We start from the raw sequence: 56,409 nt of genomic DNA, 5'->3' as shown, positions 1-56,409 counted from the left end.
CGGCTAAATGCCTTTCTGATCTTCGGCTGGGCATTGATCTTGGCCTTATTGATGACATTCCACGAACAATTCTTAATGAGCTAATGGTCTTAACACAACCCGGGTTCCTGCAACAATATGCAAAAGATACTTTATCCCCTGAGGAAAGAGATGTAAGAAGAGCCTCATTAATCAGAGAACGACTTCAATTAGAAAATGAAGAATAATGTTAGGAGGGAATGTCCATGATGTTTGGGCGATTTACAGAAAGAGCACAAAAAGTGTTGGCACTAGCGCAGGAAGAGGCGGTACGTTTAGGTCATAATAATATTGGTACAGAGCATATTCTTCTCGGCCTTGTTAGCGAAGGCGAAGGAATTGCTGCTAAAGCATTAACGGCTTTAGGTCTTGAATCCACTAAGATTCAGCAAGAGGTAGAAAAGCTGATTGGAAAAGGGGAAAAAGTATCCCAGACTATTCATTACACCCCGCGTGCTAAAAAAGTTATTGAACTTTCTATGGATGAAGCTCGTAAACTAGGTCACTCCTATGTAGGAACAGAACACATCCTGCTGGGATTAATTCGTGAAGGCGAAGGTGTGGCGGCAAGAGTTCTGAACAATCTTGGTGTCAGCTTAAATAAAGCCCGTCAACAAGTCCTGCAGTTATTGGGGAACAATGAATCTACTGGTGGACAAAATCGCCGAGGCGGCGGCTCAGGAGCCCAGGCAGCCAATGCGAACACTCCAACACTAGATTCCCTGGCGCGTGATCTAACTGCTATTGCCAAAGAGGGGAATATCGATCCCGTTATCGGCCGTAGCAAAGAAATTGAGCGTGTCATTCAAGTCTTAAGCCGTCGTACGAAAAACAATCCGGTCCTGGTGGGTGAGCCCGGTGTTGGTAAAACAGCGATCGCCGAAGGTCTTGCCCAGCAAATCATGAATAATGAGGTGCCTGAAATCTTGCGTGATAAGCGTGTTATGACGCTCGATATGGGTACGGTTGTCGCAGGTACGAAATACCGCGGAGAATTTGAAGACCGTTTGAAGAAAGTGATGGAAGAGATACGCCAGGCAGGCAACATTATCTTATTCATTGATGAGCTGCATACTCTAATTGGTGCAGGTGGCGCAGAGGGAGCTATCGATGCTTCTAATATTCTAAAACCTTCACTTGCCCGCGGTGAGCTGCAATGTATTGGTGCTACAACATTAGATGAATACCGCAAGTATATTGAAAAAGATGCAGCGTTAGAGCGCAGGTTCCAGCCTATTCAAGTAGATGAGCCTACACTGGATGAATCGGTTCAAATTCTGCAGGGGCTGCGTGATCGTTATGAAGCACACCACCGTGTGACGATTACAGACGAATCCATTGATTCTGCTGTACGTTTCTCTGATCGTTACATTACCGACCGCTTCCTTCCGGACAAAGCGATTGACCTTATTGATGAAGCGGCATCTAAGGTGCGACTTCGTTCTTATACAGCACCACCGAACTTGAAAGAACTTGAGCAGAAGCTTGAAGAGGTACGCAAAGAAAAAGATGCAGCTGTTCAAAGTCAGGAATTTGAAAAAGCAGCTTCTTTACGGGATAGTGAGCAGCGCCTAAGAGATGAACTGGAACAAACGAAAGACGAGTGGAAGGAAAAGCAGGGTCAGGAAGATTCCGAGGTTACGGTCGAGGATATCGCATCCGTTGTATCTACCTGGACAGGAGTACCTGTATCAAAAATGACAAAAGATGAAAGTGAGCGTCTTCTTCATCTTGAAGACACCCTTCATAATCGCGTCATTGGACAGGAGGAAGCAGTCAAGTCCATTTCTAAAGCCATTCGTCGTGCTAGAGCTGGTTTGAAAGATCCTAAGCGTCCAATTGGTTCATTCATTTTCTTAGGACCTACAGGAGTCGGTAAAACAGAACTTGCGCGTGCTCTAGCTGAAAGCATGTTTGGCGAAGAAGATGCCATGATTCGAATCGACATGTCTGAATATATGGAAAAACACAGCACGTCCCGCCTTGTCGGTTCACCTCCTGGCTATGTAGGTTACGATGAAGGTGGTCAGCTTACTGAAAAAGTGCGTAACAAACCATATTCCGTTGTCTTATTGGATGAGATTGAAAAAGCGCACCCGGAAGTATTCAACATCCTTCTTCAAGTACTTGAAGATGGCCGTCTGACAGATTCAAAAGGGCGTGTCGTTGATTTCCGAAATACCGTGTTGATTATGACTTCAAACGTAGGAGCTCAAGAGCTGAAACAAAACAAATATGTTGGATTCTCTATGGGTGAAGCCGATCAGGATTATAAAGACATGAAGTCTAAAGTTACGGATGCTCTGAAAAAAGCCTTCCGTCCTGAATTCTTGAACCGTATCGATGAAACCATTGTCTTCCACTCTCTTGAGAGAAAACACATGAAAGACATTGTAACATTGATGGCAGAAGAGTTAAGGAAACGTCTGCAGGAACAAGAAATTGACTTTACACTAACTGATGAAGCTATTACTCACATTGCAGAGTCCGGCTTTGATCCAGAATATGGAGCGCGTCCTCTACGCCGTTCCATTCAAAAGAATGTGGAAGACCTTCTGTCCGAAGAGCTCTTAAAAGAAAACATTGCGAAAGGTCAAAAGGTTAAGATTGACTTGGACGAAAATAAAAACTTTGTTGTTCACACACAACAGGAGTCATCAACAAATTAATGGGTATGTGATCTTATTGAAAATCGGAAGGTGTTTGCCTTCCGATTTTTTTCTTCTTCCGCTATCATTTATTCATGACGGATTTAATAGAAATGTTAAGACTGTGAAACTTTTTCACAACCTTTTTCGTATAAAATTTTAAGAATAGGAGCGATGTTCGCTTGGCAAAAAGAAAAACAAAGTTTGTTTGCCAGGAATGTGGATATGAGACGCCGAAATGGATGGGGAAATGCCCGGCGTGTCATCAATGGAACACACTCGTTGAAGAAATGAGCGCACCAGCAGCTAATTCACGTCATGTATTCCAAACAAGTTCCACATCCGCTACAACAAAGCCAGAAAAAATCACACAAATAAAATCAGAGAAAGAACCGCGCCTGCCTACAGATATGCCTGAATTTAACCGCGTTTTAGGCGGAGGAATTGTGGCTGGGTCACTGGTTTTGATTGGCGGTGATCCGGGTATCGGAAAATCAACTTTATTACTTCAGGTGTCAGCGCAAATTGCTAAAGACGACTTTCCTGTTTTGTATATATCTGGAGAGGAGTCATCCAGGCAGACAAAACTCCGTGCGGAACGACTGGATATAACTTCTGATGAACTGTACGTTTTATCAGAAACGAACCTACAGGATGTTATTAACCAAATAGAAGCGATTGACCCTAAATTTGTGGTCATTGACTCTATTCAAACCATCTTTAAGGAAGACGTGACGTCTGCCCCCGGAAGTGTTTCGCAAGTGCGCGAGTGTACAAGCCAATTAATGCGGATTGCTAAAAGTAAAGGTATTCCTATTTTTATCGTGGGGCATGTTACTAAAGAAGGTTCAATAGCTGGTCCACGGTTACTTGAGCATATGGTAGATGCCGTCCTATATTTTGAGGGTGAGAGGCACCACACTTTTCGGATTTTGCGAAGTGTGAAGAACCGTTTCGGCAGCACACATGAAATGGGTATTTTCGAAATGAAGGAAAAAGGATTAGAAGAAGTCCTTAACCCTTCTGAAATATTTCTGGAGGAGCGATCTCAGGGAGCGGCCGGCTCTATTGTCGTTGCTTCTATGGAAGGTACAAGACCCGTACTCGTTGAGATACAGGCTCTAATATCACCGACCGCTTATGGAAATCCCAGACGTATGGCAACTGGCTTGGATAACAGTCGTGTCCCTCTTCTAATGGCTGTACTTGAGAAAAGAGCGGGTCTTCTTCTTCAAAATCAGGATGCCTACGTAAAAGTCGCAGGCGGTGTAAAACTGGATGAGCCTGCTATAGATTTAGGTGTAGCGATAAGCATTGCCTCAAGTTTCCGTAACCAATCTTCGAATGGGGATGATGTTGTCGTAGGCGAAGTCGGCCTGACAGGAGAGATTCGGAGGGTTGCAAGAATTGAACAACGAGTTCAGGAAGCAGCTAAATTAGGATTCAAAAGGGTGATTATCCCTAAAAAGAACATGGATGGCTGGACAGTACCCTCTGAAATTGAAGTGATTGGTGTAAGTACAGTACAGGAAGCAATGAAGGTCACATTGGGGGAAGCGTAAATGGAATGGCATGAGATGAAGGAAAATGGAATTGGAGAAATCCTTAAACTAGTAGCCCCCGGGACACCGCTTCGGGATGGAATTGATAATGTACTGCGGGCGAAGACCGGTGGCTTAATTGTACTTGGTTATGGGGAAAGCATGCGTGATCTTGTAGATGGTGGATTTCATATTCAATCGGATTTCACTCCTGCCCATCTCTATGAACTGGCCAAAATGGACGGGGCTTTAATTTTGAACGATGAGGGCAGTAAGATTCTGTTCGCAAACGCTCAGTTGATGCCGGACCCGGATATTTTATCGACAGAAACGGGCATGCGGCACAGAACAGCAGAGCGGGTAGCGAAGCAGACCGGAGCACTTGTAATCGCCATATCTCAGCGTAGAAATGTTATTACGTTATATAAGGGATCTTTGCGCTATTCCTTAAAAGACATCGGAGTTATTTTGACAAAGGCCAATCAGGCGATTCAAACGTTAGAAAAATATAAAAATGTACTTGATCAGAGTGTGACAAACCTCGGAGCGATGGAGTTTGAGAATATGGTTTCCTTCTCTGAGGTAGTTCAAGTGGTTCATAGAATTGAAATGGTCCTTAGAACGAAGACGGAGATCTTAAACTATGTCAATGAACTGGGAACAGAAGGCAGACTGATCCAGTTACAATTAACAGAACTTGTATCCAATATTGAAGAAGAAGCTACACTGCTTTTGAAGGACTACAGTAAACGTCCAGATTATACACCCTATTATATTCTGAAGAAAATGCAGGAAATCACAAATACTGAACTACTTTCAGATGAACAGGTGTTAAAACTGCTGGGCTACTCTCCTGCAACCAAGCTGTCTGACCCAATTCATCCAAGAGGATATAGAATTCTTAGTCGGATCCCGCGTCTTCCGCCGTTAATCATTGAGCATTTAGTTGAAAGGTTTAATACACTCGACGACCTGATTCAGGCTTCTACAAAAGAACTGGTGGAAGTAGATGGTGTAGGTGAAATACGGGCATCCAAAATAAGAGATGGACTGGATCGAATACAAGAACAACTGTTTGTAGACCGTCACATATAAGAATATTGACTTATTAACTAAGACTATGGTATTATAGATGTTTTGCTCGTTGACTTATTTTGGAAGTTGTGCTAAGTTAGAAACCATCATTCCTATTTATATGATTAATGGTTGTGAGGTTTGGTCATACTGTGATTGAGGAGGTGAATACAAGTGCTTAAACGTATCGTACAGTTGTTTATTGTAATAACCGGCGGAACAATCGGTTACCTCTATTTTCCAGAGCTATTTACAACCATGGGGCTTACTTGGCAGGTTTGGATACAATCCGTCCTTGGAGCCGTACTAGGAGCACTTATTTTATTTTTATTAACATTTTGGGTCGTGGACTATATTGTGGATTTTATCAGGTGGGTGGAAGACTCATTAGTTCGAGCCCCGGTACCAGACCTATTGTTTGGAAGTCTTGGTTTAATTGTTGGTCTACTTATCGCCTATCTAATCAATGTGTTTGTACAAGATATTCAGATCCAGGTTATTAATCAGGTTGTACCTATTGCTTTAACCGTTTTACTTGGTTACTTAGGTTTTCAAGTTGGCTTTAAACGGAAGGATGAATTTTTAAGTTTAGTGTCCAAGAAGGATAGAAAGCCGGAAGATGAGGATTCTCAAGCGAATGAAAAAGTCGATTCTTCCTTAATTCCCAAAAGAAAAATACTGGATACAAGTGTCATCATCGATGGAAGAATTGCAGATATATGCGAAACGCATTTCTTGGAAGGAACCATTGTCATTCCTCAATTCGTATTGGAAGAATTGCAGCACATTGCCGATTCATCTGACGGACTAAAGAGAAATCGTGGTCGACGAGGTCTGGATATACTTAACCGTCTTCAAAAAGATCTTCCTGTAAATGTGGAGATATATGAAGGGGACTTTGAAGATATTCAGGAAGTGGACAGTAAGCTTGTGAAACTCGCGAAAGTCATGAACGGAATTGTTGTAACGAATGATTTTAATTTAAATAAAGTCTGTGAGTTTCAAAATGTCCAAGTCTTAAATATTAACGACCTGGCAAATGCTGTGAAGCCGGTTGTTCTTCCTGGAGAAGAGATGAAGATTCAAGTCATCAAGGACGGGAAGGAACAAAATCAAGGGGTTGCTTATCTAGACGATGGCACCATGATTGTCGTAGAAGAAGGAAAAGATTACATTGGGAAGACTATTGAAGTAGTGGTCACCAGTGTGCTGCAGACATCAGCAGGACGTATGATTTTTGCTAAACCGAAATCACTTGAAAAAGCTTTATAAAAACGGTATAAACAAATAGAGAATGGCAAAAGTGATAACATGCGTGTTATCGCTTTTGTTGTTTCTGAGGATCTTAACAAAAAGCTTTTGAAGCTCAAGGTGGATACTATGACAAAATATACAGCGATCGTACTTGCGGCTGGGCAGGGCAAACGCATGCTTGCCGGGCGCAACAAGCAATTTTTAATGATAAATCAGAAACCGCTGATTATGCATACCCTTCAGTTATTCGAAAGGGATGAATGGTGCGAAGAGCTTATTTTAGTAACAAATAAGCGGGAGCGTTCGCAAATGGAACAATTGCTGCTCGATTATCCAATAGAAAAAGAGATTCGATTGGTAGATGGGGGAGCAGAAAGGCAAGATAGTGTTTTTGCAGGTTTGTCGGTAGTTACAAACGTAGATCTTCCTGTTTTTATTCATGATGGTGCAAGGCCCTTTGTTTCAAAAGAACTGCTCCATCAGCTGGCGGCGACGACACTGGAAAAAGAAGCGGCTCTACTCGCTGTTCCTGTAACAGATACAATTAAGCAAAGAGATGGAAACCGGTTAACGACTCTTGATCGTCATACACTGTGGGCAGCGCAGACTCCGCAGTCTTTTGCATTTGATTTGATCTATGACGCGCATGAACAAGCGAACAAACGTGGATACTACGGCACAGATGATGCTTCTTTAGTAGAGCGGATGGGAAGAGAAGTAGCCATTGTTGAGGGAAGTTACGACAATATAAAATTAACGACTCCTGAGGATTTACATAAGGCGGAAGCCTATATAAACAATCAAAAAGAAGAAAAGATAGGGGATGATCCGATGTTTCGAATAGGACAGGGATTTGATGTACATCAGCTCACCGAAGGCCGTCCGTGCATTATTGGTGGAATAGAGATTCCATACGAAAAAGGGTTGTTAGGCCATTCGGACGCGGATGTTTTACTCCATACAATCGCGGACGCCTGCCTTGGAGCAATTGGAGAAGGGGATATCGGCAAGCATTTTCCTGACACAGATCCTGAGTTTAAAGACGCTGACTCCGGTCGGCTGCTGCAGCATGTATGGGGCATAATTACAGAGCGTGGATTTGAACTTGGGAACATGGATTGCACCGTCATTGCACAAGCCCCAAAAATGGCACCTTATATCGATACGATCAGGAAGAATATCGCAACCCTTCTAGGAACCGAGGAATCTCGTATAAACATTAAAGCGACAACAACAGAGAAACTAGGGTTTGCCGGGCGTAAAGAAGGTATAGCTGCACAAGCTGTAGTTCTGTTGCAAAATAGTCAGCATTCTTAGACAAAAAATGATAAAATAGTTCAAGGATAAAGACCGGAATGATGAAAGGAGAACAATTATGTCAAATGAAGTTCGAGTGCGTTATGCACCAAGTCCAACAGGGCACCTGCACATTGGTAATGCCAGGACAGCTCTATTCAATTACCTGTATGCTAGAAACGCTGGAGGTAAGATGGTAATTCGTATTGAGGATACGGATGAAAAGCGAAATGTAGAAGGTGGAGAGCAGAGCCAGCTCAATTATCTCAACTGGCTTGGTATCGAATGGGATGAAAGCCCGGATAAAGGTGGAGAATATGGACCTTACCGTCAGATGGAACGCCTTGATATTTACAAGAAATATGTGGATGAACTGTTGGAGCGTGGACTTGCCTACAAGTGCTATGTGACAGAAGAAGAATTAGAAGCTGAACGTGAAGCGCAGATGGCACGAGGAGAGGCTCCGAAGTATTCTGGTGCCCACCGCGACCTAACTGAGGAGCAGATCGCGCAATTTGAAGCGGAAGGCCGTCAGCCAAGTATTCGTATCCGTGTGCCTGAGAACCATACGTACACTTTTAACGATATCGTAAGAGAAGAAATTACGTTTGAATCTGGTGATTTCGGCGATTGGGTCATCGTTAAGAAAAACGGAACACCTACGTACAATTTTGCTGTTGCGATTGATGACTATTTAATGAACATTACTCATGTTCTACGTGGCGAAGAGCATATTTCCAATACACCCAAGCAGATGATGGTATACGAAGCTTTCGGCTGGGAACCTCCGAAATTCGGACATATGACGCTGATCCTTAATGAGGAACGCAAGAAATTAAGTAAACGCGATGAACACATTCTTCAGTTTATCGAGCAGTACAAAAACTTAGGCTATCTGCCGGAAGCACTGTTTAACTTCATCACCCTTCTTGGCTGGTCTCCGGTAGGGGAAGAAGAGATCTTCACTCAGGAAAAATTAATTGATATCTTTGATGCAGAACGTTTATCAACTTCTCCGGCTGTATTCGACGCAGCGAAGCTGAAATGGATGAACAACCAATATATTAAAACGGCTGATTTGGATCGTGTAGTTGAGCTTGCTCTCCCTCACTTAGTCGAAGCAGGACGTTTATCAGAAGACATGAGTGATGCAGATCAGAAATGGACGCGCGAATTAATTGCTCTTTATCAAGAACAATTAAACTATGGTGCGGAAATTGTAGAACTTACGGATCTTTTCTTCAAGAAAGAGATTCAGTATGATGAAGCGGCTATGGAGGTACTTCAAGGGGAACAAGTTCCTGAAGTTCTGGAAACATTCAAGAAGAACCTTCAAGAGCTGGATGAATTCACACCGGAAAATATTAAAGCGCAGGTGAAGGCTGTCCAGAAAGAAACAGGACATAAGGGTAAGAAATTATTCATGCCTGTTCGTGTTGCTACGACTGGACAGACTCATGGCCCTGAGCTTCCAAACGCTATTCATCTGCTCGGTCTTGAAACGGTAATCGTGCGCCTTGATGATGTATTAAATAAATTACAAGGTTAAATTGTTCACAACCTTGGGATAATATCATATAGTAGAGTTACCTATACGAAACGTTGATGAGGAGAAGTAAAAGTCATGGCTCTTCCACAGAGAGAATCACTGAGGCTGGAAGTGGTTCGTTGAGCACGCTTTGAAATGCACCTCTGAGTCCTTGGTTGAAATAAGAGTATGCCGGGGCGGTTGCCTTCCGTTACTGAGGTTGAAGAGGGGAGAGTGTGTAAACTTTCCCAAACAGAGTGGGACCACGTAAAAACGCGTCTCTGTGCCGTCGGCACAGAGACGCGTTTTTTTATTGCACGTATGGTTCATTTTAAGGAGGGGAGCAAGTATGGGGCTGATGAAAATGTTTAAAGAAGATGTAGATGTGGTGTTTGACCAGGATCCTGCTGCTCGTTCATATATTGAGGTAATTCTGACGTATTCAGGCTTACATGCAATTTGGGCGCACCGGGTGGCCCATGCTTGTCATAAACGTAAGTTTTTCTTCTTGGCAAGGCTCATTTCTCAATGGAGCCGCTTCTTGACGGGGATAGAAATACATCCTGGGGCTAAGATTGGCCGTCGCTTCTTTATCGATCACGGAATGGGAGTTGTCATTGGGGAAACCTGTGAGATTGGTGATAACGTAACGATCTTCCAAGGAGTGACGCTCGGGGGTACGGGGAAAGAAAAAGGAAAGAGGCACCCAACCCTTTTAGATAACTCTCTTGTAGCCACAGGCGCTAAGGTGCTTGGCTCCATTACAATTGGTGAGAATTCGAAAGTCGGTGCAGGCTCTGTCGTTCTCAAAGATGTTCCGAATAACTCTACTGTAGTAGGGATTCCCGGACATGTGGTTATTCAAAATGGGAAGAAGGTCCAGAAAAACCTTGATCACCATAAGCTCCCTGACCCTGTCTATGATCGGTTGAACATCCTTGAAAAAGAAATTAAACAACTACGTGAACACATGAATGTTACAGAAGGAGTGAAACAAAATGGCGATTAATATATATAACACCTTAACTCGCAAAAAGGAACCATTTCAGCCTTTAGAAGAAGGCAAAGTAAAAATGTATGTATGTGGACCAACGGTATACAACTACATTCACATTGGTAACGCAAGACCGGCAATCGTTTTTGACACTGTCCGCCGCTATTTTGAATACCGGGGGTACGACGTTCACTACGTCTTAAACTTTACAGATGTCGATGATAAGTTAATTAAAGCAGCCAATGAAATGGGAGAAGGCGTAACAGAGATTGCCAACCGCTTCATTGCTGCATACAAAGAAGATGTTGGAGCACTTGGAGTTAAAGAAGCCGTCGATCATCCGCGTGTGACAGAAAATATGGATGAAATCGTTGATTTTATCCAAGGTTTAATTGATAAAGGGTACGCTTATGAAGCAGGCGGGGACGTTTATTTCCGTACCCGCTCATTCGACTCTTACGGAAAACTTTCCCATCAATCTGTGGATGAACTGCGCTCTGGTTCTCGAATCGAAGTTGGAGATAAAAAAGAAGACCCTCTTGATTTCACGCTTTGGAAAAACGCGAAAGAAGGCGAGATTACCTGGGAGAGTCCTTGGGGCACCGGTCGTCCTGGCTGGCACATTGAGTGTTCTGCAATGGCGAAGAAATACCTCGGGGATACGATAGATATTCATGCTGGAGGGCAGGATTTAACTTTCCCACACCACGAGAACGAAATCGCACAATCCGAAGCCCATAATGGAGAATCCTTTGCACGCTATTGGATGCATAATGGATATATCAATATTGATAACGAGAAAATGTCAAAATCTCTTGGAAACTTTATTCTTGCGCATGACTTAGTTAAGAAGCATGATCCACAGGTCATCCGGTTCTTTATGTTGAGTGTGCAGTACCGCCACCCAATTAACTTTAGTGATGAGTTGCTGAAGGGTGCTAAAAGCAGCTTTGACCGCATTAAGAATGCCTATGAGAATATCCAGCACCGTAAGACGACAAGTATGAACCTGCAGGAAGATCTATCATGGATTGAAAAAGTAGAGAAATTAAAAGAACAATTCATTAAAGAGATGGATGACGACTTTAATACAGCTAATGCCATATCTGTACTTTTTGATTTAACTAAAACTGCTAATTTATACCTGCAGGAAGAACAGACGCATGAAAAAGTTCTACGTGCTTTCGAAGAAGCCTTTGAGGAATTGGCAGGGGTATTGGGCATTGTCCTAAGTTCTCAGGAAGAACTACTCGATGAGGAGATTGATGCGCTTCTCGAAGAGCGGAAGCAAGCTAGAAAAAATCGGGACTTTGAACGTGCCGATCAAATCCGTGATGAATTAAAAGACCGTAACATTATCCTGGAAGATACTTCACAGGGAACGCGCTGGAAGCGGGGGTAAAGGTATGACACTTTCAAATGTCAAACAAATGAAGAGTCTTGCCCTCGCTTATATGGGCGATTCTGTTTATGAGCTTTATGTGCGTCGCCATTTACTTGAGCAGGGAGAAATAAAGCCCCAGCACTTACATCAGGCTGCAATTCAGTTTGTGTCTGCGGCAGCCCAGGCCAAAGTTGTCCAAGCCTGGCAGGAAAGTAACCTTTTAACGGAAGAAGAAGAAGGGGTTTTACGTCGGGGGAGAAATGCAAAATCAGGCTCTGTCCCGAAAAATACAAATGTACAAACGTACAGATATTCTACGGCTTTTGAAGCGGTTTTGGGATTTCTCTACTTGTCTGGTCAAACAGAAAGGCTGGAGACGCTCATTGACCATGCAGTAAAAGTTGTCGAAGGAAGGAGTGAGTTAAATGAGTAGTGGAGAGTGGATTATCGGTAAAAACCCTGTACAGGAAGCCATCCGTTCAGGACGATCAATTAATAAGGTGATGGTTTCCGATCAGCTTCAATACCAAGCGTATAAAAAGCTGGATCAGTTGGCCAAAGAACAAGGTGTTCTTGTACAAAAGGTGCCTAAAAAGAAAATTGACCAGCTGGTTGACGGGAATCATCAGGGTGTTATAGCTTCTGTTGCAGCATACGAGTACAGCGATATAGAAGATCTTTTTGCGAAAGCAGAAGAGAAAGGGGAAGCTCCTTTTTTCATTATTTGTGATGAACTTGAAGACCCGCATAATTTGGGATCCATATTGAGAACGGCCGATGCAAGTGGAGTTCATGGAGTAATTATTCCAAAAAGACGTTCTGTTGCCCTGACAGCCACAGTAGCGAAAACATCCACCGGGGCTATTGAACATATTCCGGTTGCTCGTGTAACGAATCTTGCTCGTACTATTGATGAACTTAAAGAACGTTTTGTATGGGTAGTAGGTACAGATGCAGGTGGAACAGAAGATTATCGACAGCTTGACGGTAATATGCCTATAGCCTTAGTTATAGGCAGTGAGGGCCGTGGAATGAGTCGATTAACTAAGGAAAAGTGTGATTGGACCGTAAGTTTACCAATGGTCGGAAAGGTTACATCGCTGAATGCTTCTGTCTCTGCGTCTTTACTAATGTACGAAGTCTTCCGAAAGCGTCACCCACTGGGTGATTAACAAATGAATGTCCTTATCGTAGATGGTTACAACATGATTGGTGCTTGGTCTGAGCTACAAAGGCTGAAAGAACAAGACCTTGGCCAGGCCAGGGACCTGCTTATAGAAATGATGGCTGAGTACCAATCTTATACTGGCGATCGTATCATCATTGTTTTTGACGCCTATCATGTTCGTGGTCTTGAAAAAAAACAAAAAAATTACAAAGTTGAAGTAATCTTTACGAAAGAGAATGAAACAGCTGATGAACGCATTGAAAAACTTGCCGGTGAATTGAATGATGTCCGTACACAGGTGTACGTAGCTACATCGGATTATGCTGAACAGCGTACGATTTTTGGGCAGGGAGCATTCCGGAAATCTGCAAGAGAGCTTCATATAGAGCTGAAAAACATAGAAAATCAGATAGAGAAAGATGTAGAAAGCCAGAACCAATACCCCTATCAGTCGAAGATTCCTATTAAAAAAGAAATGCGGGAATTGTTCGAGAAATGGCGGAGAGGAGATAAATAATTCTGACAACTTGTTGACGCTTTTCAAGCGCTTACTGTATAATATTGCTATATTGAGGTAGCACGGTCGGAGGGATCCTGTGTGAGCATCTTACAAACGGAGAAAAGCACCAACGAGTTGGATCTTAGCAAACTTGAAGATGAGGCGATCGTTGAAAAGATTAATCAGGGGCAGGTCCAGGCGCTTGATTACTTGATCAACAAGTATAAGAATTTTGTTCGGGCTAAAGCTCGGACATATTTCCTAATTGGCGCAGACCGGGAAGATATCGTCCAGGAAGGCATGATTGGTCTTTACAAAGCGATCCGTGATTACAGAGAAGGGAAACTCTCTTCTTTTAAAGCATTTGCAGAGTTATGTGTCACCCGCCAGATTATTACCGCTATTAAAACCGCCACTAGACAGAAACATATCCCTTTAAACTCCTACGTTTCTTTGGACAAGCCTATCTATGATGAAGAGTCAGATCGTACATTGCTTGATGTCATTGCCGGGTCTAAAGCTATTGACCCTCAGGAGCTAATCGTAAACAAGGAAAAGTTTGCCGATATGGAAGAAAAGATGTCTGAATTGTTAAGTGATCTTGAAAGAAAAGTACTGGCTCTCTATCTGGATGGACGATCTTATCAAGAGATTTCAGTTGAGCTGGACCGTCATGTAAAATCTATTGATAATGCACTTCAACGGGTGAAAAGAAAGCTCGAAAAGTACTTGGAAGTCAATGAGATTACGCTTTAAGGCTGCATTGACAGTCATAAGTAAGAGTGCTACATTAATTGAGTAAACGTAAACCTCTACAATCGAGGTGTCGGAATTGAGAAAAAAAGTCATATTGGCTTGTACAAAATGTCAAAATCGAAACTATAGTTCATATAAAAACCGATCTAACCAATCTGAACGTCTTGAGGTTCGAAAGTTCTGCAAAAACTGCGGCGAACATACTTTGCATCGAGAGACAAAATAGAGAAAGCTGCCAGTAGGCGAAAGTTTGGGGGTATTGTAGGATGTTTAAGTTTTTTAAGAATGTAGCACGAGAAATGAAAAAGGTAAGCTGGCCTAAGGGACAGGAATTGACCCGCTATACAATTACTGTTTTATTTACTGTCATTTTCGTGGCTGTGTTCTTCGCTATTGTAGATCTTGGGATTTCCCAAGTGCTTGAACTCATTGCTTAAGAATAGTAGAGTGGATTTTATGCTATAATAGGAGATAGACTTACAAAAACCCGTTCTGCGGGTTTTTTCATGTTGGAATAGTTTTCGTTACTCTAGTATAAGGGAGGGAAGGGCAAGCACTTGTCCTGTGATTATGGAAAAAAGATGGTATGTTGTGCACACCTATTCAGGTTATGAAAACAAAGTGAAAACGAACCTTGAAAAGCGTGTTGAATCAATGGGAATGGAAGATAAAATCTTCCGTGTCCTTGTCCCAGAGGATGAAGAAGCTGAAATAAAAAATGGTAAAAAGAAGATTGCGAAAAAGAAGGTATTCCCAGGTTATGTTCTGGCTGAAATGGTCATGACTGATGATTCTTGGTATGTTGTAAGGAACACGCCGGGTGTTACTGGATTCGTCGGGTCCACAGGCTCCGGTTCAAAACCGATCCCTCTTTTACCTGAAGAAGTAGAAACCGTTCTTAAGAGAATGGGCATGAATGAGCAGCCGAAAGCAGAGATTGACTTTGAGGTGAAGGAAAGTGTTACAGTAACGGATGGACCTTTCGCTAACTTCACGGGTACGATTGAGTACATTGATACGGATAAACAAAAAGTTAAGGTCCATGTCAATATGTTCGGTCGCGAAACTCCAGTAGAGTTGGACTTCACTCAGATCGAAAAGTTATAAAATTTTTCTCTTCCCTTGCATATTAGAGATAAAGATGCTAGAATTTTTATGTTCTATATGTGCCCTAGAAAAAGGGCGATTGCATAGCGCAATGGAGTGGGAGGGGTTGAACCCTATTACCACATCACGGACTTTAAGGAGGTGTGTCTCGTGGCTAAAAAAGTTATTAATGTTGTAAAGCTTCAGATTCCTGCGGGTAAAGCAAACCCAGCGCCGCCAGTAGGACCGGCACTAGGTCAAGCAGGTATCAATATCATGGGTTTCTGTAAGGAGTTTAACGCTCGTACACAGGAACAAGCGGGTACGATTATTCCAGTTGAAATCACGGTTTATGAAGACCGTTCCTTTACATTCGTTACGAAAACTCCGCCTGCTGCTGTTCTTCTTAAGAAAGCTGCTGGTGTTGAATCAGGTTCCGGTGAACCAAACCGTAACAAAGTTGCTTCTGTTAAACGCGATCAAGTTCGCGAAATCGCAGAAACAAAAATGCCTGATTTGAATGCTGCTGACGTTGAAGCTGCAATGCGTATGGTCGAAGGTACCGCGCGCAGCATGGGAATCACAATCGAAGATTAATCCCACATCGTCACATGGAGATAGGAAAAGGTTGCGGAAAAGGAGCTTGTGACTCTTTCGCAACCTTTATTCGTGGGAGGAAAATCCGTTAAAACCACAACGAGGAGGAAATTATAATGGCTAAAAAAACGAAAAAGCAACAAGAACTTCAAAAACTTGTTGACCGTACAAAAGCTTATGACGTGCAAGAAGCGATCAAGCTTGTAAAAGAAACAGCAAAAGCAAACTTTGATGAAACTGTAGAAGCAGCTTTTCGTCTGGGTGTAGATCCTAAGAAAGCAGACCAGCAAATCCGTGGAGCAATGGTGCTTCCACACGGTACTGGTAAATCACAGCGCGTACTTGTTTTCGCTAAAGGTGATAAAGCGAAAGAAGCAGAAGCGGCTGGAGCTGACTTTGTAGGCGAGCAGGACCTTATCAGCAAAATCAACCAAGGTTGGTTTGAGTTTGATGTAGTCGTTGCAACACCTGACATGATGGCTGAGGTTGGTAAACTAGGTCGTGTACTAGGACCAAAAGGTCTTATGCCGAACCCTAAAACTGGCACAGTAACATTCGAAGTAGAAAAAGCTGTTAATGAAATCAAAGCCGGTAAAGTTGAATACCGTGTTGATAAAGCGGCTAACATCCATGTTCCAATCGGAAAAGCATCTTTCGATGAAGAGAAGCTGGCTGAAAACTTCGCAGCGATCACTGATACTCTAGTGAAAGCGAAGCCTCAAGCATCTAAGGGAACTTATATGCGTAACGCTGCTGTCTCTTCCACAATGGGACCTGGAATCAAAGTTGACGTTTCTGGTTACACGAAGTAATAAAAAGTGTTGACTTCCCGCTTCTAGTGATATATACTAGGTAGCGTTGTATAAATGAATACGTTATACCGTAGACAGCAGGTGTGGCTCTGCCGCTTAAACTTCCTGCCGAGGTGTGTGATATAAATAGAGCAGCGCATTACGCCCTGCACTATATAAACACCTCCATGTCTATGTGGAGGTGTTTTTTATTAGTAAAACCTTCGAACGGTATGATGAAAAGTCAATAGGAGGTGGAACAATGAGCAGTGTTATCGAACAGAAGAAACAGGTTGTATCTGAGTTGGCTGACAAGTTCCGCAACAGTAAATCTGCTGTACTAGTAGATTACCGTGGACTTGATGTAGCAGAAGTTACTGAACTTCGTACACAGCTTCGCGATGCGGGCGTCGATTTCAAAGTGTATAAAAACACTATGACTCGCCGTGCGGCAGCAGAAGTTGAACTGACTGAACTTAATGAAGTGCTACAAGGACCAACGGCCTTGGCATTCCATCCAGATGACGCAGTAGCGCCAGCTAGAATCCTTAACAACTTTGCTAAGGATCACGACAACCTTGAAATTAAAGGTGGAGTGGTTGAAGGACAAGTTGCAACTCTTGAGCAAATCACAGAACTTGCAAACCTTCCAAACTACGAAGGTCTTGTATCTATGTTCCTAAGCGTACTACAAGCACCTATCCGCAACTTTGCATATGCAACGAAAGCTATTGCGGATCAAAAAGAAGAAGAAAGCGCGTAAGTTAGCGTTCGTTTAAACTATAACAACAAAAACTAAGGAGGAAATTTCTCATGTCTAACGAACAAATTATCGAAGCGATTAAAGAAATGTCTGTTCTTGAGCTTAACGACCTAGTTAAAGCAATTGAAGAAGAATTTGGTGTATCTGCTGCAGCTCCAGTAGCTGTTGGTGGCCCTGCTGCAGGTGGCGAAGCTGCTGAAGAGCAAACTGAATTTGATGTAGTACTAGAATCTGCTGGATCTTCTAAGATCAAAGTTGTTAAAGCAGTTCGTGAAATCACTGGTGCTGGTCTTAAAGATGCTAAAGAAATGGTTGATGGCGCTCCAGCTAAAATCAAAGAAGGCATCTCTAAAGAAGAAGCTGAAGAAATCAAATCTCAGCTTGAAGAAGCAGGCGCAACTGTCGAAGTTAAGTAAGAGAATGTTTGAAGTAAAGCTCGCTGATTTTTCGGCGGGCTTTCTTTTTCTTAATAGATAAATAAAGAAGGTGTTCGGGTATGTCAGAGCATTACTATTCAAAGAAAACATCGACGGTGAGTGAAGAAAAAACGTGGTCTTTCGAGTTGAAAGGGCATCCTTTTACTTTTACTACGGATCATGCGGTCTTCTCGAAAAAAGAAGTCGATTATGGTTCGCGGCTGTTGATTGACTCCTACCGCCCGCCTGAAATTGATGGAGACATTCTTGATTTAGGATGCGGGTATGGACCGATCGGCCTGTCTTTAGCTAAAACCTTTGAAAATCGTCATGTTGTGATGGTAGACGTGAATGAACGTGCGTTGAACTTAGCTAAGAAGAACGCCGTGGCTAACGATGTTTCTAACGTTACGATTAAAGAAAGTGACCGCCTGAAAGGGATTGAAGGGCAGAAGTTTGCTTCTATCCTGACAAATCCGCCGATTCGTGCAGGTAAAAAAGTGGTCCATTCTATGTTTGAAGAAGCGAAAGAGGCTTTACTTAATGAAGGTGAGCTGTGGGTCGTTATTCAAAAGAAGCAAGGGGCTCCATCTGCTAAACAGAAATTAGAAGAATTGTTCGGAAATGCAGGTGTGGTAGAAAAGCGCAAGGGGTATTATATCCTTAACGCTAAGAAATTTGACTAGCCCTATTGGTTGTGCTAGTATTGGAAAATGCCAATATATCTGTTCCGTGTCAAGGCTTTTTTAAGAAATAGGTATAAAAAAGTTAATAGATGGTCAGAATGGTAAAATCGAACACTGAAAGTAATGGGGTTTTTACGTATGAAAAGCCTTTTTCTTTTTTGTCTAACGTTAGAGAGAAATGAAGAATCACCATTTGCTGTGAGGCAGATGTTTAAATAGTGCTTGTGGCAAGATCAACCGCAAGCCTGTTCGGCATGTCTTGCCGAACCCTTTTTTCGTTATTAAAATGCTTGATTTGAGGGGTGAATCAGTTGACAGGTCAACTAGTTCAGTATGGACGACACCGCCAGCGCAGAAGTTATGCACGCATCAGTGAGGTATTAGAATTACCGAACTTGATTGAAATTCAAACCGCTTCTTATGATTGGTTCTTAAAAGAAGGTTTGAAAGAAATGTTCCAGGATATTTCTCCAATCGAGGATTTCACAGGTAATTTATCGCTTGAGTTTGTAGACTATAGCCTTGGCGAACCAAAGTATCCAGTCGATGAGTCAAAGGATCGAGATGTAACTTACAACGCACCACTTCGTGTGAAAGTTCGTCTCTTGAATAATGAGACAGGCGAAGTGAAAGAACAAGAAGTCTTTATGGGGGATTTCCCTCTAATGACGGACACAGGTACCTTCGTAATTAATGGTGCTGAACGTGTCATCGTTTCTCAGCTTGTTCGTTCTCCAAGTGTGTACTTCAATAAGAAGATTGATAAGAATGGTAAGAGAGGCTACACGGCTACGGTGATTCCAAACCGTGGGGCTTGGCTTGAATTTGAAACAGATGCGAAGGATGTTGTACACGTTCGTATCGACCGTACGCGTAAGCTGCCGATCACCGTTCTACTGCGTGCTTTAGGATTTGGAACCGACCAAGAGATCATTGATCTGATCGGGGACAACGAATACCTTAAGAATACGCTGGAAAAAGACAATACGGAGAATACTGAAAAAGCGTTGCTGGAAATCTACGAGCGTCTACGCCCTGGCGAGCCGCCTACAGTAGAAAATGCGAAAAGCTTACTAGTTTCCCGATTCTTCGATCCGAAGCGCTATGATTTAGCCCGAGTCGGTCGTTATAAAATGAACAAGAAACTTCACATTAAAGATCGTTTGTTCAACCAGACGCTGGCGGAAACGTTAGTTGATGAGGAAACAGGCGAAGTGATAGCAGAGAAAGGCGACAAGATTGACCGCCGTCTCTTAAATAAATTGATTCCTCTCTTCGATGATGCAGAAGGTACATTGAGTGAAGAGTCATTAGATCCGGTTGATGGCGTTCTTGAAGAGCCAATTCAAGTGCAGTCTGTCAAAATCGTTGACCCTACCGACCCGGAAGGTGAACGTGCGATCAATGTTATCGGCAATGCGAATATTGACCGGGATGTTAAGAACATCACTCCAGCCGACATCCTGTCCTCAATCAGTTATTTCTTTAACTTATTGCATGACGTTGGCGGAACAGACGACATCGACCACCTAGGTAACCGTCGTTTACGTTCAGTTGGAGAGCTTCTACAGAATCAATTCCGTATTGGTCTGTCCCGTATGGAGCGTGTGGTACGTGAGCGTATGTCCATTCAGGATACTTCATCGATTACACCACAGCAGTTAATTAACATTCGTCCGGTAATTGCATCAATCAAAGAGTTCTTTGGCAGCTCGCAATTATCACAGTTTATGGACCAAACGAACCCATTAGCTGAGCTGACGCACAAGCGTCGTCTATCTGCATTAGGACCGGGTGGTTTAACGCGTGAACGTGCAGGTTTCGAAGTTCGTGACGTACACTACTCCCACTATGGACGTATGTGTCCGATCGAAACGCCTGAGGGACCAAACATCGGTTTGATTAACTCCCTGTCATCCTATGCGAAAGTCAATGAGTTCGGCTTTATTGAAACGCCGTATCGTCGTGTTGATCCAGATACAAATAAAGTAACTGCTCAAATCGACTATCTGACAGCAGATGAGGAAGACAACTATGTTGTGGCTCAGGCCAACGCGAAGCTTGATGAAGACGGAGCGTTTACGGACGAAGAAGTTATTGCTCGTTTCCGTGGTGAAAACACAGTCGTAGCTCGTGATCGCTTGGATTACATGGACGTATCACCTAAGCAGGTTGTATCAGCCGCAACAGCATGTATTCCTTTCCTTGAGAACGATGACTCCAACCGTTCCTTGATGGGTGCAAACATGCAGCGTCAAGCTGTACCATTGCTTAAACCTGATGCTCCTCTTGTTGGTACAGGTATGGAGTACGTGTCCGGTAAAGACTCAGGAGCTGCAGTTATCTGCAGACACGAGGGTATCGTGGAACGCGTGGAAGCGAAAGAAGTCCGCGTCCGCCGTATTTCTGAAGTAGATGGCAAAGAGGTTGAAGGTGACCTTGACCGCTACCGCCTGCAGAAATTCATTCGTTCTAACCAAGGAAGCTGCTACAACCAGCGCCCGATCGTATCTAAAGGAGATCGTGTAAAACAGGGAGAAATTCTTGCAGACGGTCCATCCATGGATATGGGTGAACTGGCTCTTGGACAGAACCCTCTAGTAGCCTTCATGACTTGGGACGGTTACAACTATGAGGATGCCATTATTATGAGTGAGCGTCTTGTGAAAGATGATGTGTATACTTCTATCCACATTGAAGAATATGAATCTGAAGCACGAGACACGAAACTTGGACCTGAAGAAATCACGCGTGACATTCCAAACGTCGGTGAAGATGCTTTACGTGACTTGGATGATCGTGGAATTATCCGTGTCGGAGCCGAAGTAAGCGATGGAGATCTTCTGGTAGGTAAAGTTACTCCTAAAGGTGTAACCGAGCTTTCCGCCGAAGAGCGTCTTCTTCACGCGATCTTTGGTGAAAAAGCCCGCGAAGTACGTGATACTTCCCTGCGTGTGCCACACGGTGCAGGTGGTATTGTTCTTGATGTTAAAATCTTCAACCGTGAAGACGGGGATGAGCTTCCACCAGGCGTGAACCAGTTGATCCGTGTGTATATCGTTCAGAAACGTAAGATTTCTGAAGGGGATAAAATGGCCGGTCGTCACGGTAACAAAGGTGTTATTTCCAAAATCCTTCCTGAAGAGGATATGCCTTTCCTACCAGATGGTACACCGGTTGATATCATGTTGAACCCGCTTGGTGTTCCTTCTCGTATGAACATCGGACAGGTGCTTGAACTGCACTTGGGTATGGCTGCCCGATTAATGGGTGAAAGAGTAGCTACTCCTGTATTCGATGGAGCCCGTGAGGAAGATGTTTGGGAAACACTGCAAGAAGCAGGGATGGCCCGCGATGCTAAAACGATCCTTTATGATGGCCGTACTGGAGATCCGTTCGATAACCGTGTATCTGTTGGTGTTATGTATATGATTAAACTTGCACACATGGTTGATGACAAGCTCCATGCGCGTTCCACTGGACCATATTCCCTTGTTACGCAGCAGCCATTGGGTGGTAAAGCTCAATTTGGTGGTCAGCGTTTCGGTGAAATGGAAGTATGGGCACTTGAAGCTTATGGTGCCGCTTATACTCTGCAAGAGATCTTAACAGTCAAATCTGACGATGTTGTCGGTCGTGTTAAAACTTACGAAGCCATCGTCAAAGGAGACAATGTTCCTGAACCTGGTGTTCCAGAATCCTTTAAAGTTCTTATCAAGGAGCTTCAAAGTCTGGGTATGGATGTGAAAATCCTTTCTGGTGATGAACAAGAGATTGAAATGCGGGATATTGAAGAAGAGCAAACCAAAGAATCCGAGAATTTGAACTTAGACGATTAAGTTAGAAACACTGCTGAAGCTCGTGTTCTAAGCTTAGGGTAAAACCTGGATACTGAAAGGGAGGTAGGCCCCTTGCTAGATGTAAATAACTTTGAGTATATGAAAATAGGGCTGGCTTCACCGGATAAGATTCGTTCTTGGTCCTACGGTGAGGTTAAGAAACCCGAAACAATCAACTATCGTACGTTGAAACCTGAAAAAGACGGTCTTTTCTGTGAGCGTATCTTCGGCCCGCAAAAAGACTGGGAATGTCACTGTGGTAAATACAAACGCGTCCGCTATAAGGGCGTTGTTTGTGACCGCTGTGGTGTAGAAGTAACAAAAGCTAAAGTACGCCGTGAGCGTATGGGACACCTGGAACTAGCTGCTCCTGTCTCTCACATCTGGTACTTTAAAGGCATACCTAGCCGTATGGGTCTTGTTCTGGACATGTCCCCAAGAGCGCTGGAAGAAGTCATTTATTTTGCTGCTTATATTGTAACCGAACCAGGTGAAACAGCTCTTGAGAAAAAGCAGCTGTTATCTGAAAAAGAATACCGTTCTTACCGCGAGAAGTTCGGCCAGGGATTCCAGGCGGCTATGGGTGCGGAAGCTATCCGTAAACTTCTTTTTGATATTGATCTCGATGGAGAAGTTGAGACATTAAAAGAAGAGTTGAAGACCGCACAAGGGCAGCGCCGCACACGTGCGATCAAGCGCCTTGAAGTATTGGAATCCTTCCGTCATTCCGGTAACGACCCATCATGGATGATCCTGGATGTACTTCCTGTCATCCCTCCGGAACTTCGTCCGATGGTACAGTTGGACGGTGGACGTTTTGCTACATCTGATTTGAACGATTTATATCGTCGTGTGATCAACCGTAACAATCGTCTGAAGCGTCTATTAGACTTGGGCGCACCAACTATCATTGTTCAAAATGAGAAGCGTATGCTGCAAGAAGCTGTCGACGCCTTAATTGACAATGGTCGTCGCGGTCGTCCTGTAACCGGGCCTGGCAATCGTCCGCTTAAATCCCTTTCTCATATGCTGAAAGGTAAGCAGGGACGTTTCCGTCAAAACTTGCTGGGTAAACGTGTTGACTACTCTGGACGTTCCGTTATCGTCGTAGGTCCATCACTTAAGATGTACCAGTGTGGACTTCCGAAGGAAATGGCTTTAGAGTTGTTCAAGCCTTTCGTAATGAAAGAACTTGTATCACGCGGCTTAGCTCACAACATCAAATCAGCCAAGCGTAAGATCGAACGTGTTCACCATGAAGTATGGGACGTCTTAGAAGATGTCATTAAAGAACACCCTGTTCTTCTCAACCGTGCACCAACATTGCACCGTTTGGGAATCCAGGCGTTTGAGCCAACGCTTGTCGAAGGGCGCGCAATTCGATTGCACCCGCTTGTATGTACAGCATACAACGCCGACTTTGATGGTGACCAAATGGCCGTACACGTACCGTTATCTTCAGAAGCGCAAGCTGAAGCTCGTATCTTAATGCTTGCAGCTCAGAACATCCTTAACCCTAAAGATGGTAAACCAGTCGTTACTCCTTCCCAGGATATGGTGTTGGGTAACTACTACCTGACCTTAGAGCGGAAAGGTGCGATTGGCGAGGGTATGTTCTTTAAGGACTTGAACGAAGCGTTAATGGCGTACCAAAACGGGTATGCTCATTTACACACACGCGTAGCTGTTCAAGCCAGCTCACTTAACAATGAAACCTTTACTGAAAAACAGAACCAGCAGCTATTATTAACATCCGTTGGTAAGTTGATCTTCAACGAAATGCTGCCAAGTTCTTTCCCGTATATCAATGAACCAACGAAAGAGAACCTGGAGGTTAAAACCCCGGATCACTACTTTATTGAAAAAGGTACAGATATCCGTGAGGAAATCTCCAAACGTGAAGAGGTATCTCCATTCAAGAAAGGCATCCTTGGTGACATTATTGCCGAAGTGTTCAAACGCTTCTCCATTAGTGAAACATCTAAGATGCTTGACCGTATGAAGGACCTTGGTTTTGCTTATTCCACGAAAGCCGGTATTACGGTTGGTGTTTCTGATGTTGTCGTACTTCCAGAGAAACAAGAAATTCTGGATGAAGGTCAAGAAAAAGTCGATAAAGTCATGAAACAATTCCGTCGTGGTTTAATTACAGAAGAAGAGCGCTATGATCGTGTCATTGAAATTTGGTCTGCGGCTAAAGATGACATCCAGAATCGTCTGATGAAGTCCTTGAACCCGCGTAACCCTATTTTCATGATGAGTGATTCAGGTGCCCGTGGTAACGCATCTAACTTTACGCAGCTTGCGGGTATGCGTGGTTTGATGGCCAACCCGGCTGGTCGAATCATTGAACTTCCGATTAAATCAAGTTTCCGTGAAGGACTGACAGTACTTGAGTACTTTATTTCTACACACGGAGCTCGTAAAGGTCTTGCCGATACCGCGCTTAAGACAGCTGACTCAGGTTACTTGACTCGTCGTCTTGTTGACGTAGCCCAGGATGTTATTGTTCGCGAAGACGACTGTGGTACAGATAGAGGACTTCCTGTGTCTTCTCTTAATGAAGGATCCGAAGTTATTGAACCTCTGATTGACCGTCTAATCGGCCGTACAGCTTTCCAAACAGTGAAGCATCCTGAAACTGGATATATTCTTGCGGAAAGAAACCAGGTTATTTCTGAAGACGGTGCGAGACAGATTGTAGAGTCCGGTGTAGAACAGGTTGTCATTCGTACAGCATTCACATGTAATACGAAGCACGGCGTTTGTAAGAAATGTTATGGTCGTAACCTTGCGACTGGAGATGAAGTCGAAGTGGGTGAAGCGGTTGGAATCATCGCTGCACAGTCCATCGGTGAACCGGGTACACAGCTTACAATGCGTACCTTCCACACAGGCGGGGTAGCCGGAGATGACATCACTCAAGGTCTTCCGCGTATCCAGGAAATCGTAGAGGCCCGTAATCCGAAAGGGCAGGCGGTCATTACAGAAATTGACGGAACTGTACACGAAGTCAATGAAGTGAAAGAGAAACAAGAAATTGTCATTCAAGGCTCAGTAGAGTCTAGATCTTATACCGCACCATATGGCGCGCGTATGAAAGTTTCTGTTGGAGATGAAGTGAAAGCCGGAGAGCCGCTCACTGAAGGTTCCATCGATCCGAAAGAATTGCTTACAATTAAAGGACTTGATGGAGTTCAGGAGTATCTCCTTAAAGAAGTACAAAAAGTATACCGTATGCAAGGGGTAGAAATTTCTGATAAACACGTAGAAGTTATGGTCCGCCAGATGCTTCGTAAAGTACGTGTCCTTGATTCTGGTGACACAGATGTTCTTCCTGGCTCACTTCTTGAGATCCATCAGTTTAAAGAAGCGAACCAAAAAGCTCTTATGGAGGGTGGACAACCAGCGGTTGGTCGCCCGGTCATTCTCGGTATCACGAAAGCATCTCTTGAAACAGACAGCTTCCTGTCTGCCGCATCGTTCCAGGAAACTACACGTGTTCTTACTGATGCAGCGATTAAAGGTAAGCGTGATGAGTTGCTAGGATTGAAAGAGAATGTTATTATCGGTAAGCTTGTTCCTGCTGGTACTGGTATGACCAGATACCGTAAGATCCAAGCGCAGTCCGAACAACAAAGAACCGAGGTTCCAGAAGCGGCCGAAGAGGTCACACACTCATAATTAGAGAAGTAGATGTTAACAAAGGGTAAAATTCAAGGAAGTATCAAAATCTCATCCAAATGCAGTTGACATGCATTTGGGTGAGTGATAATATAATCAAGGTGCTTCCATTTATCCTTGTTACTTTGGAGGATATGAAGATGTCTTATGAAAAAGTAGCACAGGCTAATTCCGATATAATCATTGGAACTAAACAAACACTAAAAGCCATGAAGAATGGTGAAGTGGTTGAAGTCATAACGGCTGACGATGCAGATCAGTCGATGACATTGAAAGTAGCTGATCTGGCCAAACAACTGAACATTCCTCACACACGAGTCCCTTCTATGGAAGAGCTCGGGAATGCATGTGGTATTGATGTTGGTGCGGCTACAGTGGCGATAAAGCAATAAAGTTTTGGCGTTTACACGCGAAAGCTTTGTTTTTTGCCTTTTTATGAACCACCTGGATGTGTGGTATTAAAAAATGTTGAAGGGAGGATACAAAAATGCCAACAATTAACCAATTGGTACGTAAAGGACGCGTGAGCAAAACGAAGCAGTCAAAAGCTCCAGCTTTGAACAAAGGTTACAATAGCTATAGAAAGCGTATGACTGACCTTTCTTCTCCACAAAAACGTGGTGTTTGCACACGTGTTGGTACAATGACACCTAAGAAACCGAACTCGGCCCTACGTAAGTATGCACGTGTTCGTCTAACTAACCAGCTTGAGGTTAACGCTTATATCCCTGGTGAAGGCCACAACCTACAAGAGCACAGTGTTGTTCTTATCCGTGGCGGTAAAGTTAAAGACTTGCCGGGTGTACGTTACACCGTTGTACGTGGAGCTCTTGACACAGCAAGTGTTGAAGGTCGTATGCAAGGCCGTTCTAAATACGGTACGAAGAAACCGAAAGCTAAAAAATAATCGGTATAACTATACCGCTTAAATAAAACTTTTAAGAAGGGAGGGGAACATATGCCACGTAAAGGTCCAGTAGCTAAACGTGATGTGTTACCAGATCCGATGTATAACTCTAAGCTTGTTACTCGCTTGATCAACCAAATTATGGTTAACGGTCAGCGCGGTAAAGCACAGAAAATCCTTTATAAAGCATTTGAACTTGTTCAAGAACGTAGCGGCAATGACGCTATGGAAGCATTTGATCAAGCAATGAAGAACGTTATGCCTGTATTGGAGGTACGCGCTCGTCGTGTAGGTGGTTCCAACTATCAGGTACCTGTTGAGGTTCGTCCAGAACGTCGCCAGGCACTAGGCTTGCGTTTCATCGTAAACTATGCGCGTCTTCGCGGAGAGAAAACGATGGAAGAACGCCTAGCTAACGAAATTCTTGACGCTGCAAATAACACAGGTGCATCTGTGAAACGTCGCGAAGAAATGCACAAAATGGCAGAAGCGAACAAAGCATTCGCTCACTACCGTTGGTAATAACCAAAAAAATAAAGGTTCAAACAGGAAGGAGAAAGATTCATGGCTAGAGAGTTCTCCTTGGAAAAGACTCGGAATATCGGGATCATGGCTCACATCGACGCTGGTAAAACAACGGCGACAGAGCGTATTCTTTTCTATACAGGACGTATCCACAAAATTGGTGAAACTCACGAAGGAGCTTCCCAGATGGACTGGATGGAGCAGGAACAAGAGCGCGGAATCACAATCACTTCCGCCGCTACAACTGCTCAGTGGAAAGACCACCGTATCAACATCATTGATACACCTGGACACGTAGACTTCACAGTTGAAGTTGAACGTTCCCTTCGTGTACTTGATGGATCTGTAGCTGTCCTTGACGCACAATCTGGTGTTGAGCCTCAAACAGAAACTGTTTGGCGCCAGGCTACAACTTACGGCGTTCCACGTATTGTATTCGTAAACAAAATGGATAAAATCGGCGCTGACTTCATCTACTCCCTTGGCACTTTGAAAGACCGCCTTGGAGCAAATGCAGCTGCTGTTCAACTTCCTATTGGTGCAGAAGATGAATTCGAAGGAATCATCGATCTTGTAACAATGGAAGCATACTACTACATGGATGACTTGGGAACTCGTGCGGAAGCACGCCCAATTCCAGATGAGTACAAAGATCAAGCTGAAGAGTACCGCGGCAAACTTGTAGAGTCAGTTGCGGAACTTGATGAAGACTTGATGATGCAGTACCTTGAGGGAGAAGAAATCACTAACGAACAGCTGAAGAATGCAATTCGTACAGCTACTCTAAGTGTTGAATTCTACCCAGTGTTCTGTGGTTCTGCCTTCAAGAACAAAGGTGTACAACTTCTAATTGATGGTGTTATCGATTACCTTCCATCTCCATTAGATGTACCTCCAATTGAAGGACATGTACCACAAACTGAAGAAGGGGTTGTCCGTAAGGCTGACGACAACGAGCCATTCTCTGCATTGGCATTTAAAGTTGCAACAGACCCTTATGTTGGTAAACTAACCTTCTTCCGTGTGTACTCCGGAACTTTGAGTGCCGGATCATACGTTAAAAACTCCACGAAAGATAAGCGTGAACGTGTTGGTCGTATCCTTCAAATGCACGCAAACTCTCGTGAAGAGATCTCAACTGTATACGCAGGTGATATCGCAGGTGCGGTAGGCCTTAAGGATACAGGAACAGGTGATACCATTTGTGATGAAAAGAGTCTGGTTATTCTTGAATCCATGGAATTCCCTGAACCAGTTATCTCTGTAGCTATCGAACCTAAATCTAAAGCAGACCAAGATAAAATGGCGATTGCCCTTGGTAAACTAGCTGAAGAAGATCCAACGTTCCAAACAGAGACTAACGTTGAAACTGGTCAAACGATCATTGCTGGTATGGGTGAGCTTCACCTTGACATTATCGTTGACCGTCTGAAGCGTGAGTTCAAAGTTGAAGCGAACATTGGTGCTCCACAAGTTGCCTACCGCGAAACATTCCGTGCGAGTGCACAAGTGGAAGGTAAATTCGTTCGTCAATCCGGTGGTCGTGGACAATTCGGTCACGTTTGGGTTGAGTTCGAACCAAACGAAGAAGGCGCTGGCTTCGAATTCGTTAACAAGATTGTCGGTGGTGTCGTTCCACGTGAATACATTCCATCTGTAGAACAAGGAATTAAAGAATCCTTGGAGAATGGTGTATTGGCTGGATACCCTATGGTAGACATCAAAGCAACTCTTTATGACGGTTCTTACCACGACGTCGACTCCAACGAAATGGCCTTTAAAGTTGCCGCTTCCATGGCACTTAAAGAAGCTAAAAACAAGTGTAAGCCTGTTCTACTTGAACCAATGATGAAAGTAGAAGTTGTTATTCCTGAGGAATACATGGGCGACATCATGGGTGACGTAACTTCCCGTCGTGGACGTGTAGAAGGTATGGAAACTCGTGGTAATGCACAAGTGGTTAAAGCGTTTGTTCCACTATCTGAAATGTTCGGTTATGCAACAGCGTTGCGTTCCAACACGCAAGGACGCGGAACTTATACAATGCACTTCGACCACTATGAAGAAGTTCCGAAGAGCATCTCTGAGGAAATCATCAAGAAAAATGCTGGTGAATAATTGATTTTTTAGACAAGTTAAAGTATAACTTGTATTGTAAGCTTAGGAGTGGAACCCACTCCTTGGCTTTCTATAAAATTAAAACCAAACTTTTACTTATTTTAAAGGAGGAAATATACAATGGCTAAAGAAAAATTTGACCGGTCCAAATCCCACGTTAACATTGGTACTATTGGACACGTTGACCACGGTAAAACAACTCTAACTGCAGCGATCACTACAGTACTTCACAAGAAATCTGGTTCTGGTGAAGCTATGGCATATGACATGATCGACGGTGCTCCAGAAGAGCGCGAGCGTGGAATTACAATCTCCACTGCACACGTTGAGTATGAAACAGAATCTCGTCACTATGCACACGTTGACTGCCCAGGTCACGCGGACTACGTTAAGAACATGATCACTGGTGCTGCACAAATGGACGGCGCGATCCTAGTTGTATCTGCAGCTGACGGTCCAATGCCACAAACTCGTGAGCACATCCTACTTTCTAAAAACGTAGGTGTTCCAGCGATTGTTGTATTCTTGAACAAAGTTGACATGGTAGACGACGAAGAACTTCTTGAACTAGTTGAAATGGAAGTTCGTGACCTTCTTTCTGAGTACGACTTCGATGGTGACGATGTACCAGTAATCAGCGGTTCTGCTCTTAAAGCTCTTGAAGGTGAAGAGAAATACGAGCAAGCTATCTATGACCTAATGGATGCAGTTGACGAGTACGTTCCAACTCCAGACCGTGACACTGACAAGCCATTCATGATGCCAGTTGAGGATGTATTCTCTATCACTGGTCGTGGTACAGTAGCAACTGGTCGTGTTGAGCGTGGTCAAGTTAAAGTCGGTGACGAAATCGAAATCATCGGTATGGCTGAAGAGTCCCGCAAAACAACTGTAACTGGTGTTGAAATGTTCCGTAAGCTTCTTGACTATGCTGAAGCTGGCGATAACATTGGTGCACTTCTTCGTGGTGTTAACCGTGAAGACATCAACCGTGGTCAGGTACTAGCTAAGCCTGGTTCTATCACACCACACACAAACTTCAAAGCTGAAGTTTATGTACTAGCTAAAGACGAAGGTGGACGTCACACTCCATTCTTCTCTAACTACCGCCCACAGTTCTACTTCCGTACTACGGACGTAACTGGTGTTATTCAACTTCCTGAAGGCGTAGAAATGGTTATGCCTGGGGACAACGTTGAAATGACAGTTGAACTTATCTCCCCAATCGCGATCGAAGACGGTACTCGTTTCTCTATCCGTGAAGGTGGACGTACAGTAGGTTCTGGTGTTGTTTCTACAATCACTAAGTAATCTTACTACTATATAAAAGAACAGCAGCTTATAGCTGCTGTTCTTTTTTTAATCCTATGGTTGAAACATCTACAAATATTTGTTTTAATATAAAATGGATTTTAAAAGAGACAGGGAAGCTCTGGGTACTAGAGCACACTCAATTTATGGTTGAAAAATGGCTCTAACGTTAGTATAATATTTTAAGTGTTCATAGATAAAATATTTATGGATTTATCCTTGCATTGACCGCAATTCTTCTATATAATGAATAATGTTGGTCATAAAAGGCGATGAAGCGAAAGGTTGTTGACACACCCGGCCCCTTTGCCATGGCTAGTGTTCAAGTTTTTTCGCGGAGAATGTCTATTTTAAAAATGGGCGAAGAAGGAGGGAAAATAATGGCAAAAGAGAAAATTCGTATTCGTTTAAAAGCGTATGATCACAGAGTACTTGATCAGTCCGCAGAAAAGATCGTAGACACAGCGAAGCGTTCCGGTGCTAATGTATCTGGTCCAATCCCGCTTCCAACTGAGCGTTCTGTATATACTGTACTTCGTGCGACTCACAAGTATAAAGACTCTCGTGAGCAATTCGAAATGCGCACACACAAACGTCTTATCGACATTGTTAATCCAACACCACAGACTGTTGATTCACTTATGCGTTTGGATCTACCATCTGGTGTGGATATCGAAATCAAACTATAAATATATCGTTAGATAATAGGAGGTGTAACGGATGACGAAAGGAATCTTAGGACGTAAAGTCGGCATGACACAAGTTTTCTCCGATAATGGAGAGTTGATCCCTGTAACAGTAATTCAAGCTGAACCAAACGTGGTTCTTCAAAAGAAAACTACTGAAAACGACGGGTATGAAGCAATTCAACTAGGTTTTGCTGATGAAAAATCAAATCGTTTGAAGAAAGCTGCTCAAGGGCATGCTGACAAAGCAAGCACATCACCTAAGCGCTACATTCGTGAATTCCGTAATGCAAACCTTGATGACCACGAACTTGGTCAAGAGGTTAAAGTTGATATTTTCGAAGCTGGTGACGTAATTGACGTTACAGGAACTTCTAAAGGTAAAGGATTCCAAGGTGCAATCAAGCGCCACAACCAATCCACTGGCCCTAAAACTCACGGTTCTCGTTTCCAACGTAGATCTGGTTCTATGGGACAAGGTGCAGACCCTGCGAAAGTCTTCAAAGGCAAAGGTCTTGCAGGACAAATGGGATCTGAAACAGTTACCTTGCAAAACCTTGAAGTAGTTAAAGTGGACGCTGAGCGTAATCTTCTACTTATTAAAGGTAATGTTCCAGGCGCGAAAAAATCTTACGTTAAGATCACAAGTGCAGTTAAGGCTAGCAAATAATAAACGAAGGGAGGATATGTCATGCCTAAAGTAGCACTATTAAACCAAAGCGGTTCTAACGTTGGTGAAATCGAACTAAATGAATCTGTATTTGGTATTGAACCTAATACTCACGTATTACACGAAACTGTGTTGATGCAACGCGCAAATCTGCGTCAAGGCACACACAAAGTAAAAGGACGTTCTGAAGTTAGTGGCGGAGGACGCAAACCATGGCGCCAAAAAGGTACAGGCCGTGCACGTCAAGGGTCTATCCGTTCACCACAATGGGTTGGCGGTGGAACTGTATTCGGTCCAACACCACGTAGCTACAGCTACACAATGCCTAAAAAAGTACGCCGTCTAGCACTACAGTCTGCTTACTCTTCTAAAGTTCAAGAAGAGAACATCATTGTTCTTGAGAGCCTTTCTTTAGATGCTCCTAAAACAAAAGAAGTAGTAAACATTCTTAAAGCGCTGGATGTGAACGAAAAAGCATTGATCGTTACAGCAGGTGACGACGAAAACGTTGCTCTTTCTTCTAACAATATCCCTACAGTGAAAAGTCTTCCTGTAGAACAAGTAAGTGTGTTAGACTTGCTAACGCATGACAAGCTGATCCTTACTAAGGAAGCAGCTGAAAAAGCAGGGGAGGTGCTCTCATAATGAAAGAACCACGCGATATTATCAAGCGCCCTGTCATTACTGAACATTCTGCTGATCTTATGGGAGAAAAGAAATATACGTTTGAAGTTAGCACAAAAGCTAACAAAACTGAGATTAAGAACGCAGTTCAAGAAATCTTTGGTGTAAGTGTTGCTTCTGTTAACACAATGAACCTTAAAGGTAAATTCAAGCGTATGGGTCGTTACGGCGGCTACCGTTCTGACCGTAAAAAAGCAGTAATCACTTTGACTCAGGACAGCGAAGAACTAGAATTCTTTGAAGTATAAATCACAAATTGATTAATGAAGGAGGGAATTAAAGATGGCGATTAAAAAGTTCAGACCTATTACAAACGGTCGTCGACACATGTCAGTATCTGACTTCGCAGAAATCACTACTGACAAACCTGAACGCTCCCTTGTCACTCCGCTTCATAAAAAAGGTGGACGTAATAACCAAGGTAAGCTGACAGTTCGTCATCAGGGCGGAGGTCATAAGCGTCAGTATCGTATTATCGACTTTAAGCGCGACAAAGATGGAATACCTGGCCGCGTTGCTACAGTTGAATACGATCCTAACCGTTCCGCTAACATTGCACTAATCAACTATGTTGATGGTGAAAAGCGCTATATCTTAGCTCCAAAAGGTGTTAAGGTTGGCACGGAAATCATTTCTGGTGAAGGTGCAGATATCAAACCAGGTAATGCTCTTCAGCTTAAAGATATTCCAGTTGGTACTGTTGTACACAACGTTGAATTAAAACCAGGACGCGGTGGACAACTTGTCCGTTCTGCAGGTGCTTCTGCACAAATCCTTGGTCGTGAAGAAAAATATACACTTGTACGTCTAACATCTGGTGAAGTTCGCCTGGTACTAAGCTCTTGCCGTGCAACAATCGGTCAAGTTGGTAACCTGGAGCACGAATTGATCAGTGTTGGTAAAGCTGGACGTTCTCGTTGGAAAGGTAAGCGCCCTACAGTACGTGGTTCTGTAATGAACCCTAGTGATCACCCACACGGTGGTGGTGAAGGACGCGCGCCAATCGGTATGCCATCTCCAGTATCTCCATGGGGTAAACCAACTCTTGGATACAAGACGAGAAAACGCAACAAGCCGTCTGATAAATATATCGTACGTAGACGCGGTAAAAAATAACGGGATTGTCGGGCGGGCAGAAACACCCGTCTCTCAATCGCGAAGGGAGGTTTATTCATGGGCCGCAGCCTGAAAAAAGGACCTTTTGTAGATGATCATTTAATGAAAAAAGTTGAAAAGTTGAACGAAGATAACAAACAGCAGGTCGTAAAGACTTGGTCTCGCCGTTCTACTATCTTCCCTAACTTTGTCGGACACACAATCGCCGTATATGACGGTCGTAAACACGTGCCAGTTTATGTGACTGAAGACATGGTAGGTCATAAACTAGGTGAATTCGCACCAACCCGTACGTTCAAGGGACACTCTGGTGACGATAAGAAAACAAAACGTTAATAGAGAGGAGGCACTCTAATGCAAGCTAAAGCAGTTGCTAAAACCGTTCGTATCGCTCCTCGTAAAGCTCGTCTAGTCATTGATTTAATTCGAGGAAAAGATGTAGGTGAAGCGATAGCGACACTTCGTCTGAAAAATCGCGGCGCATCTCCAGTAGTTGAGAAACTTCTTAACTCTGCGATCGCTAACGCAGAACACAATTATGAAATGGATCCGGAAAACCTATACGTTTCCGAAGCGTTTGTAAACGAAGGCGTAACACTTAAACGTTTCCGTCCTCGTGCAATGGGCCGCGCAAGCCAAATCAACAAACGCACAAGCCACATCACAGTGGTCGTATCAGAAAAAAAGGAGGGATAATCAGTGGGTCAAAAAATTAATCCGGTAGGTCTTCGTATCGGCGTTATCCGCGACTGGGAATCCAAGTGGTACGCTGGCAAAGACTATGCAGACTTGTTACATGAAGACATTAAAATTCGTGAATATGTTGAAAATCGTCTTAAAGATGCTGCTCTTTCCAGGGTAGAAATCGAACGTGCAGCAAACCGTGTAAACATTACTGTGCACACAGCTAAACCAGGAATGGTTATCGGTAAAGGCGGTTCTGAAGTCGAAGCACTTCGTAAAGCTCTAAACCAACTCACTGGTAAACGTGTTCACATCAACATCGTTGAAGTGAAGAAACCAGATCTTGACGCTACACTTGTAGCTGACAATATCGCACGTCAATTGGAAAACCGTGTATCTTTCCGTCGTGCTCAAAAACAAACTCTACAACGCGCTATGCGTGCAGGAGCTAAAGGGATTCGTACCCAAGTATCTGGTCGTCTAGGTGGCGCAGATATCGCTCGTGCTGAATATTACAGTGAAGGAACAGTACCACTACACACTCTTCGTGCAGATATCGATTACGGAACTGCAGAAGCAGACACAACTTACGGTAAACTAGGTGTTAAAGTGTGGATCTACCGTGGAGAAGTCCTTCCAACTAAAACTGATAAATAAGGAAGGGGGAAAAGCATTATGTTAATGCCTAAACGTGTAAAATATCGTCGTCAACACCGTACTAGCTTAAAAGGCCGTGCTAAGGGCGGTACTGAAGTTGCTTTCGGTGAATATGGTTTGCAAGCCATTGATCCAGCATGGATCACAGCCCGCCAAATCGAGGCATCTCGTATCGCGATGACTCGTTACATGAAGCGTGGCGGTAAAGTTTGGATTAAAATCTTCCCTGATAAGCCTTATACTGCTAAACCCCTAGAAGTACGTATGGGTTCCGGTAAAGGTGCTCCAGAAGGTTTCGTAGCTGTAGTGAAACCAGGGAAAATTATGTTCGAAATCGCAGGAGTTTCTGAAGAGGTTGCTCGCGAAGCACTTCGTCTTGCTTCCCACAAACTTCCGATTCGTACAAAATTCGTAAAACGTGAAGAAATTGGTGGTGAAATCAATGAAGGCTAATGAGATCCGCGAATTAACCACTGCCGAAATTGAACAAAAAGTTAAGTCTCTTAAAGAAGAACTTTTCAACCTACGCTTCCAATTGGCAACAGGTCAACTTGAGAACACTACACGTATCCGTGAAGTTCGCAAGTCCATCGCTCGTATGAAGACTGTTGCTCGTGAACGTGAGCTAGGCGTAAATAACTAATAGATGAGAGGAGGTCACCCTCACATGACTGAACGTAATAATCGTAAAGTTTATACTGGCCGTGTCGTTTCTGACAAGATGGATAAAACCATCACTGTACTAGTAGAAACTTATAAGTTCCACAAGCTTTACGGCAAGCGCGTAAAGTATTCTAAAAAGCTTAAAGCACATGACGAAAACAACCAAGCTAAAAACGGCGACATCGTGAGCATCATGGAAACTCGTCCATTATCCGCATCCAAGCGTTTCCGTTTGCTTGAAGTTGTAGAAGAGTCTGTCATTATCTAATTAAAGTTCGCTCGGAGTTAATCCGAAGGGAGGTTACATGGTATGATTCAACAGGAGTCTCGTCTGAAAGTTGCAGACAACTCTGGTGCACGTGAAATCCAGACAATTAAAGTATTGGGTGGATCCGGCCGTAAGACAGCTAACATTGGTGATATCATCACTGCTACTGTGAAACAGGCAACACCAGGGGGCGTTGTTAAAAAAGGTGAAGTAGTTAAAGCTGTTATCGTACGTTCTAAGAGTGGAGTACGCCGTAAGGATGGTTCCTACATTCGTTTTGATGAAAACGCAGCAGTAATCGTTCGTGAAGATAAAGGACCACGCGGTACTCGTATCTTTGGACCGGTAGCTCGTGAGCTTCGTGATGCTAAGTTCATGAAGATTGTATCTCTAGCTCCAGAAGTATTATAAAGTCTGAATGAAATGCCTTGTTAAGGAGGTGCGCGAAGAATGCACGTAAAAAAAGGTGACAAAGTAATGGTTATTACTGGTAAGGATAAAGGCAAGCAAGGAACAATCCTTGAAGCTTATCCAAAGAAAGATCGTGTTCTTGTTGAAGGTGTGAACGAAGTTAAAAAGCACGCTAAACCTTCTCAAGAGAATCCACAAGGTGGAATCCTAACACAAGAAGCAGCGATCCACGTATCTAACGTAATGCCAATTGATCCTAAGACTGGTGAGCCGACACGTGTTGGTTATAAAGTCGAGGACGGCAAGAAGGTTCGTATCGCGAAAAAATCTGGTGAAGCACTAGATAAATAACCCATAGATGAAAGGAGGGCCACACGATGAACGAACTAAAGAAACAATATAAAGAAGAAATTGTTCCATCTTTAATGAACAAATTTGAATATGATTCCATCATGCAGACACCTAAACTTGAAAAGATCGTTATCAACATGGGTGTTGGTGATGCGGTTCAGAACGCAAAAGCACTTGATACTGCAGTTGAAGAACTAACAATGATTACTGGTCAAAAACCGGTCATCACTAAAGCTAAGAAATCAATCGCTGGATTCCGTCTACGTGAAGGTATGCCTATCGGTGCGAAGGTTACACTTCGTGGTGAGCGCATGTACGAATTCTTCCAAAAACTGATTTCCGTATCCTTGCCGCGTGTGCGTGACTTCCGTGGTATTTCTAAGAAAGCTTTCGATGGTCGTGGAAACTACACGCTTGGTGTTAAAGAGCAATTGATTTTCCCAGAAATCGATTATGATAAAGTAAACAAAGTGCGTGGTATGGATATCGTTCTTGTCACTACAGCTGACTCTGACGAAGAAGCCCGTGAACTATTAGCTCAATTCGGCATGCCGTTTCAAAAATAATGAGCTAACCATAAGGAGGGAAAATAGTGGCTAAAAAATCAATGGTCGCGAAGCAACAGCGTAAACAGAAGTACCAAGTACGCGAGTACACTCGTTGTGAACGTTGCGGACGCCCGCATTCCGTACTTCGTAAGTTTAAGCTTTGCCGTATTTGTTTCCGTGAACTTGCATATAAAGGACAAATCCCTGGTGTCAAAAAAGCCAGCTGGTAAACCCGTAACAGGGAAGGAGGTAAATGAGTTATGACAATGACAGATCCAATTGCAGATATGCTGACGCGTATTCGTAACGCTAACATGGTGCGTCACGAGAAGCTTGAACTACCAGCTTCTAACGTTAAAAAAGAAATCGCTGATATCCTTAAGCGTGAAGGTTTTGTACGTGATTACGAATTTGTTGAAGACAACAAGCAAGGCGTTCTTCGCATCTTCCTTAAGTACGGTCAAAACAACGAGCGTGTTATTACTGGTGTGAAGCGAATCAGTAAACCAGGTCTACGTGTTTACGCTAATGCTGAAGAACTTCCAAAAGTTCTTAACGGATTAGGTGTAGCCGTCGTATCTACTTCAAAAGGTGTATTGACAGACAAAGAAGCTCGCGAACAAGCCATCGGTGGCGAAGTTCTAGCTTACGTCTGGTAAAAAAACAGATCAGACAGGAGGTGCAATAATATGTCTCGCGTAGGTTTAAAAACTCTTGAAATCCCTGAAGGCGTTGAAGTTATTCAGGATAACAACACAATTACAGTTAAGGGTCCTAAAGGGGAATTGTCTCGTACATTCCACAAGGACATCACTGTAAACATCGAAAATAACGTTCTTTCTGTATCACGTCCAAGCGATCACAAAGAACACCGTGCTCTTCACGGAACAACACGCAGCCTGATCGCCAACATGGTTGAAGGTGTTTCTAAAGGTTTTGAAAAGAACCTTGAGATCATCGGTGTAGGTTACCGTGCTCAGAAACAGGGCGAAAAAGTTGTAATCAACGCTGGTTACTCCCACCCTGTAGAGGTTGAGAATCGTGAAGGTATCGAAATCGAAGTTCCTTCTAACACAAAGGTTACGATTAAAGGTATCGATAAAGAACTTGTTGGCGCTGTTGCAGCTAAGATTCGTGCAATCCGTCCTCCAGAGCCTTACAAAGGTAAAGGAATTCGCTACGAAGGCGAAAAAGTACGCAGAAAAGAAGGTAAGACAGCTAAATAAGGTTCTTAGGTAATGTATAGAAAGGAGTGACCCAGATGATCACGAAGGCAGATAAAAATGTCGTACGTAAAAAGCGTCATGCGCGTGTACGTAAGAATGTTTTCGGTACAGCCGAACGCCCACGCTTGAACGTATATCGCTCTAACAATCACATTTACGCTCAGCTTATCAACGATGAAAGCCAAGTTACAGTTGCGAGTGCATCCACTGTAGACAACGGTTTTGATCTAGATAACACTGGAAACGTAGAAGCTGCGAAAAAAGTTGGTGAAATGGTAGCTAAGCGTGCAATCGACAACGGGTATAAAGTTGTTGTATTTGACCGCGGAGGTTACTTGTATCACGGACGTGTGAAAGCTCTAGCAGAAGCCGCTCGCGAAGCCGGCCTTGAATTTTAATAGATAAAGGAGGGACATATATGATTACAAACATCGACCCTAACAAACTTGATCTTGAAGAACGCGTAGTTACCATCAATCGTGTAGCTAAGGTAGTAAAAGGTGGACGTCGTTTCCGTTTTGCTGCATTGGTTGTTGTAGGAGATAAAAATGGTCATGTAGGTTTTGGTACAGGTAAAGCACAAGAAGTACCAGAAGCGATCAAAAAAGCCATTGATGATGCGAAGAAAAATCTAATCACAGTACCAGTTAAAGACACGACAATTCCTCACGATATCAACGGACGTTTTGGTGCAGGTAACATTCTTATGAAGCCGGCAGCAGAAGGTACTGGAGTTATTGCTGGTGGACCAGTACGTGCGGTACTTGAGCTTGCAGGTGTTCAAGACATCCTATCTAAGTCACTTGGTTCTAACACACCAATCAACATGGTGCGTGCTACAATCACTGGACTTAGCGAGCTTAAGCGTGCTGAAGATGTCGCAAGACTTCGTGGGAAGTCTGTAGAAGAACTGTAGGATAAGGAGGGAAATAAAATGGCTAAACAGTTAGAAATTACCCTCACGCGCAGTGTTATTGGTAGACCGCAGGATCAGCGCTCTACTGTCAAGGCGCTAGGTCTGAATAAGATCCGTCAAACTGTCGTACTTGAAGATAACCCAGCGATCCGAGGTATGGCTAATAAGGTGTCTCACCTAGTTTCGGTTAAAGAAGTATAATTACACAAACGTAATAAGGAGGTGCAACGCATGAAACTGCATGAACTAAAAGCGGCTAAAGGTACTCGTAAAGAACGTAACCGCGTAGGTCGTGGTATGGCATCTGGTAACGGTAAAACTTCCGGACGCGGCCATAAAGGTCAAGGTCAACGTTCTGGTAGCAAGACTCGTCCAGGTTTCGAAGGTGGTCAAATGCCACTATTCCAACGCTTGCCTAAGCGTGGTTTCACTAACGTTCACCGTAAGGAATTTGCGATTATTAACCTTGATGCGCTAAATCGTTTTGATGAAGGCACAGAGGTTACTCCTGAGCTATTGCTTGAATCCGGCGTGGTAAGCAACCAAAAAGCTGGCATTAAAGTATTGGCTAAAGGTTCAATCGAAAAGAAACTTACAGTGAAAGCTCACAAGTTCTCTGCTTCCGCTAAAGAAGCAATTGAAGCGGCGGGCGGTCAAACTGAGGTGATTTAATGTTCCGGACAATCTCCAATTTTATGCGCGTGGGTGATATTCGACGGAAAATCATATTCACTTTGTTGATGCTCGTTGTGTTTCGCCTGGGAACATTTATCCCAGTGCCTTTCACAAATAGAGATGCGATCACATTCATGGACGAACAGAATGCGTTCGGCTTCCTGAACACATTCGGAGGCGGGGCATTGCAGAACTTCTCCATCTTTGCCATGGGGATTATGCCCTACATTACTGCCTCCATCATTATGCAGCTACTGCAGATGGATGTAGTGCCGAAGTTTGCGGAATGGAAACAGCAAGGTGAGGTTGGTCGTCGAAAATTAGCTCAGTTTACCCGCTATGGAACGATCGTTCTTGCTTTCGTTCAAGCAATAGGCATGTCGATTGGTTTTAACGCTCTGGCAGGGGGTCAGTTGATCACAAATCCAGGTGTAACTAAGTTCATCGTCATCGCTCTTGTATTAACGGGCGGAACTGCGTTTCTTATGTGGCTTGGTGAGCAAATCACTGCACATGGCGTCGGTAACGGAATATCCATTCTTATTTTCGCAGGAATCGTTGCTGCAATCCCAACAGGTGTGAACCAGTTGTACGATCAGTACATTTCTGGTGCAGGAGAAGAACTGTTCATTAACTTAGTAATTCTTGCTTTGATTGCACTTGTTATTATTGCGGTTGTTGTCGGTGTTATCTTCATCCAACAAGCCCTGCGTAAGATTCCTATTCAATATGCGAAACGTATGGTAAACCGTTCGCCAGTAGGTGGGCACTCTACTCACCTACCACTCAAAGTAAATGCTGCAGGGGTAATTCCTGTTATCTTTGCGATATCATTCATTATTGCACCGAGAACAGTCGCTGGTTTCTTTGAAAACAGTGAAGTAGCCTCTGTAATTCAATATATCTTTGATTACCAAAACTGGCCTGGAATGATTATCTATGTAGCTTTAATCATCGCCTTCACCTACTTCTACACATTTGTTCAGGTTAATCCGGAGCAGATGGCTGAAAACTTGAAGAAACAAGGCGGTTACATCCCTGGAATACGTCCTGGTGCAAACACAGAGACCTATTTAACACGGGTGATGTACAGATTGACATTCGTAGGATCGATCTTCCTAGCTGCTGTCTCCATTCTTCCAATCATTCTTGGTTCGGTAGCGCAGCTGCCACCAACCGTACAAGTTGGAGGAACAAGCCTGCTAATCGTGGTAGGGGTTGCCCTTGAAATGATGAAACAGCTTGAAAGTCAGTTAGTGAAACGCCACTATAAAGGATTTATTAAATAATTAGTGTGAAAGCTGATGAATATATGAGAGCGAGGGGAACACGTTGAATTTAATTCTGATGGGTCTCCCTGGTGCTGGTAAAGGCACACAGGCTGAGAAGATAGTCGAAAAATATGACATCCCTCATATCTCAACTGGAGATATGTTCCGTTTAGCTATCAAAGAAGGAACAGCACTTGGCAAAGAAGCCAAATCATATATGGACAAAGGCGAATTGGTTCCTGATGAAGTTACCATCGGAATCGTTCGTGAGCGTCTAAGCAAACCGGATTGTCAAAAAGGATTTTTACTTGATGGGTTCCCAAGAACGATTGCGCAAGCAGAAGCTCTTGAGAATCTGTTATCAGATATGGAAGAGTCAATCGACTATGTACTCCATATCGATGTTCCTAAGGAGCAACTCATCGAGCGTCTGACTGGACGACGCATCTGCCCAACATGCGGTGCAACGTACCATGTTGTCTTTAATCCTCCAAAAGAGGACGGAAAGTGCGACAATGACGGATCCGAGTTGATTCAAAGGGAAGACGACCAGCCGACAACCGTTAAAAAGCGTCTTGAAGTCAATGTGGAGCAGCAACAACCACTGCTTGATTTCTACCAGGAGAAAGGCTATTTGGCATCATTCGAAGGAGATAAAGACATCAACGAAGTTTTTCAGGACATTGATCAAAAGCTTGGAGAATTAGCTAAATGATTATTTGTAAGACACCACGGGAATTAGATATAATGCGGGAGGCAGGGCGAATCGTTGCTTTGACTCACCAAAAAATGAAGGAAAATGTCCGTCCTGGTATAACAACTGGAGAATTGGATAAGATTGCTGATGAATTCATACGCAGTATGGATGCAATCCCTTCTTTTAAAGGTTATAATGGATTCCGTGGCAGTATCTGTGCATCTGTCAATGAAGAACTCGTTCATGGGATTCCTAGTGATAGGGTCCTGAACGATGGTGACATTATCAGTATCGATATCGGTGCTAAATATAAAGGTTATCACGGGGATTCGGCATGGACTTATCCAGTCGGAACCGTTGATGACGACACATTGGAATTGTTGAAAGTTACTGAGCAGTCATTGTTAAAAGGACTTGATGAAGCAAAACCAGGTGAACGCCTTTCAAATATATCGCATGCCATTCAAAGCTATGTAGAACCAAAAGGCTTCTCAATAGTTCGGGAATATGTCGGACATGGCGTAGGGCAGGAACTTCATGAGGATCCACAAATTCCTCACTATGGTCCGCCAAACAAAGGTCCGCGCTTAAAACCGGGAATGGTATTAGCTGTTGAACCGATGGTCAATGCTGGTTCACGTTATGTGAAAACACTTGGTGACCATTGGACGGTAGTCACTCAAGATGGGAAAATGTGCGCACACTTTGAGCACACCATCGCGATTACGGATGAGGGTTACGAAATATTAACAAAATCCTAAATGAAGGTGATCGTTTTTGAACGAATCTGAGTCGAGTCCGCGAATAGGTCAAATTGTTCGTATTGTGCAGGGGCGAGAGGCAGGACAGTACGCGGTAGTGATCGATGTGCTGGATGGCCGCTTTGTGCTGCTTGCTGACGGAGAGAAACGTAAGTATGATCGACCAAAGAAAAAGAATTTGCAACACGTTGAGCTTATGGATTTCATCTCTCCGGAAGTCCAGGACAGCCTTCTGGAAACTGGTCGTGTCACAAATGGCAAGCTTCGATTTGCCGTATCAAAATATGTCAATGAAGCAGTGACTGATTTGAAGAAGGGAGATCAACTCGATGGCGAAAGACGATGTAATTGAAGTAGAAGGGACCGTCGTTGAAACCTTACCTAATGCTCAGTTCAAAGTTGAACTGGAAAACGGTCATTCCGTTTTAGCACATGTTTCTGGTAAAATTCGCATGCACTTCATTCGAATCTTACCTGGAGACAAGGTAACGGTAGAACTTTCCCCTTATGATTTGACTAAAGGACGTATTACGTACCGATATAAATAAAACTCCGATCTTAAAGGAGGTATGGATGATGAAGGTAAGACCTTCTGTAAAACCAATTTGCGAAAAATGCAAAGTCATCAAACGTAAAGGTAAAGTCATGGTTATCTGTGAAAACCCTAAGCATAAACAAAAACAAGGCTAAACTGAAGGAGGTGCACGTAACTTATGGCACGTATTGCAGGTGTAGATATTCCTCGTGATAAACGCGTAGTTGTTTCATTAACTTATGTCTATGGTATCGGGAAATCCCTAGCTAAAGACGTACTAGCTGAGGCTGGCGTATCTGAAAATACTCGCGTTCGCGATCTTACAGAAGACGAATTGGGTAAGATCCGTCTAGCTGTTGAAAACCACAACACAGAAGGTGACCTTCGCCGTGAGAACTCTCTTAACATCAAACGTTTGATTGAGATCGGTTCTTACCGTGGTATCCGTCACCGTCGCGGACTTCCACTTCGCGGTCAAAAGACGAAAAACAACTCTCGTACACGTAAAGGTCCACGTCGTACAGTGGCTAACAAACGTAAATAATAGCAACACAAAAGGAGGTAAGCTAACTATATGGCACGTAAAGGAAACACTCGTAGTCGTAAACGTCGCGTGAAAAAGAATATAGAGACCGGTGTCGCGCACATCCGCTCTACTTTCAATAACACAATCGTAACGATCACCGATGTTCAAGGTAACGTAATCGCTTGGAGCAGTGCTGGTTCTCTTGGTTTCAAAGGTTCCCGTAAATCTACTCCATTCGCTGCCCAAATGGCTTCTGAAGCTGCGGCTAAAGATGCTATGGACAACGGTATGAAAACACTTGAAGTAACAGTTAAAGGCCCTGGTGCTGGTCGTGAAGCAGCTATTCGTTCTCTACAAGCAGCAGGTCTTGAAATCACGGCAATCCGTGACGTAACACCAGTACCACACAATGGTTGCCGCCCACCAAAACGTCGTCGCGTATAATAGTTCTGAATAGAATTTGTCACCCTGTCTATAATGGGTTATGATAGCTTTTATAATCAGCACCGCAGTAGACAGAGAAAATATGCAGTTGTCTTTGTATCGGGACTGCCTACCTGAGGAATTTCGGTTAGACCTATCGTCTAACCGGGGTTTCGACGTTTTGAAGGAGGGTTTTGTGTAAATGATCGAAATTGAAAAGCCAAAGATTGAAACGGTCGAGATCAGCGATGAGTCTACTTTTGGTAAGTTCGTCGTAGAACCGCTTGAGCGTGGGTATGGTACAACTCTAGGTAACTCCTTGCGTCGTATCCTATTATCCTCACTTCCCGGATCTGCTGTCACTTCAGTACAAATCGACGGGGTTCTTCATGAGTTTTCTACAATTGAAGGAGTCGTTGAGGATGTAACAACTGTTATTCTTAATCTAAAGAAACTAGCTTTGAAAGTTTACTCTGACGAAGAAAAGACTTTGGAGATTGATGTACAGGGTGAAGGAAAAGTTACCGCGGCTGACATTACGCACGATAGTGACGTTGAAGTTCTGAATCCAGATATTCATATCGCCACACTCGACAGCAATGCCAGCTTCCGTGCACGTATCACAGCAGAGCGCGGCCGAGGATATCGTCCAGCTGAAGGAAATAACCATGAGGATCTACCAATCGGCGTGATTCCAGTTGACTCTATTTTTACGCCTGTATCCCGAGTGACGTATCAAGTAGAGAACACTAGAATTGGTCAAACATCCAATTTTGATAAACTAACTTTGGATGTGTGGACGGATGGAAGCATTCGCCCAGAGGAAGCGATCTCTCTTGGAGCTAAAATCTATATGGAACACCTCAACATCTTTGTCGGCCTTACAGACGAAGCTCAAAAAGCTGAAATCATGGTCGAAAAAGAAGAGGACCAAAAAGAAAAAGTTCTAGAAATGACGATCGAAGAACTTGACCTTTCTGTCCGTTCCTACAACTGCTTGAAACGCGCTGGTATCAACACAGTGCAGGAGCTTGCGAATAAATCTGAAGAAGATATGATGAAGGTTCGTAACCTTGGTCGCAAGTCACTTGAAGAAGTGAAGCACAAGTTGAACGATTTGGGCTTAGGTCTAAGAAAAGACGATTAATTGATAGAACACATCTAAGATATCCAGATAAGGGAGGGATTATCAATGGCTAGAAAACTAGGACGTACTACTGATCAGCGTATGGCGCTACTTCGTAACTTAGCGACTGACCTGATCATCCATGAACGTTTGGAAACAACAGAATCTAAAGCAAAAGAACTTCGTTCTGTTGTAGAGAAAATGATTACACTAGGGAAACGCGGCGATCTACATGCCCGTCGTCAAGCTGAATCATTCCTTTACAATGCGAAAGCTGATGAAGAAGGAGAGCAAACAGCTTTGCAAAAGCTATTCTCTGACATCGGCCCACGCTATGAAGACCGTCAAGGTGGTTACACTCGCGTGCTTAAGCTAGGCGAGCGTAAAGGTGATGGAGCTAAAATGGCGATCATTGAACTAGTTTAATGAATACCATCGGGGTAAAAGGGCAGGACTGAATCTCATCGTGAGGTTACATCCAGCCCTTTTTTTATACCCTTTTTGGTATCTTTTTTATATTAGAACCAAGCTGTTTAATCGTAATTAGGAAAGATGTAGGAAATGATGTCGTATTTCCTGGGAAATAGACAGGTGAGCAGAGGAGGAACACAGATGGGAGAGAGACAAGTCGAGTTTAGAAATGTATCTTTTCGTTACCAGGAAGATATGCCCTGGGTGTTGAAAGATGTAAGCTTTACGATTGGGCCGGATGAGTGGGTTGCCATCATTGGTCATAACGGGTCTGGTAAATCAACAATTGCCAAACTGATGAACGGACTGTTATTTCCCCAGGAAGGGGAAATACTTGTGGATGGAATACGTGTGAACCAGGAGACCGTCTGGGATGTACGTAAGCAAGTGGGAATGGTGTTTCAAAACCCTGATAACCAGTTTGTAGGTACAACTGTCCGGGATGATGTAGCTTTTGGTATGGAGAATCACGGGATGCCGCGCGAGTTGATGGTTAAGAGAATTGAAGAGAGTCTAAGTGCTGTCGGCATGCAGGAGTATAAAATTCATGAACCACATAGGTTGTCCGGAGGTCAGAAGCAGAGAGTGGCGATTGCAAGCATTTTGGCGGTCTCTCCTGAATTCATCATCTTAGATGAAGCAACCGCAATGCTGGATCCAAAAGGGCGGAAAGAGATCATGCAGACAATCCATGGCGTACAGAAGGAAAGAGATCTCTCATTAATTACAATTACCCACGATCTGCATGAAGTAACTCAGGCCTCCAGAGTCATTGTTATGAACCAAGGAGAAGTATGGATGCAGGGCACCCCCAGGGAAGTCTTCTCAAGAAAAGAACATGTAATCGAAATTGGCTTAGATACTCCTTTTATCAGTAAACTAGCTGACCACTTAAAAGCAGAAGGTGTGTCGCTTGCTCGTGAGCCACTCAATCACCAGGAGTTGTTGGAGGAATTATGGACATTACGTTCGACCATGTAAGCTATGTATATCAACCAAACAGCCCGTTCGAGCATCGAGCATTGAATGACCTTTCATTCTCGGTAAAGTCAGGATCTTTTGTAGCCGTTATTGGTCATACAGGATCCGGTAAGTCCACATTAATTCAGCATTTAAACGGATTATTGCAGCCAACGGAAGGGAAAGTTCAAATCGGTGATTATGTGCTGGAAGCTGAAGGCAAAAATAAGCGCCTGAGAGACCTTCGGGAAAGTGTAGGAGTTGTTTTCCAATATCCTGAACATCAACTCTTTGAAGAAACTGTGGCTAAAGACATCGCATTCGGGCCGCAAAACTTCGGCGTAGAAAACAAAGAGATTGAAAAAAGGACGAGAGAGGCCGTTAAAGCCACAGGACTACCAGAGGATCTCCTGAACCGATCCCCTTTTGATTTAAGCGGGGGTCAGATGCGAAGGGTAGCGATATCGGGTGTATTAGCTATGAATCCTAAAGTATTAGTCCTTGACGAACCTACGGCCGGCCTGGACCCAAGTGGACAGAAGGAAATTATGAGTATGTTCTCTCGGCTTCATCGGGAAAAGGGACTAACGACGATCTTAGTGACCCACAGCATGGAGGACGCTCTTGCTTATGCCGATCATATCATCATTATGAATCACGGAGAATTATACAGTGAAGGCACTCCCTTGGAAATATTTCAACAGCAGAAAGCTCTGGAAGATGTTCAGCTGGACATTCCAGAAGTGATTGCTTTTATTTCGGAGGTTAGGAAAAGGTTGAATATCGATTTAGAGTACAAAGGGCAGACCATAGCCGAGTTAGCAAAGGAATTAGCCCACAAAGTGAGAGGGGGCGGCGATCATGAGTAGTTCCCTGATTATTGGACAATATATCCCGACAGATTCAGTCGTTCACCGCCTAGATCCCCGCTCAAAAATTGCAATTATTTTTTTCTATGTTGTGATCGTATTCTTTGCTAATTCCGTTATGAGTTATGGCGTACTTGCTCTATTTGCTGTTGGGAGTGCTATCCTTTCAAAGGTTCCGCTTTCCTATATTATGAAAGGGCTGAAACCGGTTTGGTTTTTAATTATTTTCACCTTCTTTCTTCATATCTTTGTGACTAGAGATGGAGCTGTTGCTTTTTCAATATTCGGGTGGGATGTATACTGGGAAGGATTGATCCAGGGCGGGGCTATATCCCTCCGTTTCTTCCTGCTTATTCTAGTTACGTCTCTGTTAACATTAACGACTACGCCTATTGAAATTACAGATGCGATTGAAGAACTTTTGGGACCTCTGAAAAAGGTGAAATTTCCTGTTCATGAACTGGCATTAATGATGTCCATTTCCTTAAGGTTTATCCCTACTTTAATGCAGGAAACTGAAAAAATATCGAAAGCACAGGCTTCCAGAGGTGTCGATTTACGTACAGGCTCCTTTAAAGACCGCATGAAGGCTGTTGTCCCCTTGTTAGTGCCTTTGTTCGTCAGTGCATTCAAACGCGCTGAGGAACTTGCTATGGCTATGGAAGCAAGAGGGTATCAAGGGGGAGAAGGAAGAACGAAGCTCAGGGAATTAAGCATCGGCAAGAGTGATGTCATGTTGTATATTGTCTTCGTTCTCTTAATTATCGCATTGTTTTTGACTAGAAGTTAATATGGAGGAAGCAGTCGTGGAAAGAATTTGCATGATCATTCAATATGATGGTACAAACTATGCCGGTTATCAGGTTCAGCCCAACGGAAATACCATTCAGGCTGAGCTGGAGAAAGCACTTCTGAAAATGCACAAAGGGACAGTTGTCAAAGTGACAGCATCCGGCCGTACAGATGCCAGGGTTCATGCCCTTGGACAGGTCATACATTTTGATACCCCTTTAAAGATTCCCATGAATAATTGGAAGCGTGCCATTAATTCTTTGCTGCCTGCAGATATTCAAATTGTCTCGGCGGAATCTGTTCCAAGTGAATTTCATGCACGCTATGACACGACAGGGAAAGAATACCGATATTTTGTGAGGAATGATCAGCACCCGGATTTATTCCGTCGTCATTATACTCATCACGTAAGGGCCGCCCTTGATATAAATGCGATGAAACAAGCATGTCAGTATATTAAAGGGGAACATGATTTCACATCTTTTTGCTCCCCTAAAACTGATATCAAAGGTGACAAAGTACGGACCATCTATGAGGCCTCTATCACCAGCGACATGGATGAAATTGTCTTTACATTCAGAGGTTCCGGCTTCTTATATAATATGGTGCGTATCCTTGTTGGGACACTATTAGAGATAGGTCGTTCAGAGCGGAAGCCTGAAGACATCATAGATATAATCCAGGCTGAAGATCGAAAAGCTGCCGGAAAAACGGCACCTCCTCAAGGATTGTTTCTCTGGAAAGTGTTTTACAATTAAAAAGCAACGAATCCAGGTGTGCATCCCCTTGACATTTAGAGGGAGAGTGTTATATTATATTCTATGGCATTTTATTTCTATACCACGATTGGCCCCGGAAAGTTAATCGTATTTGAGATAAATGATAATCAGTAAAGTCTATGTGAAAAATTAACTATTCAGGAGGGAAACCGATATGCGCACAACTTTCATGGCAAATGAAAACAACGTTGAACGTAAATGGTATGTTGTGGATGCTGCAGGGCAAACACTTGGCCGTTTAGCGAGCGAAGTTGCTGCGATCCTTCGCGGTAAAAATAAACCAACTTACACACCACACGTTGATACAGGTGACAATGTGATCATCATTAACGCTGGTGAGATCCAACTTACAGGTAACAAAATTAACGATAAGATCTATTATCGTCACTCCAACCACCCAGGTGGATTGAAGTCCCGTACGGCTAACGAAATGCGTACGAAATACCCTGAGCAAATGCTAGAGCTTGCTGTTAAAGGTATGCTTCCAAAAGGAAGTCTTGGACGTAAAATGGGCAAGAAACTTCATGTTTATGCTGGTTCTGAACACAAACATGAAGCACAACAACCAGAAGTTTACGAACTTCGCGGATAATTAAAGGAGGTAATCTAGAGTGGCACAAGTACAATACTCCGGAACTGGTCGTCGTAAGAGCTCAACAGCTCGTGTACGTCTTGTACCAGGAACTGGTCGTGTAGTAGTAAACAAACGTGATGCTGAAGACTTTTTCCCATATGAAACACTTCGTATGATTCTGAAACAGCCTCTAGCTGTTACAGAAACAGAAGGTAACTATGATGTATATGTAAACGTAGATGGCGGTGGATTCACAGGACAAGCTGGCGCAATCCGTCACGGAATCGCTCGTGCATTGTTACAAGCGGATCCTGAATACCGTACACCACTTAAACGCGCAGGTCTATTGACTCGTGACGCACGTATGAAAGAGCGTAAGAAATACGGTCTTAAAGGTGCACGTCGCGCTCCACAATTCTCCAAGCGTTAATCTTTGCTTATACAAAAGGCTCCCAACTAAGTTGGGAGTCTTTTTTTATGTCTATTTTTAAAAAAAGCTCTGTTAAAGGTTGTTGTTGATTTTCATCCATTTTTTGTTCATATGATTTGGGTAGCGTGTTCCCTTCCTTACGCAACCGGTTTAACGGACTTTGGTTCGAAAATTGTCCTTTCCGTCCCTCTCGTTTTGAAGAGGCAGTCCTTGGAATGGAGAGACTCCAGAGGGATACAGGTACATCGGGAGACCCGGGAAGGCGTCAGCCTGAGGAGGCTCACGGTACCCCGCGGAAAGCTGGCTATTCCCAAGGTCGCCTCACACACATTCTGCGACGGAAGGAGCTCCACTAAGAATATTTGAAATAACAACACTGAACTTTAACAGAGACTTTTAAGAAAACATTGCTCCGGTAAGGATGGAAGCAGAGACTATAGAGCTCACCCGTTTCAGTATTTACATATTTCCTTTTCTTGTCCCATATAGTAGTGAAGGGAGGAGTAAAAGGGAGGGTTTGGGATGTTGCGACGTTTAAAAACATTCATGTGGATGGCGGGAATTGTTGTCCTTGTATGTGCGGTTTCTTACCCTATTCAGGAAGCGAAAGACGCCTGGACGGTATGGTCATCTCCGCTATCTGGAAAAGTCATCGTGCTTGATCCTGGTCATGGCGGTGTGGATGGAGGTGCGGTTGGTAAGGACGGCACAGAAGAGAAAGTGATTACATTGCAAATGGCGGAGTACTTACGTGATTACCTGCAGCAGGCGGGTGCTCTTGTATATATGACGCGATATGATGATATGGATTTGGCTGCCGAAGATACGTCCGGGTTATCCCGTCGAAAGTCAGAAGATATTAGAAACCGTGTTCAATATATTAAAGAAAAAGAAGCGGATATATATTTGAGTCTGCACTTAAATGCGATTCCTTCTTCCAAGTGGAGTGGGGCTCAAACATTTTACAACCCCACTATAGAGGAAAGTGAGAATTTGGCGAAGTTCATCCAGTCTGAAATCCGTTCAAATATCGGAAATACAAAACGTGAGGCACTCGGACTAACGAATATATATATACTTAAGCATGCAGATGCACCGGGGGCGCTGGTAGAGGCGGGCTTTCTATCCAATGAACGAGAACGTGAATTGTTGAAGTCAGATGATTATCAAAGAAAAATGGCGGCCTCCATTTATCAAGGGATACTCCGGTATGTAACAGAAAGAGAGCCTTCTTCTTCTAATTGATCTAAGCAAATCACCTTAGAAAGCGTTTCATGTATGTTATACTACAGAAAATGAAACATATTTCTAAGGATGGTGAACCGGCATGTTGACACAAGAAAAAGTACTAGAGATTCTGCACCCTATTCAAGATCCGTTTTTACATAAAACGCTGGAAGAAACCGGTGGAGTAGAAGAGATTAAAATTAAAGAAGAAAAAAACCATGTCAGTGTAAAGATTTTAATTGGTAAAACCAATACGGCTGAGCAGATGGAGTTGCAGCAGACGATTGTTAATGCTCTTAAAAGCGGTGGAGCTGCAACAGTTGGTCTGCGCTTCGATCAGCTCCCTGATGAGGTTGTTGAAAAGTTTCAGCCTGCAGCAGATGAATCTCAGGACTCGTCACTGCTCAGTGGAAACTCGAAAACAAAATTCATTTCCATTGCGAGTGGTAAAGGTGGAGTAGGAAAATCTACTGTAACCGTTAATTTGGCTGTAGCTTTAACACGCTTAGGTAAAAAAGTCGGCATTATTGATGCAGATATTTATGGCTTTAGTGTACCAGATATGATGGGAGTGGAAGAACGCCCTGTTGTCAGAGGGGAAAAGATTATTCCTGTCGAGCGCTTTGGTGTTAAGCTTGTTTCCATGGGCTTTTTTGTTGAGGATAACTCGCCTATCATTTGGCGTGGACCTATGCTTGGGAAAATGCTGACAAGCTTTTTCAAAGAAGTAGAGTGGGGAGACCTGGACTATCTCCTTCTTGACCTGCCACCAGGAACAGGAGATGTAGCTCTGGATGTCCATTCTATGCTGCCATCATCAAAAGAAATTATTGTTACCACTCCACACCCTACAGCGGCATTTGTCGCTGCGCGTGCAGGCCAGATGGCTTTGAAAACCGAGCATGAAATTCTGGGTGTAGTTGAAAATATGTCCTACTTTGAAAGTAAGGAAACAGGCAATAAGGAATTTGTCTTTGGCCGCGGGGGCGGAGTGAAACTCGCTGATACCCTGCAAACGGCTGTACTGGGTCATGTTCCTTTACAACAACCTTATGAAGAAGAAGATGTATTTGCACCTTCTGTCTATCAAACCGATCATCCAATTGGTGTCATCTACCGTAATATGGCAGCCAAAGTTATTGATAAATATTAAAAAAAACACGCGCTCCTATTATGGGGGCGCGTGTTTTTTGCTGAATTAACCACTTTGTTCTTTATCGCTTCCACTTCCACCGCTGCCGGACTGCTCGCTGCTGCCTTGTTGACCTCCATCAGATTGAGATCCCTGACTGCCACTTTTCATTTTTTCCGCAGCTTTTAGTAAAGTGTCACTCATCTTAGCCTGGAAGACAGGACTGTTCAGAGTTTCTTCAATGGTCTTTTCTAAATGAGACCTGAATTTTTGTCCCTGCATGACCGTGACCATTTGTTCCATCATCTCAGGGTTTTTATATAACTCGATCATTAATTTCTGATATTCTGCATCCTTCATAAGGCCTTTCATAAGCTTTTTCTGTTGATCCTCAATCACTTTACTGAACTCCTGCACAAATTTAGGATCTGAAAAAAGTTTACTCCAAAAGGCTTTTCCCTCTTCAGAAACTAACGTCTTTTGTACAGCTTGAGAAACCACTTCAGACTCAAGGGCCATGGACTGCTGCATTTTCTCATCCGACAGAACTTCGGTCATCGCCTTTTTTCCATCGTCTGATTTCAGAATATCAACAATCATTTTTTTTGTGGTATCATAGTCCGCCTGTTCACTTGCTCCTGAAGTGCCGTTACAAGCGGCCAGGAAAACAAGAAGAAGGACGGGAAACAATAAGCGGAGTCTGGACATTGTTGCATGTCCCCTTTCTTAAGTTCTCCATAGGCTTACTATTCTCGATTAGACGAAATTTATACCTTCGGAAGAAAAACGGAAAGGTTCATGGTAAAATACGAAGGGAAAGTCTTTGTGGAATTAGGGGGAACATTTCTTGAATAGTCGTAAATGGGTCAGGTTATTTCTAACAACCTTATTGATTGGCGGCGTGGTAACGCTGTTGATCAGTTTTTTCTTCAAACATCAATCATATGCTGAAGTTTTGCAGCCTTTGCAATTATTTGAACTGCTTGGACTTGTTTTATTTTTTACGGGACTTGGGTTTATATTCAGCATAATCAGCCAAATGGGCTTTTTTGCTTACCTTACCGTCCATCAGTTTGGCAAAGGGGTCTTTCGTTCATTATGGGTTCCAGTGCAAATATTCTTAATTGCTTTTACGCTTTTTGATTTGATTTATTTCAGATATCAAGCAGGTGAACAATCGGCTTTGTTCTCGTATGTCTTGGCAGCTTTAGGGTTGTTGGTGCTCGCTTTAATTGTAGCTTATGTAAAGGCTAAAGAAACGAATCGTCATGCGTTTATCCCGGCCCTGTTTTTTATGATTGTAGTGACAACGGTTGAGTGGGTACCAGCGTTACGAGCTGAAGGAAGCGATTATGTATGGTTAATGGTAATTCCTTTATTTATATGTAATGCCTATCAACTAATTCTGCTCCATCGTCTCACAAATTCCTCAAAAACAACGGATTAAGAAAAAGCCACCGGCAATGGTGGCTTTTTCTTATTCAATTTGATCGGCCTTAGACTCTCCCCCGCTTACGAGCTCTGATATGCTTACAAACGATAATCCTTTTTGTTTTAAACCAGGGAGAATGACTTCTAATGCCTTAGGAGTTTGTTTAACTGAGTCGGATGCATGCATAAGGATAATATCACCTTCGGAACCTTCATTTAAAACAACGTCGATAATGTTATTCGTTCCTGGATTTTCCCAATCTCTTGGATTAACGCTCCACTGTACAGCCTGCATGTCCTCCTGCTTAATGATTTTTAAAACCTCTTTGTTCATATGCCCATGAGGTGGTCGAACCCAATTGATGTCTTCATATCCTAATTTTTCAAACACTGCCTTAGCTTCTCTTAAGTCTGCGGCTACCTCTGCAGGCTTCATTTCCATGTAACTCTCATATTTATATCCCATCATACCGATCTCGTGTTTGTCCTCTTGGATTTGATTCACTATGTCCGGGTGGCGTTCTGCCCATTCACCGCTTAAGAAAAATGTTGCCTGAACCTGGTTTGCTTCGAGTTGCTTTAATACATCGTATACCTTCTCTGTCCCCCAGCTTATATTAAATGTAAGAGCCACATGTGACCGATCTTCGCTTCCTTGGGTTAACGCGCGGGGTTCACCGTTATTTGAGAACACAGGAAGTTGACTCCACTGTCCAATCCATAGCATGAGTGCGCAAAAAAATCCCAAAACCACGACTATTCCATATCGTTTGAGGTGCTCTGATTTCCAAGTGTAGAAACTCATGGATCGATTCTCCTTCCTTCCAATATGTTCTATACATATGAAAATAAGGACAACCTATGCTAAAAACATGAAAATTAGGGTAAAAATATAAGGAGTTGTTACAGGGAGGTTCTTCAAATGCATGGATTAATCATTGATGAACAAGAACGGCGTGAAATTGAATACTTATTGAAAAGAGAAATGGAAGAGATCACATTCGATTTAGGTGACAACCGTATCGATAAAGGGATAAAAAATGCAATGGAAGAAAGATATGATGTGTTATTCCAGATCTTCCGGAGATTTGCTACAAGAGAAGAGTGTCTGCAGTATATGCCCCGGAAGAAGAAGCAGAATTAATAGTTGAAGCGGGAATAATTAAACCTCGGATGTATACCCGGGGTTTAATTATTTAGATTCAAAGCCTGGAGACTTGAAGGGTCAGTAAAGAGATCTTGGAGTGGGTGCGACATTAGCTTAGTCTCTTTATATGTAAACCAGGGGTTTCTTTTAGAAATGGAGATAGTGTAGAATCATTGAACCTATGAGATGGTTAACAGGTATGTTCATTTCTAAGCCGGCACGATGGGAGTCTTTTGTCTGCCGCTATCGATGCTGTGTCTTGTCTATAGCTGTCAAGGCCGGTAGACATTGTGCAGGTCATATGCGGCAGGAAGGAAGCATGTTTAGACATTACATCATATATAGAGACTTAACTTTACATACATATATTTTTATTAAGAGAAAATCAAAAAAATTAAAGAAAAGTATTGCATACCTTTTTTATTCTATGCTATATTATTAAACGTTGTCGGGAAAACAAACGAGCGCAAAACAACAACGAACATTTCCAAAAAAAGTTGTTGACATTGCATTGCGAACATGATAAATTATTAAATGTCGCAAAAACGACACAAACAAAAACAAAAAATCATGAAAAAGTTGTTGACACAAACAACGCAAACATGATAAAATGATGAAGTCGCTGTTTTGAAGCGACAAACAACATTTTGATCTTTGAAAACTGAACGAACCAACCAGTACGTCAAAACATTTCTTCTTTAATGAAGAGATTTGAAACAAGCACATTCGGTGTGCAAATGAGCAAGTCAAACTTAACTTTTATGGAGAGTTTGATCCTGGCTCAGGACGAACGCTGGCGGCGTGCCTAATACATGCAAGT

Annotated in this window: 71 protein-coding genes, 1 rRNA gene and 2 other annotated features (1 of these 74 only partly in view); of the genes, 70 read left to right on the top strand and 2 right to left on the bottom strand. The window is 43.3% G+C overall.

Annotated elements, in window-relative coordinates; genetic code table 11:
* From LC036_RS17895 to LC036_RS17565, 67 genes are all read left to right on the top strand, one after another.
* Positions 1-206 carry the end of a protein arginine kinase gene (locus tag LC036_RS17895; protein ID WP_226585844.1) on the top strand. The gene continues 865 nt to the left of window position 1, outside the view, so 206 of the gene's 1,071 nt are visible here — the last part of the coding sequence; its start codon lies off the left edge, out of view; the stop codon is at positions 204-206.
* A gap of 18 nt (positions 207-224) precedes the next feature.
* Positions 225-2,687: an ATP-dependent protease ATP-binding subunit ClpC gene (gene clpC, locus LC036_RS17890; protein WP_226585842.1), complete on the top strand. Its 2,463-nt coding sequence runs from the start codon at positions 225-227 to the stop codon at positions 2,685-2,687.
* Between the two features lie 161 nt (positions 2,688-2,848).
* The gene (gene radA / locus LC036_RS17885; protein ID WP_226585840.1) at positions 2,849-4,228 is read left to right on the top strand and encodes a DNA repair protein RadA; all 1,380 of its coding nucleotides are present in this window, start codon (positions 2,849-2,851) and stop codon (positions 4,226-4,228) included.
* Complete coding sequence (disA, locus tag LC036_RS17880; RefSeq protein WP_226585839.1) at positions 4,229-5,302, top strand: DNA integrity scanning diadenylate cyclase DisA; 1,074 nt, start codon at positions 4,229-4,231, stop codon at positions 5,300-5,302.
* Positions 5,303-5,455: 153 nt separating this feature from the next.
* Positions 5,456-6,553, top strand: a complete 1,098-nt coding sequence (locus LC036_RS17875; RefSeq protein ID WP_226585837.1) for a PIN/TRAM domain-containing protein — start codon at positions 5,456-5,458, stop codon at positions 6,551-6,553.
* A 39-nt stretch (positions 6,554-6,592) separates the two neighbouring features.
* Positions 6,593-7,852: a bifunctional 2-C-methyl-D-erythritol 4-phosphate cytidylyltransferase/2-C-methyl-D-erythritol 2,4-cyclodiphosphate synthase gene (locus tag LC036_RS17870; RefSeq protein WP_226585835.1), complete on the top strand. Its 1,260-nt coding sequence runs from the start codon at positions 6,593-6,595 to the stop codon at positions 7,850-7,852.
* 58 nt (positions 7,853-7,910) lie between these two features.
* Positions 7,911-9,380 (top strand): glutamate--tRNA ligase, encoded by a 1,470-nt coding sequence (gltX, locus tag LC036_RS17865; RefSeq protein WP_226585833.1) that lies wholly within the window; start codon positions 7,911-7,913, stop codon positions 9,378-9,380.
* Positions 9,381-9,424: 44 nt separating this feature from the next.
* Positions 9,425-9,645, top strand: a binding site (T-box leader).
* 63 nt (positions 9,646-9,708) lie between these two features.
* Complete coding sequence (cysE, locus tag LC036_RS17860; RefSeq protein ID WP_226585824.1) at positions 9,709-10,368, top strand: serine O-acetyltransferase; 660 nt, start codon at positions 9,709-9,711, stop codon at positions 10,366-10,368.
* Positions 10,358-11,755 carry a cysteine--tRNA ligase gene (gene cysS / locus LC036_RS17855; protein ID WP_226585822.1) on the top strand — a complete coding sequence of 466 codons (1,398 nt, stop codon included), beginning with the start codon at positions 10,358-10,360 and terminating at the stop codon, positions 11,753-11,755. Before cysE ends, cysS begins: the two co-directional genes overlap by 11 nt.
* A 4-nt stretch (positions 11,756-11,759) precedes the next feature.
* The gene (locus LC036_RS17850) at positions 11,760-12,170 is read left to right on the top strand and encodes a Mini-ribonuclease 3 (RefSeq protein WP_226585820.1); all 411 of its coding nucleotides are present in this window, start codon (positions 11,760-11,762) and stop codon (positions 12,168-12,170) included.
* Positions 12,163-12,909, top strand: coding sequence for a 23S rRNA (guanosine(2251)-2'-O)-methyltransferase RlmB (gene rlmB, locus LC036_RS17845; RefSeq protein WP_226585818.1), 747 nt, complete (start codon positions 12,163-12,165; stop codon positions 12,907-12,909). The genes LC036_RS17850 and rlmB overlap by 8 nt, the downstream gene beginning before the upstream one ends.
* A gap of 3 nt (positions 12,910-12,912) precedes the next feature.
* A complete protein-coding gene (locus LC036_RS17840; RefSeq protein WP_226585816.1) occupies positions 12,913-13,422 on the top strand; it encodes an NYN domain-containing protein in 510 nt (169 codons plus the stop codon).
* A gap of 81 nt (positions 13,423-13,503) precedes the next feature.
* A complete protein-coding gene (sigH, locus tag LC036_RS17835; protein WP_226585814.1) occupies positions 13,504-14,160 on the top strand; it encodes an RNA polymerase sporulation sigma factor SigH in 657 nt (218 codons plus the stop codon).
* 76 nt (positions 14,161-14,236) lie between these two features.
* Complete coding sequence (gene rpmG / locus LC036_RS17830) at positions 14,237-14,386, top strand: 50S ribosomal protein L33 (protein WP_226585853.1); 150 nt, start codon at positions 14,237-14,239, stop codon at positions 14,384-14,386.
* A 40-nt stretch (positions 14,387-14,426) separates the two neighbouring features.
* The gene (gene secE, locus LC036_RS17825; protein WP_226585812.1) at positions 14,427-14,597 is read left to right on the top strand and encodes a preprotein translocase subunit SecE; all 171 of its coding nucleotides are present in this window, start codon (positions 14,427-14,429) and stop codon (positions 14,595-14,597) included.
* Between the two features lie 133 nt (positions 14,598-14,730).
* The gene (nusG, locus tag LC036_RS17820; protein WP_226585810.1) at positions 14,731-15,267 is read left to right on the top strand and encodes a transcription termination/antitermination protein NusG; all 537 of its coding nucleotides are present in this window, start codon (positions 14,731-14,733) and stop codon (positions 15,265-15,267) included.
* A 150-nt stretch (positions 15,268-15,417) separates the two neighbouring features.
* Entirely contained in the window at positions 15,418-15,843 is a 426-nt protein-coding gene (gene rplK / locus LC036_RS17815) for a 50S ribosomal protein L11 (RefSeq protein ID WP_035511717.1), read from the top strand.
* 116 nt (positions 15,844-15,959) lie between these two features.
* Entirely contained in the window at positions 15,960-16,655 is a 696-nt protein-coding gene (gene rplA, locus LC036_RS17810; protein ID WP_226585808.1) for a 50S ribosomal protein L1, read from the top strand.
* Positions 16,656-16,705: 50 nt separating this feature from the next.
* Positions 16,706-16,855 (top strand) — a sequence feature (ribosomal protein L10 leader region).
* 41 nt (positions 16,856-16,896) lie between these two features.
* Positions 16,897-17,397 carry a 50S ribosomal protein L10 gene (rplJ, locus tag LC036_RS17805; protein WP_226585806.1) on the top strand — a complete coding sequence of 167 codons (501 nt, stop codon included), beginning with the start codon at positions 16,897-16,899 and terminating at the stop codon, positions 17,395-17,397.
* A 50-nt stretch (positions 17,398-17,447) separates the two neighbouring features.
* Entirely contained in the window at positions 17,448-17,813 is a 366-nt protein-coding gene (gene rplL / locus LC036_RS17800) for a 50S ribosomal protein L7/L12 (protein ID WP_226585804.1), read from the top strand.
* A gap of 80 nt (positions 17,814-17,893) precedes the next feature.
* The gene (locus LC036_RS17795; protein WP_226585802.1) at positions 17,894-18,499 is read left to right on the top strand and encodes a class I SAM-dependent methyltransferase; all 606 of its coding nucleotides are present in this window, start codon (positions 17,894-17,896) and stop codon (positions 18,497-18,499) included.
* Positions 18,500-18,810: 311 nt separating this feature from the next.
* On the top strand, positions 18,811-22,338 hold the full coding sequence (gene rpoB, locus LC036_RS17790; RefSeq protein WP_226585800.1) for a DNA-directed RNA polymerase subunit beta: 3,528 nt from the start codon (positions 18,811-18,813) through the stop codon (positions 22,336-22,338).
* Positions 22,339-22,410: 72 nt separating this feature from the next.
* Positions 22,411-26,022 (top strand): DNA-directed RNA polymerase subunit beta', encoded by a 3,612-nt coding sequence (gene rpoC, locus LC036_RS17785; RefSeq protein ID WP_226585798.1) that lies wholly within the window; start codon positions 22,411-22,413, stop codon positions 26,020-26,022.
* A gap of 140 nt (positions 26,023-26,162) precedes the next feature.
* Positions 26,163-26,414 (top strand): 50S ribosomal protein L7ae-like protein, encoded by a 252-nt coding sequence (locus tag LC036_RS17780; protein ID WP_226585852.1) that lies wholly within the window; start codon positions 26,163-26,165, stop codon positions 26,412-26,414.
* A 95-nt stretch (positions 26,415-26,509) separates the two neighbouring features.
* On the top strand, positions 26,510-26,929 hold the full coding sequence (gene rpsL, locus LC036_RS17775; RefSeq protein WP_226585796.1) for a 30S ribosomal protein S12: 420 nt from the start codon (positions 26,510-26,512) through the stop codon (positions 26,927-26,929).
* 51 nt (positions 26,930-26,980) lie between these two features.
* Positions 26,981-27,451 (top strand): 30S ribosomal protein S7, encoded by a 471-nt coding sequence (rpsG, locus tag LC036_RS17770; protein WP_160916734.1) that lies wholly within the window; start codon positions 26,981-26,983, stop codon positions 27,449-27,451.
* A gap of 42 nt (positions 27,452-27,493) precedes the next feature.
* Positions 27,494-29,572: an elongation factor G gene (gene fusA / locus LC036_RS17765; RefSeq protein ID WP_226585794.1), complete on the top strand. Its 2,079-nt coding sequence runs from the start codon at positions 27,494-27,496 to the stop codon at positions 29,570-29,572.
* 120 nt (positions 29,573-29,692) lie between these two features.
* Positions 29,693-30,883 (top strand): elongation factor Tu, encoded by a 1,191-nt coding sequence (gene tuf / locus LC036_RS17760; protein ID WP_226585792.1) that lies wholly within the window; start codon positions 29,693-29,695, stop codon positions 30,881-30,883.
* A 380-nt stretch (positions 30,884-31,263) separates the two neighbouring features.
* Positions 31,264-31,572 carry a 30S ribosomal protein S10 gene (gene rpsJ, locus LC036_RS17755; protein WP_089654435.1) on the top strand — a complete coding sequence of 103 codons (309 nt, stop codon included), beginning with the start codon at positions 31,264-31,266 and terminating at the stop codon, positions 31,570-31,572.
* A 31-nt stretch (positions 31,573-31,603) separates the two neighbouring features.
* Positions 31,604-32,239: a 50S ribosomal protein L3 gene (gene rplC / locus LC036_RS17750; RefSeq protein WP_226585790.1), complete on the top strand. Its 636-nt coding sequence runs from the start codon at positions 31,604-31,606 to the stop codon at positions 32,237-32,239.
* Between the two features lie 21 nt (positions 32,240-32,260).
* Positions 32,261-32,884: a 50S ribosomal protein L4 gene (rplD, locus tag LC036_RS17745; RefSeq protein ID WP_226585788.1), complete on the top strand. Its 624-nt coding sequence runs from the start codon at positions 32,261-32,263 to the stop codon at positions 32,882-32,884.
* Positions 32,884-33,171, top strand: coding sequence for a 50S ribosomal protein L23 (gene rplW / locus LC036_RS17740; RefSeq protein WP_226585786.1), 288 nt, complete (start codon positions 32,884-32,886; stop codon positions 33,169-33,171). The genes rplD and rplW overlap by 1 nt, the downstream gene beginning before the upstream one ends.
* 34 nt (positions 33,172-33,205) lie before the next feature.
* Complete coding sequence (gene rplB, locus LC036_RS17735) at positions 33,206-34,039, top strand: 50S ribosomal protein L2 (RefSeq protein ID WP_226585783.1); 834 nt, start codon at positions 33,206-33,208, stop codon at positions 34,037-34,039.
* Between the two features lie 57 nt (positions 34,040-34,096).
* Complete coding sequence (rpsS, locus tag LC036_RS17730; protein WP_226585781.1) at positions 34,097-34,375, top strand: 30S ribosomal protein S19; 279 nt, start codon at positions 34,097-34,099, stop codon at positions 34,373-34,375.
* Between the two features lie 18 nt (positions 34,376-34,393).
* Positions 34,394-34,735, top strand: a complete 342-nt coding sequence (rplV, locus tag LC036_RS17725; RefSeq protein ID WP_226585780.1) for a 50S ribosomal protein L22 — start codon at positions 34,394-34,396, stop codon at positions 34,733-34,735.
* Between the two features lie 3 nt (positions 34,736-34,738).
* Entirely contained in the window at positions 34,739-35,380 is a 642-nt protein-coding gene (gene rpsC, locus LC036_RS17720) for a 30S ribosomal protein S3 (RefSeq protein ID WP_226585778.1), read from the top strand.
* Positions 35,381-35,398: 18 nt separating this feature from the next.
* Positions 35,399-35,833 carry a 50S ribosomal protein L16 gene (gene rplP, locus LC036_RS17715; RefSeq protein ID WP_226585770.1) on the top strand — a complete coding sequence of 145 codons (435 nt, stop codon included), beginning with the start codon at positions 35,399-35,401 and terminating at the stop codon, positions 35,831-35,833.
* The gene (gene rpmC / locus LC036_RS17710) at positions 35,823-36,023 is read left to right on the top strand and encodes a 50S ribosomal protein L29 (RefSeq protein ID WP_226585768.1); all 201 of its coding nucleotides are present in this window, start codon (positions 35,823-35,825) and stop codon (positions 36,021-36,023) included. The genes rplP and rpmC overlap by 11 nt, the downstream gene beginning before the upstream one ends.
* A gap of 24 nt (positions 36,024-36,047) precedes the next feature.
* Positions 36,048-36,311 carry a 30S ribosomal protein S17 gene (rpsQ, locus tag LC036_RS17705; protein ID WP_226585766.1) on the top strand — a complete coding sequence of 88 codons (264 nt, stop codon included), beginning with the start codon at positions 36,048-36,050 and terminating at the stop codon, positions 36,309-36,311.
* A gap of 42 nt (positions 36,312-36,353) precedes the next feature.
* Positions 36,354-36,722, top strand: a complete 369-nt coding sequence (rplN, locus tag LC036_RS17700) for a 50S ribosomal protein L14 (RefSeq protein ID WP_226585764.1) — start codon at positions 36,354-36,356, stop codon at positions 36,720-36,722.
* A 39-nt stretch (positions 36,723-36,761) separates the two neighbouring features.
* Positions 36,762-37,073: a 50S ribosomal protein L24 gene (gene rplX / locus LC036_RS17695; RefSeq protein WP_035511676.1), complete on the top strand. Its 312-nt coding sequence runs from the start codon at positions 36,762-36,764 to the stop codon at positions 37,071-37,073.
* A 26-nt stretch (positions 37,074-37,099) separates the two neighbouring features.
* Positions 37,100-37,639, top strand: a complete 540-nt coding sequence (gene rplE, locus LC036_RS17690) for a 50S ribosomal protein L5 (RefSeq protein ID WP_226585762.1) — start codon at positions 37,100-37,102, stop codon at positions 37,637-37,639.
* Between the two features lie 26 nt (positions 37,640-37,665).
* Positions 37,666-37,851: a type Z 30S ribosomal protein S14 gene (locus LC036_RS17685; RefSeq protein ID WP_035511674.1), complete on the top strand. Its 186-nt coding sequence runs from the start codon at positions 37,666-37,668 to the stop codon at positions 37,849-37,851.
* Positions 37,852-37,881: 30 nt separating this feature from the next.
* Positions 37,882-38,280: a 30S ribosomal protein S8 gene (gene rpsH / locus LC036_RS17680; protein WP_008636048.1), complete on the top strand. Its 399-nt coding sequence runs from the start codon at positions 37,882-37,884 to the stop codon at positions 38,278-38,280.
* 30 nt (positions 38,281-38,310) lie between these two features.
* Positions 38,311-38,847 (top strand): 50S ribosomal protein L6, encoded by a 537-nt coding sequence (gene rplF / locus LC036_RS17675; RefSeq protein ID WP_226585760.1) that lies wholly within the window; start codon positions 38,311-38,313, stop codon positions 38,845-38,847.
* Positions 38,848-38,882: 35 nt separating this feature from the next.
* The gene (rplR, locus tag LC036_RS17670) at positions 38,883-39,245 is read left to right on the top strand and encodes a 50S ribosomal protein L18 (RefSeq protein ID WP_226585752.1); all 363 of its coding nucleotides are present in this window, start codon (positions 38,883-38,885) and stop codon (positions 39,243-39,245) included.
* A gap of 23 nt (positions 39,246-39,268) precedes the next feature.
* Positions 39,269-39,763 carry a 30S ribosomal protein S5 gene (gene rpsE, locus LC036_RS17665; protein ID WP_319004501.1) on the top strand — a complete coding sequence of 165 codons (495 nt, stop codon included), beginning with the start codon at positions 39,269-39,271 and terminating at the stop codon, positions 39,761-39,763.
* An 18-nt stretch (positions 39,764-39,781) separates the two neighbouring features.
* Positions 39,782-39,964, top strand: a complete 183-nt coding sequence (rpmD, locus tag LC036_RS17660) for a 50S ribosomal protein L30 (protein ID WP_089654426.1) — start codon at positions 39,782-39,784, stop codon at positions 39,962-39,964.
* 30 nt (positions 39,965-39,994) lie between these two features.
* Positions 39,995-40,435, top strand: a complete 441-nt coding sequence (gene rplO, locus LC036_RS17655; protein WP_128524946.1) for a 50S ribosomal protein L15 — start codon at positions 39,995-39,997, stop codon at positions 40,433-40,435.
* Complete coding sequence (gene secY / locus LC036_RS17650; RefSeq protein WP_226585748.1) at positions 40,435-41,727, top strand: preprotein translocase subunit SecY; 1,293 nt, start codon at positions 40,435-40,437, stop codon at positions 41,725-41,727. Before rplO ends, secY begins: the two co-directional genes overlap by 1 nt.
* A gap of 43 nt (positions 41,728-41,770) precedes the next feature.
* Positions 41,771-42,424, top strand: coding sequence for an adenylate kinase (locus LC036_RS17645; protein WP_226585746.1), 654 nt, complete (start codon positions 41,771-41,773; stop codon positions 42,422-42,424).
* Positions 42,421-43,167, top strand: a complete 747-nt coding sequence (gene map, locus LC036_RS17640) for a type I methionyl aminopeptidase (protein ID WP_226585744.1) — start codon at positions 42,421-42,423, stop codon at positions 43,165-43,167. The genes LC036_RS17645 and map overlap by 4 nt, the downstream gene beginning before the upstream one ends.
* A gap of 16 nt (positions 43,168-43,183) precedes the next feature.
* Entirely contained in the window at positions 43,184-43,519 is a 336-nt protein-coding gene (locus tag LC036_RS17635; RefSeq protein ID WP_035511657.1) for a KOW domain-containing RNA-binding protein, read from the top strand.
* Complete coding sequence (gene infA / locus LC036_RS17630) at positions 43,497-43,715, top strand: translation initiation factor IF-1 (RefSeq protein ID WP_008636026.1); 219 nt, start codon at positions 43,497-43,499, stop codon at positions 43,713-43,715. The genes LC036_RS17635 and infA overlap by 23 nt, the downstream gene beginning before the upstream one ends.
* A 28-nt stretch (positions 43,716-43,743) precedes the next feature.
* Positions 43,744-43,857 (top strand): 50S ribosomal protein L36, encoded by a 114-nt coding sequence (rpmJ, locus tag LC036_RS17625; protein ID WP_002509257.1) that lies wholly within the window; start codon positions 43,744-43,746, stop codon positions 43,855-43,857.
* A 23-nt stretch (positions 43,858-43,880) separates the two neighbouring features.
* Positions 43,881-44,246, top strand: coding sequence for a 30S ribosomal protein S13 (rpsM, locus tag LC036_RS17620; protein WP_226585737.1), 366 nt, complete (start codon positions 43,881-43,883; stop codon positions 44,244-44,246).
* A 30-nt stretch (positions 44,247-44,276) separates the two neighbouring features.
* Positions 44,277-44,672 (top strand): 30S ribosomal protein S11, encoded by a 396-nt coding sequence (gene rpsK, locus LC036_RS17615; RefSeq protein ID WP_146818455.1) that lies wholly within the window; start codon positions 44,277-44,279, stop codon positions 44,670-44,672.
* Between the two features lie 181 nt (positions 44,673-44,853).
* Positions 44,854-45,798, top strand: a complete 945-nt coding sequence (locus LC036_RS17610) for a DNA-directed RNA polymerase subunit alpha (protein WP_226585728.1) — start codon at positions 44,854-44,856, stop codon at positions 45,796-45,798.
* A gap of 45 nt (positions 45,799-45,843) precedes the next feature.
* Positions 45,844-46,203 carry a 50S ribosomal protein L17 gene (rplQ, locus tag LC036_RS17605; protein ID WP_226585726.1) on the top strand — a complete coding sequence of 120 codons (360 nt, stop codon included), beginning with the start codon at positions 45,844-45,846 and terminating at the stop codon, positions 46,201-46,203.
* A gap of 186 nt (positions 46,204-46,389) precedes the next feature.
* Positions 46,390-47,229 carry an energy-coupling factor ABC transporter ATP-binding protein gene (locus LC036_RS17600; RefSeq protein WP_226585725.1) on the top strand — a complete coding sequence of 280 codons (840 nt, stop codon included), beginning with the start codon at positions 46,390-46,392 and terminating at the stop codon, positions 47,227-47,229.
* Complete coding sequence (locus LC036_RS17595) at positions 47,205-48,077, top strand: energy-coupling factor ABC transporter ATP-binding protein (RefSeq protein WP_226585723.1); 873 nt, start codon at positions 47,205-47,207, stop codon at positions 48,075-48,077. The genes LC036_RS17600 and LC036_RS17595 overlap by 25 nt, the downstream gene beginning before the upstream one ends.
* Positions 48,070-48,867, top strand: coding sequence for an energy-coupling factor transporter transmembrane component T family protein (locus tag LC036_RS17590; protein WP_226585721.1), 798 nt, complete (start codon positions 48,070-48,072; stop codon positions 48,865-48,867). The genes LC036_RS17595 and LC036_RS17590 overlap by 8 nt, the downstream gene beginning before the upstream one ends.
* A 31-nt stretch (positions 48,868-48,898) precedes the next feature.
* Entirely contained in the window at positions 48,899-49,627 is a 729-nt protein-coding gene (truA, locus tag LC036_RS17585; RefSeq protein ID WP_264188453.1) for a tRNA pseudouridine(38-40) synthase TruA, read from the top strand.
* 175 nt (positions 49,628-49,802) lie between these two features.
* Positions 49,803-50,240, top strand: a complete 438-nt coding sequence (gene rplM, locus LC036_RS17580; RefSeq protein ID WP_226585717.1) for a 50S ribosomal protein L13 — start codon at positions 49,803-49,805, stop codon at positions 50,238-50,240.
* 19 nt (positions 50,241-50,259) lie between these two features.
* The gene (rpsI, locus tag LC036_RS17575) at positions 50,260-50,652 is read left to right on the top strand and encodes a 30S ribosomal protein S9 (protein WP_075038155.1); all 393 of its coding nucleotides are present in this window, start codon (positions 50,260-50,262) and stop codon (positions 50,650-50,652) included.
* 522 nt (positions 50,653-51,174) lie between these two features.
* Positions 51,175-51,897, top strand: coding sequence for an N-acetylmuramoyl-L-alanine amidase CwlD (cwlD, locus tag LC036_RS17570; RefSeq protein WP_226585715.1), 723 nt, complete (start codon positions 51,175-51,177; stop codon positions 51,895-51,897).
* Positions 51,898-51,979: 82 nt separating this feature from the next.
* Positions 51,980-53,032: an Mrp/NBP35 family ATP-binding protein gene (locus LC036_RS17565; protein ID WP_226585713.1), complete on the top strand. Its 1,053-nt coding sequence runs from the start codon at positions 51,980-51,982 to the stop codon at positions 53,030-53,032.
* A gap of 45 nt (positions 53,033-53,077) precedes the next feature.
* Here LC036_RS17565 and gerD read toward each other — a convergent pair whose 3' ends face one another.
* Entirely contained in the window at positions 53,078-53,719 is a 642-nt protein-coding gene (gene gerD / locus LC036_RS17560) for a spore germination lipoprotein GerD (RefSeq protein WP_226585712.1), read from the bottom strand.
* A gap of 139 nt (positions 53,720-53,858) precedes the next feature.
* Between gerD and LC036_RS17555 the strand changes: the two genes are divergently transcribed.
* Positions 53,859-54,458, top strand: a complete 600-nt coding sequence (locus LC036_RS17555) for a KinB-signaling pathway activation protein (RefSeq protein ID WP_226585710.1) — start codon at positions 53,859-53,861, stop codon at positions 54,456-54,458.
* Positions 54,459-54,488: 30 nt separating this feature from the next.
* Here LC036_RS17555 and pdaB read toward each other — a convergent pair whose 3' ends face one another.
* Entirely contained in the window at positions 54,489-55,247 is a 759-nt protein-coding gene (gene pdaB, locus LC036_RS17550) for a polysaccharide deacetylase family sporulation protein PdaB (RefSeq protein ID WP_226585708.1), read from the bottom strand.
* 117 nt (positions 55,248-55,364) lie between these two features.
* Here pdaB and LC036_RS17545 point away from each other — a divergent pair, with 117 nt between their 5' ends.
* Together LC036_RS17545 and LC036_RS17540 are read left to right on the top strand one after the other, a co-directional pair.
* Positions 55,365-55,586, top strand: a complete 222-nt coding sequence (locus tag LC036_RS17545) for a hypothetical protein (protein WP_226585706.1) — start codon at positions 55,365-55,367, stop codon at positions 55,584-55,586.
* A 761-nt stretch (positions 55,587-56,347) separates the two neighbouring features.
* Positions 56,348-56,409: ribosomal RNA gene (locus LC036_RS17540) — 16S ribosomal RNA — on the top strand; the annotation flags it as partial.

This window comes from Halobacillus litoralis (assembly GCF_020524025.1).
Lineage (GTDB): Bacteria > Bacillota > Bacilli > Bacillales > Halobacillaceae > Halobacillus > Halobacillus litoralis_D.
The sequence above is the reverse complement of the archived record's forward strand: the minus strand, read 5'-3'. Positions and strand labels throughout refer to the sequence as shown.

Coding starts and splice junctions, on each gene's coding strand:
- LC036_RS17610 (WP_226585728.1), top strand. CDS start 44,854: ATGATCGAAATTGAAAAGCCAAAGATTGAAACGGTCGAGATCAGCGAT.
- rplV (WP_226585780.1), top strand. CDS start 34,394: ATGCAAGCTAAAGCAGTTGCTAAAACCGTTCGTATCGCTCCTCGTAAA.
- LC036_RS17795 (WP_226585802.1), top strand. CDS start 17,894: ATGTCAGAGCATTACTATTCAAAGAAAACATCGACGGTGAGTGAAGAA.
- map (WP_226585744.1), top strand. CDS start 42,421: ATGATTATTTGTAAGACACCACGGGAATTAGATATAATGCGGGAGGCA.
- clpC (WP_226585842.1), top strand. CDS start 225: ATGATGTTTGGGCGATTTACAGAAAGAGCACAAAAAGTGTTGGCACTA.
- cysS (WP_226585822.1), top strand. CDS start 10,358: ATGGCGATTAATATATATAACACCTTAACTCGCAAAAAGGAACCATTT.
- secE (WP_226585812.1), top strand. CDS start 14,427: ATGTTTAAGTTTTTTAAGAATGTAGCACGAGAAATGAAAAAGGTAAGC.
- rplO (WP_128524946.1), top strand. CDS start 39,995: ATGAAACTGCATGAACTAAAAGCGGCTAAAGGTACTCGTAAAGAACGT.
- tuf (WP_226585792.1), top strand. CDS start 29,693: ATGGCTAAAGAAAAATTTGACCGGTCCAAATCCCACGTTAACATTGGT.
- gltX (WP_226585833.1), top strand. CDS start 7,911: ATGTCAAATGAAGTTCGAGTGCGTTATGCACCAAGTCCAACAGGGCAC.
- nusG (WP_226585810.1), top strand. CDS start 14,731: ATGGAAAAAAGATGGTATGTTGTGCACACCTATTCAGGTTATGAAAAC.
- truA (WP_264188453.1), top strand. CDS start 48,899: ATGATCATTCAATATGATGGTACAAACTATGCCGGTTATCAGGTTCAG.
- rplQ (WP_226585726.1), top strand. CDS start 45,844: ATGGCTAGAAAACTAGGACGTACTACTGATCAGCGTATGGCGCTACTT.
- rpsM (WP_226585737.1), top strand. CDS start 43,881: ATGGCACGTATTGCAGGTGTAGATATTCCTCGTGATAAACGCGTAGTT.
- rplD (WP_226585788.1), top strand. CDS start 32,261: ATGCCTAAAGTAGCACTATTAAACCAAAGCGGTTCTAACGTTGGTGAA.
- pdaB (WP_226585708.1), bottom strand. CDS start 55,247: ATGAGTTTCTACACTTGGAAATCAGAGCACCTCAAACGATATGGAATA.
- rplM (WP_226585717.1), top strand. CDS start 49,803: ATGCGCACAACTTTCATGGCAAATGAAAACAACGTTGAACGTAAATGG.
- rplR (WP_226585752.1), top strand. CDS start 38,883: ATGATCACGAAGGCAGATAAAAATGTCGTACGTAAAAAGCGTCATGCG.
- rpsQ (WP_226585766.1), top strand. CDS start 36,048: ATGACTGAACGTAATAATCGTAAAGTTTATACTGGCCGTGTCGTTTCT.
- rlmB (WP_226585818.1), top strand. CDS start 12,163: ATGAGTAGTGGAGAGTGGATTATCGGTAAAAACCCTGTACAGGAAGCC.
- gerD (WP_226585712.1), bottom strand. CDS start 53,719: ATGTCCAGACTCCGCTTATTGTTTCCCGTCCTTCTTCTTGTTTTCCTG.
- rplF (WP_226585760.1), top strand. CDS start 38,311: ATGTCTCGCGTAGGTTTAAAAACTCTTGAAATCCCTGAAGGCGTTGAA.
- rplB (WP_226585783.1), top strand. CDS start 33,206: ATGGCGATTAAAAAGTTCAGACCTATTACAAACGGTCGTCGACACATG.
- fusA (WP_226585794.1), top strand. CDS start 27,494: ATGGCTAGAGAGTTCTCCTTGGAAAAGACTCGGAATATCGGGATCATG.
- rpsK (WP_146818455.1), top strand. CDS start 44,277: ATGGCACGTAAAGGAAACACTCGTAGTCGTAAACGTCGCGTGAAAAAG.
- rplL (WP_226585804.1), top strand. CDS start 17,448: ATGTCTAACGAACAAATTATCGAAGCGATTAAAGAAATGTCTGTTCTT.
- rpsS (WP_226585781.1), top strand. CDS start 34,097: ATGGGCCGCAGCCTGAAAAAAGGACCTTTTGTAGATGATCATTTAATG.
- secY (WP_226585748.1), top strand. CDS start 40,435: ATGTTCCGGACAATCTCCAATTTTATGCGCGTGGGTGATATTCGACGG.
- infA (WP_008636026.1), top strand. CDS start 43,497: ATGGCGAAAGACGATGTAATTGAAGTAGAAGGGACCGTCGTTGAAACC.
- rpsG (WP_160916734.1), top strand. CDS start 26,981: ATGCCACGTAAAGGTCCAGTAGCTAAACGTGATGTGTTACCAGATCCG.
- LC036_RS17600 (WP_226585725.1), top strand. CDS start 46,390: ATGGGAGAGAGACAAGTCGAGTTTAGAAATGTATCTTTTCGTTACCAG.
- cysE (WP_226585824.1), top strand. CDS start 9,709: ATGGGGCTGATGAAAATGTTTAAAGAAGATGTAGATGTGGTGTTTGAC.
- rpmC (WP_226585768.1), top strand. CDS start 35,823: ATGAAGGCTAATGAGATCCGCGAATTAACCACTGCCGAAATTGAACAA.
- rplA (WP_226585808.1), top strand. CDS start 15,960: ATGGCTAAAAAAACGAAAAAGCAACAAGAACTTCAAAAACTTGTTGAC.
- rplN (WP_226585764.1), top strand. CDS start 36,354: ATGATTCAACAGGAGTCTCGTCTGAAAGTTGCAGACAACTCTGGTGCA.
- rplX (WP_035511676.1), top strand. CDS start 36,762: ATGCACGTAAAAAAAGGTGACAAAGTAATGGTTATTACTGGTAAGGAT.
- rpsH (WP_008636048.1), top strand. CDS start 37,882: ATGACAATGACAGATCCAATTGCAGATATGCTGACGCGTATTCGTAAC.
- rplW (WP_226585786.1), top strand. CDS start 32,884: ATGAAAGAACCACGCGATATTATCAAGCGCCCTGTCATTACTGAACAT.
- LC036_RS17590 (WP_226585721.1), top strand. CDS start 48,070: ATGAGTAGTTCCCTGATTATTGGACAATATATCCCGACAGATTCAGTC.
- LC036_RS17780 (WP_226585852.1), top strand. CDS start 26,163: ATGTCTTATGAAAAAGTAGCACAGGCTAATTCCGATATAATCATTGGA.
- disA (WP_226585839.1), top strand. CDS start 4,229: ATGGAATGGCATGAGATGAAGGAAAATGGAATTGGAGAAATCCTTAAA.
- rpmD (WP_089654426.1), top strand. CDS start 39,782: ATGGCTAAACAGTTAGAAATTACCCTCACGCGCAGTGTTATTGGTAGA.
- rpsL (WP_226585796.1), top strand. CDS start 26,510: ATGCCAACAATTAACCAATTGGTACGTAAAGGACGCGTGAGCAAAACG.
- LC036_RS17595 (WP_226585723.1), top strand. CDS start 47,205: ATGGACATTACGTTCGACCATGTAAGCTATGTATATCAACCAAACAGC.
- LC036_RS17850 (WP_226585820.1), top strand. CDS start 11,760: ATGACACTTTCAAATGTCAAACAAATGAAGAGTCTTGCCCTCGCTTAT.
- cwlD (WP_226585715.1), top strand. CDS start 51,175: ATGTTGCGACGTTTAAAAACATTCATGTGGATGGCGGGAATTGTTGTC.
- rpsJ (WP_089654435.1), top strand. CDS start 31,264: ATGGCAAAAGAGAAAATTCGTATTCGTTTAAAAGCGTATGATCACAGA.
- LC036_RS17545 (WP_226585706.1), top strand. CDS start 55,365: ATGCATGGATTAATCATTGATGAACAAGAACGGCGTGAAATTGAATAC.
- rpmJ (WP_002509257.1), top strand. CDS start 43,744: ATGAAGGTAAGACCTTCTGTAAAACCAATTTGCGAAAAATGCAAAGTC.
- rplP (WP_226585770.1), top strand. CDS start 35,399: ATGTTAATGCCTAAACGTGTAAAATATCGTCGTCAACACCGTACTAGC.
- rplC (WP_226585790.1), top strand. CDS start 31,604: ATGACGAAAGGAATCTTAGGACGTAAAGTCGGCATGACACAAGTTTTC.
- rplJ (WP_226585806.1), top strand. CDS start 16,897: ATGAGCAGTGTTATCGAACAGAAGAAACAGGTTGTATCTGAGTTGGCT.
- LC036_RS17565 (WP_226585713.1), top strand. CDS start 51,980: ATGTTGACACAAGAAAAAGTACTAGAGATTCTGCACCCTATTCAAGAT.
- LC036_RS17870 (WP_226585835.1), top strand. CDS start 6,593: ATGCGTGTTATCGCTTTTGTTGTTTCTGAGGATCTTAACAAAAAGCTT.
- LC036_RS17840 (WP_226585816.1), top strand. CDS start 12,913: ATGAATGTCCTTATCGTAGATGGTTACAACATGATTGGTGCTTGGTCT.
- rplE (WP_226585762.1), top strand. CDS start 37,100: ATGAACGAACTAAAGAAACAATATAAAGAAGAAATTGTTCCATCTTTA.